Source organism: Vibrio sp. MM46 (assembly GCF_027587135.1).
Lineage (GTDB): Bacteria > Pseudomonadota > Gammaproteobacteria > Enterobacterales > Vibrionaceae > Vibrio > Vibrio harveyi.
In genome coordinates this window covers 1-52,942 of sequence record NZ_JAPPTO010000034.1, presented here as the reverse complement: position 1 = coordinate 52,942, position 52,942 = coordinate 1, and the positions used below count along the sequence as shown (strand labels likewise).

Sequence of the window (52,942 nt, the reverse complement as noted above, 5' to 3'; positions counted from 1 at the left end):
ACTCTTCTTTGTGACTTACATCACTTCGGAAGAGGCGGTCATTCTAGCTAGATAATTTTCTGTGTCAAACACTTTTTGCTATTTATTTTACTTTTTAAAAGTAAAGGCAATTAATTATTTCGCTTTTCTTTCTGACCTTGCCGACTTAGCTTCGAACCCTTGTGAGCTCTGCCCTGTCGACAAGGAGGCATTATAGAGATCGCGCTCACATTGGCAAGCGTTATTTTGCAAAAATTGCAAAAATAATAGTTAAACGACGACTTTTCGATCAAAGCCTTATTTATCCAACTTTACCCCAAGACTGCATACAACTTATCCACAGAGTTATCCTTTTTATGCTCCTTTTTCTTTCACTATATATAAAGAAAGCTGCTTTACAGCAGCTTTCTTTATTTACCCTAAACACGCCTTTTGCCAGATTAGCATCTAAATACCTGAGCCATCCTGCTCACTACCATCGTCTTCATGCAATCCACATTCACGCTTTAAACCAAAGAAACGAGTTTCTTCTTCCGACATGCCCGGTTCCCACTTTCTAGTAGTATGAGTGTCACCGACAGAAAGGTAACCTTGATCCCATAGAGGGTGATAACTCAAACCATGCTCTTCTAGGTAGTAGTGCACATCTTTATTCGTCCAGTCAATCACAGGTAAGAATTTAAATACGCCATTTTGGATCGACAAGATTGGAAGACCAGCACGAGATTGACTTTGCTCTCGACGCAGTCCTGAAAACCAAGTACCGACATTTTGCTCACGCAGAGCTCGTCGCATTGGCTCGACTTTGTTTATCTTGTTGTACTTTTCAATTCCCTCTATACCCTGTTCCCAAAGTTTTCCATAACGTGCTTCTTGCCAATTCGCACTTTCTTTAGCTTGATACACTTTAAGGTTAAGGTTCAGTTGCGCTTTCAACTGATCGATGAATTGATATGTCTCTGCAAATAGATAGCCGGTGTCCGTTAGGATAATTGGAATATCCGGTTTTTGTTGTGTCACAAGATGGAGCATCACTGCGGCTTGGATACCGAAACTGGACGAGACAGCGAACTCCCCTTCCAAATTCTCCAATGCCCACTTTACTCTATCTTGTGCCGAAAGCTGTTCGAGCTCGACATTGATTTGAGCAAGACGGAGGATTTGCTCCGTCTTAGTTAATGTCAGTAACTCTGTTAGCTCCGGTTTGGACGCTACAGAATCAAACATGGAAGTCCCTCTTTGATACGAATACTTCTTGGATAATGCCAGCTCGAATCGTGAAATCGCCAAATGCCTCGCCTTCTTCACGTTCTGCAGCCCAACGAGCCACCAGCAGATCAATCTCTTCTAAGATTTGCTTATCCGTAATGTTCTCTTTATACATCTTCGGTACACGAGTACCGCCTCGGTTACCACCTAGATGTAAGTTGTATCGACCTGGCGCTTTACCAACTAAGCCGATTTCTGCCAGCATTGCTCGCCCACAACCATTTGGACACCCTGTTACACGAAGAATGATATTGTCTTCTTCAGGCAGACCATGCTTTTCTAGAATATCTTCTACATCGGTTACAAATTGAGGAAGGAAGCGCTCTGCTTCTGCCATGGCTAATGGACACGTTGGAAACGCCACACACGCCATCGAGTTCTTACGTTGTTCACTTACGCCGTCATCCATCAAACCATGTTCACGAGCAATCTTCTCGATCTTCGTTTTTTGGCTTTTTGGTACACCAGCAACAATCAGGTTTTGGTTTGCAGTCATACGAAAATCGCCTTTATGGATTTTGGCAATTTCAGCAACACCCGTTTTAAGTGGTTTACCTGGGAAATCTAATAGACGACCATTTTCAATGAAGAGTGCTAGGTGATGCTTACCATCGATACCTTCAACCCATCCGATACGGTCACCACGTTCCGTGAATTCGTAAGGACGGCTTTGCTCAAACTTAACACCGGCACGTTTTTCTACTTCCGCTTTAAACACATCACTACCGACACGATCTAATGTGTATTTGGTTTTTGCATTCTTACGGTTAGAACGGTTACCCCAATCACGTTGAGTTGTTACTACAGCAGCAGCAACATCAAGCGTCTTCTCTAATGGAATAAAACCAAAGTCATCCGCTCTACGTGGATAAGTCGATGTATCGCCATGTGTCATCGCTAGACCACCACCAACAAGCACGTTAAAACCAACTAGCTTGCCGTTATCTGCAATCGCTACGAAGTTAAGATCGTTAGCGTGTACGTCTACGTCATTTTGCGGTGGGATAACCACTGTGGTTTTAAACTTACGTGGTAAGTAGTTCTTACCTAGAATCGGTTCGTCTTCTTCCGTGCTTTCTACTTTTTCACCGTCCAACCAAATCTCTGCATAAGCACGTGTCTTCGGTAGTAGATGCTCACTGATCTTCTTCGCCCATTCGTAAGCTTCTTGGTGTAGCTCCGACTCCACTGGGTTAGTGGTACACAACACGTTACGGTTAACGTCGCCCGCAGTTGCAATCGAATCAATACCAATGCTGTTTAGCGTTTGGTGCATCAACTTGATATTTGGTTTTAACACGCCATGGAACTGGAACGTTTGACGAGTAGTAAGACGAATACTTCCATATAAAGAGTGCTCGGTTGCAAACTTGTCGATCGCTAGCCATTGCTTTGGTGTAATGATGCCACCCGGCATACGAGCACGAAGCATGACGTTATGCAGCGGCTCCAACTTTTGTTTAGCACGCTCGTTACGGATATCACGGTCATCTTGCTGGTACATTCCATGAAAACGAATCAATTGGAAGTTGTCTGCAGTAAAGCCGCCAGTAATACGGTCTTGCAGATCTTGTTCAATCGTTCCACGCAGTAAATTACTTTCTCTTTTAAGGCGCTCATTATCCGAGAGTGGACCAAGCACCTCACCTAATACTTCTTGGCTGTTTGATTGTTGATTCGCGCTCATTAGTACACATCCCTTTGGTAACGTTTCGCTTTACGTAGATCGTTGATAAATGCTTCGGCTTCTTCACGAGATAGCTTGCCTTGTTGCTCGGCTACAAATACCAGCGCATCGTGAACATCTTTTGCCATACGAGTGGCATCACCACATACATAGATGTAGGCTCCATCTTGAATCCATTGCCACACTTGTTCAGCGTTTTCTAAGATGCGATGTTGAACATAAACCTTCTCCGCTTGGTCACGACTAAACGCAACATCAAGGCGAGTCAGCAAACCTGACTTGAGGTACTTCTGCCATTCAACTTGGTAAAGGAAATCTTGAGTAAAGGTACGGTCACCAAAGAACAACCAGTTCTTGCCTTCAGCGTCACGGTTATCACGCTCTTGAATAAAGCTACGGAAAGGCGCAATACCGGTACCAGGACCAACCATGATGATTGGTGTGTTGTCATCTTGTGGCAGTTTGAAGTTATTGTTGTGCTCAACGAACACTTTCACTTCGCCGCCTTCTTCTAGACGTTGAGCAAGGAAACTCGATGCTCCGCCATAGCGCTTTTCATCACCTTTGTCGTATTCAACCAAGCCTACGGTAAGGTGAACTTCTTCATCGACTTCCGTTTGACTCGAAGCGATAGAATATAGACGAGGTGTCAATCGACGAAGTAAACCAACTAATTCTTCTGCACTTAACTTGGTCTTCTTCTCTGCAAGTACATCTACAACTTGGGTATTTGCAGCGTACTCACGAAGCTTGTCTTTATCTTCCACTAGCTTTTGTAGTTTCTTGCTACCAGATAGCTCTGCGAATTTAGTGACAAACTGAGGGTTTGATGCGGTGATTTCGTACTTGCTAACCAATGCACTATGAATAGAAAGGCTTTCGCCATCGACTTCAACACTTTCTACACCGGATAGACCAGCCTTAGCTAAGATAGCGTTGGCTAACTCTGAACTATTATCGAACCACACACCCAGAGCATCGCCGGCTTGATAAGTTAAACCTGATTCTTCAAGGTCAATCTCTACGTGGCGAACATCTTTACCCGAATCACGACCTGTGATTTTTTGGCTTGTTAGTAACGTTGCGGTATATGGATTTTGCTTGTTATAAGCAGAATGTCCTGGAGCGGCTTGACCAACAGGTAGTTGAACCACTTCAGCTTCATTACCTGAAGAAAGGGCTTCTTTTACTTGTTCAAGCGCTTGCTTACGCCATTCTGCCGCCGGCGCTTCATAATCCACATCGCAATCAATGCGATCGATGAAGGCAGTTGCGCCTAACTTAGACAAGTAAGTATCGAAGTCTTTGCCCGTTTGGCAGAAGAACTCGTAACTAGAATCACCCAGCGCAATCACGGCGTATTGCAGGTTTGGTAATTTTGGTGCTTTCTTAGATTGAAGGAACTCATGCAGTTCAATGGCATTATCTGGCGCTTCGCCTTCACCATTGGTCGACGCCACGATGATCACGTGAGTCTCTTTTGCTAAGTTCTTGCCTTTGTAATCGCTGGCATCAAACAGCTCTACAGCAATGCCTTCTGCTTTGGCTTCTTGCTCTAGTGCTTCAGCAACGCCTTTCGCATTACCGGTTTGAGAAGCAAAAATGATGCTCAGTTTGCCTGCTGGTTTTGCAGCAACAGAAGCAGCAGCCTGTGCGATTGGCGTTGCAGCCGCCGCACTTGGTTGGTTTTGAGCGAGTCCCCAGAAGTAACCGCTGACCCATGCAAGTTGCTGTGAAGACAACTCTGAGACAGTTTGCTGGAGTGAGTTAAATTGCTGGTCATTTAGTGGGCTTGCGATTGGTGGATTAGCACCCTGCCCATTATTATCTTCCGACACTTTCTTGTGAGAATATTCATTCTGTTGAAAAGACATTGTCACGACATCCCTATTCATTGCGTGACGATAGATTAACCACTCTCTCTAATAACAAGAAAGAATAGAAGAGAATGTTTTATAACTTTTTGGAAGTAAGAACGCTGAGCTTAGTGCTCAACGATCCTCAATACGAACTTGTTGAAAGCCAACCGCCAACGCCGATTTTGATGCCGTATCAAGATCATCATATAGGCACTCTTCCCCATGACTGTCTGTGAGGCAAACAAACCCACCACGGGCATGGCGAAACTCGACAACCCATCCTCCCTCTTGAATTGAAGGCTCTATAATGGCTTCGACTAGCTGGTTGTCACGAAATAGATGTCGTAATTCGTTTATTGTCATCGCAATCCCTGCTCCAACTTTTATACATTGCTCCTAGATAAGCATGGTAGAAGAGTGAAACTTGGGCGAGAAATTCGATTTAATATAATGAAGTGATATAAAAAAACGCCGCTTATAAAGCGACGTTTTAAAGGATTTGATGTTATGTAGTTAGAAAGAGTATTGAGCACCAACGAAGAAGCCGTCTGCAAAGATAAACTCTTTACCTAGGCTCGATAAAAACTCCTCTGACTCTAAATCAATCACACGGTAACCACCACGGAAAGTGAGTTGAGACTCTTGAAAAGGAATTCGATACTGAACACCAGCCATTAGATCAGTACTCTTGATACCTTTGTTATCACCAAAGTTCATCTCACCAATTACATCAAAGTTTGTATTTGGCACAGTGATTTCTGCGTAGCCATACCAAGCCCAAATCAGCTCATCAAAATCTTCCGTACGAGCATTAGTGCCTGCGTCTACGTATTTTGTATCACTCAAGTTACTAAAAGTAAGACCCGCATCGAAGTGCATCAGGTCGTGTTCAAGAATTTGGTAGTAAAGAGTAAGGTCGAGCTTCTCAAAACCCATGTAATCCGCATCAACACTTGAGTAACGAAGGCGCGCATTCGGTACGTATTTCACGTCATGCTCAATCGCAGCGTAGAAAGCCCCCGTTGTGTCGCTATCTCTTCTTACTTCATTCACTTTGGTATCCGCTACCCAAACTTCCCCACCAACCGTCGTAGTGAAAGAAGACTCTTGTTCTGCGAAACAAGGGTAAGACGCAGCCAACGATAGTGTCGCTAAAGCGATGGTCGCTTTATATGTCATGTAATTTTTACTCCGAGATAGCTGATTTCAACATTAAGGGGCATGTGAGAAATACTAACATACTCTCACAGCCCACCATCAACTAAATCTCTACTATCCGTTACTTATAACGAGGCTGGGCAACGAAGTTTTTAAAAAACCATATACCTAGTGCAATGACTATCAACCAAGGCAATAGTTTTAGTACAGCGCCTACCATACCCAATAAGAACATCACAACCAATGCGATACCTGTTGCGGCAAATACCGTTACCATAGTAATACCGGTTACTAATAGGGTTGCTGTGAAAACTAAAATAAAGATCAGCTCCAACATAATCACTTCTCCTTTGTTTTAGTTTTACTAGAGCAGGTTCCATACCAACTTATAAATATATATCTAATACCATGATCTATAAGTAAAAATAAAGCCAGAGGCATTTCTGCACTCTGGCTTTGTTATTTATCAGTTGGTAATTTTCACCAACCACTGGTGAAATTTACACGTTCAATTCTTTTGGAATCTTCGCCAGTGCATCTTGCAGCACTTCTAGACCTGAACCCGGTTTGTGCGCGTTTTCACTGATGTGACGACGCCATTGACGAGCACCAGGCATGTTTTGGAACAGACCCAACATATGACGCGAGATATGGCCAAGGTAAGCACCTTTTGCCAATTGAGCTTCAATATACGGGAACATCTCTTCAACGATTTCGCTGCGCTTTTTCACTGGTGCATTTGAACCAAACAGCTCTTGGTCAACAGATGCTAGCAAGTAAGGGCTTTGGTAAGCCTCACGACCAATCATCACACCATCTAGGTGTTGTAGATGCTCTTTCGCTTCTTCTAAAGATTTCACGCCACCGTTAATCGCAATCGTTAGGTGTGAGAAGTCCTTCTTCAATTGGTAAGCGCGTGGGTAATCCAATGGTGGGATCTCACGGTTCTCTTTCGGGCTTAGACCACTTAACCATGCTTTACGTGCGTGGATAGTGAACTGCTCACAGCCGCCCTTCTCAGAAACAATAGACACGAAATCCGTTAGGAATTCATAAGAATCTTGGTCATCGATGCCGATACGTGTTTTCACAGTAACAGGCACGTCTACCACATCTTTCATCGCGGCTACGCAGTCTGCGACCAACTGCGGCTCTGCCATTAGGCATGCACCAAATCGACCATTTTGAACGCGATCCGATGGACAACCAACGTTTAGGTTAATCTCATCGTAGCCACGCTCTTGCGCAAGCTTGGCACACGTTGCCAAATCTGTTGGGTTTGAGCCACCAAGCTGAAGGGCTAACGGATGCTCTTCCTCGTTATAAGCCAGGAAATCCCCTTTTCCATGAATGATCGCGCCTGTGGTCACCATTTCGGTGTACAGCAGGGTTTCTTTGGTCATTAAGCGATGGAAGTAGCGACAATGACGATCCGTCCAATCCAACATTGGTGCTACAGAGAGCCTGCAAGAATGAGTCATGATATAAACACCCGTTTTTACGTTGCCAAGATAGAGCGCGACGGTGCGCTCAAAAAATGAAGTCGGGTATTGTATACCCACTGTGCAGTGGATGCGAGTGTTGTGAGCTTACTTACCAATAGACATATTTCGGCATTGGGATCTCGTTCTGTGATATCGGTTACTCTCTCTGATATACACTGGCTTGCTTTAATTCATGATTTTCGTTCTGATAGTAGGTAAAATGAAGCCTTTCTAAACGAACTTCGTATAGAAATGGTTTATCATAAAGCACGTCCGATAGTTATGGTGAAAGATTTGGACCCAACAATCCTTGAACAAATTGAACATATCTGCGCTGAGCGCGGAGTAAGGTTGACGCCTCAACGCCGACGCGTTTTTGAGCTCATTTGTTCTAATCGCCGCGCCTCTAGTGCGTATGAGCTATTGGAGCAACTGAAAGAGAGTGAACCACAAGCGAAACCACCGACGGTATACCGAGCATTAGATTTTCTTCTAGAACAAGGCTTTATTCATCGAGTGGAATCTAACAACAGCTTTATCACTTGCTGTTCGTTCAACACTCAACAGCACTTTTTCCAACTGCTAATTTGCGATAAATGTGGCGATGTCGTTGAACTTGAAGACGAGACGCTGATATCCTTATTAGCCAATAACGCCGAGAAACATGGATTCAAACTGACGAATCAAGTTATCGAAACCCATGGCGAATGCCAGGCATGTTCCTCGGAGACGAAATAAGAAAGATAGAAGAACGTTATGCGCGCTGAATTTGTAAACCCGTTTTTAGCTTCTTTAATGAATGTTCTAAAAACTATGGCTTCGCTTGAACTGAAGCCACAAAAACCGCGAATCAAGAAAGATGAGATCGCACGAGGTGACGTTTCTGGTCTTATCGGTATGGTTGGTCCACAAACTCGTGGCTCAATGTCGATTACCTTTGATGAAGCGTTAGCACTGGAAATCATGCAGAACATGCTTGGTGAACGTCCAAATGGACTGAACGAAGAAGTGACGGATATGGTTGGTGAGATCACTAATATGGTGACAGGCGGTGCGAAACGCATTCTAGCGGAAAGTGGGTTTGACTTTGATATGGCAACACCAGTTGTAGTATCTGGTCGAGGTCACACCATTCGCCACAAGTGTGAAGGCTCAATCATCATCATGCCTTTCTCTTCACAGTGGGGAAATGCCTTCATCGAGATTTGTTTCGAATAATAGAGAAAAAATAGGTTGGTCCGTACCAACCTATTTTGTTTCTGCCCCAGGCAATAAAAAAGGTCAGCATTTGCTGACCTTTTCTTTTTCTATTCAAACATTAAGCTTTCAACGCTTTAAATGCATTGATTAGACCGTTTGTCGAGCTATCGTGTGAGTTGATTTCAGACTCATCAGCTAGCTCAGGTAGGATTTGGTTCGCTAGTTGTTTGCCTAGCTCAACACCCCATTGGTCGAAGCTGAAGATGTTCCAGATAACGCCTTGAACGAAGATTTTGTGCTCGTACATTGCGATCAGGTTACCTAGCGTGCGAGGTGTGATTTGCTTAACTAGGATAGAGTTCGTTGGGCGGTTACCTTCAAATACTTTGAACGGTACTAGAGACGCCATTTCTTCTTCGCTCTTACCTGCTTTCGCAAATTCTGCTTTTACTGTTTCTGCTGACTTACCAAATGCCAATGCTTCTGTTTGTGCAAAGAAGTTAGACATCAGTTTTTGGTGGTGATCGCTTGCTGGGTTGTGGCTGATTGCTGGTGCAATGAAGTCACATGGGATCAGCTTAGTGCCTTGGTGAATCAGCTGGTAGAACGCGTGCTGACCGTTAGTTCCTGGTTCACCCCAGATGATAGGACCAGTTTGGTAAGTCACTGCGTTACCTTCACGGTCAACGTACTTACCGTTAGATTCCATGTTACCTTGCTGGAAGTACGCCGCGAAACGGTGCATGTACTGATCGTAAGGTAGGATTGCTTCAGACTCAGCGCCGTGGAAGTTGTTGTACCAAATACCGATCAGAGCAAGAATCACAGGGATGTTGCTTTCTAGATCTGTCGACACGAAGTGGTTATCCATCTCGTGAGCACCATCTAGAAGCTCGATGAAGTTGTCGTAACCTACAGCTAATGCAATTGAAAGGCCAATTGCAGACCATAGTGAGTAACGACCACCAACCCAGTCCCAGAACTCAAACATGTTGTCTGTGTCGATACCAAACTCAGATACCGCAGGAGCATTAGTAGATAGCGCTGCGAAGTGCTTAGCAACGTGTGCTTGATCGCCAGCAGTTTCTAGGAACCAATCACGAGCAGAGTGCGCGTTTGTCATGGTTTCTTGAGTCGTGAACGTCTTAGACGCGATCAAGAATAGTGTTGTCTCTGGGTCTACTTTCTTCAAAGTCTCAACGATGTGAGTACCATCAACGTTAGAAACGAAGTGTAGGTTCAGGTGGTTTTTGTATGGTGCCAATGCTTCTGTCACCATGTAAGGACCAAGGTCTGAGCCGCCGATACCGATGTTTACGATATCTGTGATTGCTTTACCTGTGTAACCTTTCCACTCACCGCCGATTACACGCTCAGTGAAGGATTTAATTTTTTCTAGAACCGCGTTTACCGCTGGCATTACGTCTTCGCCGCCAACCATTACAGGTTTGTTCGAACGGTTACGCAGTGCAGTGTGAAGAACAGCGCGATCTTCTGTTTTGTTGATCGCTTCACCACTGAACATCGCTTCAATTGCTGACTTAAGCTCAGTCTCGTTAGCAAGAGCGAACAGGTGCTTCAGAGTTTCCTCGTTGATTAGGTTCTTTGAGTAATCGACTAGGATGTCTGAGCCGAAGCGTGCTGAGTATTTGTCGAAACGCGCAGCGTCTTGAGCAAATAGCTCTTTCAGATCCATATCTTGTGCAGATTCGAAATGCGCAGTTAGCGCTTTCCAAGCTTGTGTTTGCGTTGGATTGATATTTTTCAACATGGTCTTTATCCCGATGTTACAGTAGGTTCCATTCCTTACAGTCTAGCGAAAACTGCGGAATCCCCGATTTAGCAAATAGAATATAAATGAGATGTTTGGGCGAATTGCCACAAAACAAGTCTTTGTAATTTTTTTTCAGTCGCCAATTATGACTGAGTGCCCTTACACTCACATTGAGTTAGGTCACGTTCCCTGTTTCGAATTTAAACAATTCATTTATGACGTTGGGAATCATATCATTTACTAATGACAGGCTCTAATTGGATTAGGATAGACGCCAAACCAAATTTTTCCAAAGGAACGCATATGTGGGCACAAAAAACTCTGCAATTAAAAGCACGTAGCCGAGGCTTTCATCTGGTCACTGATGAAATTGAACAACAATTACCACAAATCCAATCGCTTTCAGTAGGTTTGTTACATTTATTCATTCAGCATACGTCTGCCAGTTTGACTTTAAATGAAAATGCCGATCCAACAGTACGCATGGACATGGAAGCCCACTTCAATAAGTTTGTGCCTGAGCGTGCCCCTTACTACCAACACACTTATGAAGGTGATGATGACATGCCAGCTCATATAAAAGCGTCTTTGCTTGGTAGTAGTGTGACAATTCCTATTCAAAGAGGTCAATTAGCGTTGGGAACATGGCAGGGCATTTACTTAGGCGAGCATCGAGACTACGGTGGCAGCCGACGCATTATCGCTACCATCAACGGCGAATAGCTTAGAGACAACAAAGGCTAACCTCAGGGTTAGCCTTTGTTTTATATCGAGTTAAAACGGTTGGTTTATCATGACTCGGAAAGTACCTTCATCGGCACCTTTTGCCATCTCTGCACGAACAACAATCCCTTCCACTTGGAAGCGTACTGCGCCACCGACGTTCCATTTCATGTCTTCATGTAATGTCTTGAGGTCATAATCGTCCGCGACTCGCCCCACTTCAACAAACGCTACCCATTGCCACCAAGGTAAGTCGTAATAGTTGATCAGAGGAATATCATCAAGCGGCTGCCAGTCTGGCAATACGCGGTATTCCGCAGAATAGTGAATCGCGCTGCGTCCATGGTAACGACCCGCCGTATAACCACGCAAGCGATACAAGCCACCCAAGCGAACTTGCTCCTGCTCTGGAGGACGACTACATACTGCGCCATCGCACTGATTCCATGTCGGTGTATCTGCAGTATAGAAATCGAATGCCAGAACTTGCTGATCAAACCAATCACCTAACGGACCTAGGGAATAGTACTGACTGTTTTGGAACTCCCACTTTAACCATAAGTCTTCCGACTGTAAGCTGTCTGCTCCTGTGGTTAAATCAAACGAGGTATGGGAGCCTCGCGTGGTATTACGCACACTGTCGCGGTTGTCCCAGTCAAATGTCAGGCTAAACCCCGTCGCTTCTTCTTTCTTATCGTTGTAGATGTCTAACTCACGAGAAGAATAAAACGGCGTGAAGATAATTGAGCTGACACCAGAATCGACCGGAGAAGCAAAAGTTACATCGCGAATAGGTTGGAATGCACCAAGTAACCCATGTTCACGAACGTTACCCCAAGGAAGCAAGTACTTGAACTCGAGTTTATAGTTCTCTTCATCCCCATTGGTTATCGTTTTGTCTTCCGTTGAAGAGTTGTTTGAACCTTGATTGTCTAAGTAATATGGGTTGTCGTTAAAGCGCGCTTGATACATTTGCGTGCTAAACAAAAGATTTGATGACAAAGCGTAGTTGAAGGCAGAAAGAAAACCGACATAGCTATCTTTCTCAGAATACAGCCCCATACCAAACAATGCAGCTTGAGGTTGACCAACACCTTTTGCCACACCAGCTAAACCGATCGTGCTACCCATAGTATCCGTACTGAAATAGAACGGAACAAATGCTGAGTCTTTCTCTTTCGCGACTATCTGTGGGGATAAAAAAAGGCTGGCAGAGAATGCCAGCACTGAGAATAATCTTTTCTTCATGGGTTACTTCGAATATTCCATTTCGACGCGAGAAGTCAGTTTAGTCACCAATTCATAAGCGATAGTGCCGATGTGACTCGCCACTTCTTCTACTGGTAAATCCATACCCCACAAAATAGCTTCGTCGCTTACTTTATCAGTCGCGTCTGGACCTAAATCGACCGTCAGCATATCCATAGAAACGCGACCTGCAATTGGTACTTTGCGTCCGTTAACAAGAACTGGCGTACCATTCGGTGCTGTTCGTGGATAACCATCTCCGTACCCAACAGCAATGACACCGACTTTAGTATCTCGCTCACTGGTCCACATGCCACCATAGCCGACACTTTCACCTTTCTTCACTTCACGTACCGCGATTAAGTGCGATTTCAGTGTCATGACGGGTTTATAGCCCATGTCTTGTGCCGTTTTATCATCAAATGGAGACACGCCGTACATGATGATTCCAGGACGAACCCAATCAAGTTGACTCTGCGGCCATGCAAGCAGACCTGCCGATGCCGCTAAAGAGCGCTCTCCTTGACAGCCTGCGGTAAGCGACATAAATAAGTCGATCTGCTCTGTCGTAATACTATTACCTAGCTCATCGGCACAGCCAAAATGACTCATGTAACGTAGCGGTTTCGCCACGTTTGGACACTCTTTAAGGCGTGTGATGAATTCATCGTACTGTTCTGGACGCACACCAAGTCGGTGCATGCCACTATCGATTTTGAGCCAAACGACAACTGGCGTTTCAAGCTCTGCTTGCTCCAACGCCGTCAACTGCTCTTCACAGTGGACGACCGTTTGAATGTTATTCGTCACCAATACAGGCAAATCACCTGGCGAATAAAAACCTTCAAGTAAAAGAATCGGCTTTACTACGCCACAAGCGCGTAACTGAAGGGCTTCTTCGATACGAGCAACACCAAAAGCATCCGCATGAGTAGCGTGTTTAGCTACATGACGAAGACCATGACCGTAGCCATTCGCCTTCACCACGGCCATCACTTTGCTGTCTGGTGCTTGTTCTTTTACTCGCTGTAAGTTGTGCTGCAGTGCTGACAAGTCAATGCATGCCATCGCGGCTTTCATGTAGCTCATTGCATTACTCATCATCAATATCAAATGCTGGACCCGCGTAGTTATCAAAGCGCGAGTGTTGACCTTGGAATGTTAAGCGAACCGAACCGATAGGACCGTTACGTTGCTTACCAATAATGATTTCTGCCGTGCCTTTGTATGGACTGTCAGGATGGTAAACCTCGTCACGGTAAATGAACATGATCAAGTCGGCATCCTGCTCGATAGAGCCCGATTCACGCAAGTCTGAGTTAACCGGACGTTTATCTGCGCGTTGCTCTAGGGAACGGTTTAGCTGAGATAGCGCAACGACAGGCACATTCAACTCTTTCGCCAACGCTTTAAGTGAGCGCGAGATTTCCGCGATTTCCAAGGTACGGTTATCCGAAAGAGCAGGCACACGCATTAGCTGAAGGTAGTCGACCATGATCATGGACAAACCACCATGCTCACGAGCGATACGACGAGCACGAGATCGCACTTCGGTTGGCGTTAGACCCGAACTGTCATCAATGTACATGTTCTTCTTGTCCATAAGAATGCCCATGGTAGAAGAAATTCGCGCCCAATCTTCATCATCTAGCTGACCAGTACGAATCTTCGTTTGGTCAACACGAGATAAGGACGCCAACATACGCATCATCAGCTGTTCAGCAGGCATCTCTAACGAGAAGATAAGTACAGGTTTGTCTTGGCTCATCGCCGCGTTTTCACACAAGTTCATCGCAAAGGTAGTTTTACCCATCGATGGACGCGCCGCCACGATAACCAAATCCGAACCTTGTAGACCTGCCGTTTTCTTGTTGAGGTCATTAAAGCCGGTCGTTACCCCCGTCACACCGTCTTGCGGGGTTTTATACAGAATCTCAATTCGCTCTAGTGTTTTCTCCAGAATGTTATCCACGTTTTGTGGACCTTCATTCTCGCTAGTGCGTGATTCTGCAATGGCGAAAACTTTACTCTCCGCCATATCAATTAAGTCTTCTGAGCTTCGACCTTGAGGATCGTAACCAGCATCAGCGATTTCGTTCGCGACACCAATCAAACCGCGTACAATCGCGCGCTCCGCGACAATATCAGCATACGCGTTAATGTTCGCCGCACTTGGGGTGTTTTTGGCAAGATCAGCAAGGTAGGCAAAACCACCCACGTCTTCCAATTGTTCGTGACGCTCTAGGTGTTCAGATAACGTGATCAAGTCGAGAGGCTTACCATCTTCAAGAATGGTTTTAACCCCTTCAAAAATCAGGCGATGGGGACGACTATAGAAATCACTACTTACAACACGTTCGGCTACGGTGTCCCAACGTTCATTGTCTAGTAATAGACCGCCAATTACTGATTGCTCAGCTTCTAGCGAGTGAGGTGGCACCTTGAGTGCTTCGACCTGACTGTCTGAAGGTTTGCGATTTCTGTTTTCCGCCATGACTTTGCTCGATAACTACTAATGACCCAAGATTATAACCTTAAACTTAGCTAAGATGCTTCCCTCATGAGACAATTACTTGTTAAGAATTCCACAAGTGAAGAACTAAAAAGTGGCTTTTTATAGTGCGAATTTGTTCGATTACGATAGAATCTCATCAATCCGTACTGAAGCATATTGTTTGTAAAGTTTAACGCCTTCATAAAGGTGTCTAACAAGGTTCTACCGCTTAGGTCTAATAAAAATTAACCTATCATTGACCCAATAAAACATCTGTATCAGTATCATGCCCCTCCTTTTTATTTACGTTCGAGGTTTTTGTGTCCCGATACTGGTTACTTGGCTTTAGCTTACTTTGCACGGGAGCATCGTACGCTGAAGAATCAGTAAAGCCAGAGCAAGAAATTGAAGTGCCCGATCCTCTAAAAACTGAGGTCGAGTTCGGCTATCAAGCTCACACAGGTAACACGGACTCTCGTTCCCTGAATGCTCGTCTGAGTGCTGAATACACTTCTGGTCGCCACCGTTCTAATGGCGAATGGAAGTACTACAACCTTTACAAAGATGGCGAAGAAGACAAACGCTCTTCGACCTATAGCGCACAAACCGACTACAAGTTAGGTCCAAAGACATACTTGTATGGCAGTTTTAAAGGGGTTGATTCACGCTACAGTGCTTACTTTAAAGACTACACTCTTTCTGGCGGTCTGGGTTACCAGTTCGCTTATACTGAAAACTTCACCCTTGAGGCAGAAATTGGTCCTGGTTTTCGCTACCAAGAGCCAAATTTAGATGAGATTGATGATGATGACATCGTCTTTCCAGACATCGTTCAAGAAGGGATCTTGCGTGGTAACATCAATACCACGTGGCATGCACTTGATAACTTGAGCCTTTCTGCAGATATCACGTTAGTGAGTGGTAGAAGTAACACGCGTGTCGACAGTGATCTTAGTGTTACCAATGACATTACCGAAGACATTGCTCTAAAATTAGCGCACTCTCGCCAATATCACGATAAAGTGCCAGAGGGCTTGAGCAAGGCGGATAGTGTTTTTTCCGTCAACCTTTTGTTTGCCTTCTAACTCCCGCTTTTCATCATATTCAGACATAAAAAAAGCACCTCCGAGGAGGTGCTTTTTACTATTTCGCTTGGTACTGAATTACTCAGCAGCAACAACTTGTAGGTTGATTGTAGCGAAAACTTCAGAGTGAAGTTGAACGCTGATCTCGAACTCACCAGTGTTACGTAGAGCACCTTCAGGAAGGCGAACTTCGCTCTTAGCAACTTCAACGCCTGCAGCTGTGATAGCTTCAGCGATGTCACGAGTACCGATAGAACCGAATAGTTTGCCTTCGTCACCAGCTTTAGAAGCAAGAACAACTGCTTCTAGAGCGTTAACTTTCTCAGCACGTGCTTCAGCAGCAGCTAGTTGCTCAGCAACTTTAGCTTCTAGTTCAGCGCGACGAGCTTCGAACATTTCAACGTTGCCTTTAGTCGCCATAACTGCTTTACCTTGAGGGATAAGGAAGTTACGTGCGTAGCCAGATTTAACGTTTACTGTGTCGCCAAGACCACCTAGGTTACCGATTTTATCAAGTAGAATAACTTGCATTGCTTAATCCTCTTTCTTAATAAAACGACCGATTACTGATGCTTATCAGTGTACGGTAGTAGAGCTAGGTAGCGTGAACGCTTGATAGCGCGAGCTAGTTGACGTTGGTATTTAGCGCTTGTACCAGTGATACGGCTAGGAACGATTTTACCAGCTTCAGTGATGTAGTTTTTAAGAGTTGCTACGTCTTTGTAATCAATCTCTTGTACGCCTTCTGCAGTGAAACGGCAGAATTTACGACGACGGAAGAAACGAGCCATGGGCTATCTCCTGATCTTAAATTTGAGTAATGTTGTCGGCGATAACACTAACTTCCTAAATCTTTCGATTGGAGTGACAAGTGATAAGCTCACTTATCTTAATGCTACTGCCTTGTACTAAATCTGAGTGAATACTTGTGACCTAAGCCCAGTGACGACTACCTGTCTAAATCTGCAGAGTAAAACTCTATCCGAAACCAACAGTGTCTTATTATCAATAGGCTTAATTACGAATGGGCAATTTGGCAATGAAGCCAAGTAGCACCATCCGGATGGTCAAAAGAAAAATTACTCAGCAGCTGCTTCTGGCTTAGCTTCAGCACGCTCTTCGCGACGAGGAGCACGCTCTTCTTTCTGCTTAAGCATGATAGATTGCTCAGTGATAGCCGCTTTAGTACGCATGATCATGTTACGTAGAACTGCATCGTTGAAACGGAAAGCAGTTTCTAGCTCATCGATTACAGCTTGGTCAGCTTCAACGTTCATTAGAACGTAGTGAGCTTTGTGAAGCTTGTTGATTGGGTAAGCCAGTTGACGACGACCCCAGTCTTCTAGACGGTGGATTTTACCGCCAGCTTCAGTGATTGAACCAGTGTAACGCTCGATCATGCCAGCAACTTGCTCGCTTTGATCTGGGTGCACCATGAATACGATTTCGTAATGACGCATTGGTTGCTCCTTACGGATTATTCAGCTTCCACAAATGGCTCAGTCGTCCAGAGGAAGCAAGGAACTAAAGAAAATTGACTGAGTTTTAAGGAGCACGAATAGTACAGAAAGGACGCAAAATAGGCAAGTGATTATTTGCACACCGCGATGGATATTTTTTCTCGGTTCGCGCTAGAAACAACAAAGGCTGCCGGTACGGTGGCAGCCTTTCAAATCATAGCGTTAACGCGCTAGTTTAAGAGCGTGTTTATCCGCGCTTATTTTGCTTCTGCAAGCTCAGCGCGCATTTTATCGATCACTTGCTTGTAATCTGGCTCACTGAAAATCGCAGAGCCTGCAACAAACATATCTGCGCCCGCTTCTGCGATTTCACGAATGTTGTCCACCTTCACACCACCATCGATTTCTAGGCGAATATCACGACCAGACTCATCAATCATCTTACGCACTGCGCGCAGTTTATCTAATGTGTGAGGAATGAATGATTGACCACCAAAACCTGGGTTAACTGACATCAGTAGGATCAAGTCAACTTTATCCATAATGAACTCAAGGTGAGCAAGTGGGGTTGCAGGGTTTAGAACCACGCCAGCTTTACAGCCGTGCTCTTTGATTAGTTGAAGCGTACGGTCTACGTGCTCAGATGCCTCAACGTGGAAAGTAATCATTGATGCACCTGCTTTCGCGAAATCAGGAATGATGCGATCGACTGGCTTCACCATTAGGTGTACATCAATTGGAGCTGTGATGCCGTAATCACGTAGCGCTTTACACACTGGAGCACCAAAAGTCAGGTTTGGTACATAGTGGTTATCCATAACGTCGAAGTGTACCACATCCGCACCCGCTGCGAGAACTTTCTCTACGTCTTCACCGAGACGAGCAAAATCAGCCGATAAAATGGATGGAGCAATTAGAAAATCTTTCATACCTGACCTCAGTAGTGGCGAGCAAACAGCAAACAATTTGCGCGCAATTCTACCGAAGCCAGTGGGGAGATCCACTATTTCAATGCAATAGTGTGAGAATTAAGAGTCAGATTTGTCCGCGTCAGGTGCACGAAATAGCGCCAGCAACTCGTCAACTTTATTACGGCCACTGCCATTACGACTGATGGTTCGCTTCACTTTTACGACATTAAGCTCCGCACCATGATAAAGGCGACGCGTTAATGTCGTGTCATGGTTTGAGATCAGAACAGGGATACCACGTTCAGTTGCGGCTTTCTCTGCAATATCAGCCAATGCAGCTTGATCATCCAGCGTAAAGCCGTTGCCAGCATAAGAGGTAAAGTTCGCCGTGTTCGACAACGGTGCGTACGGTGGATCGCAATAAACCACACTGCCTTTACGCGCTCGACTGAACGTTTCTGGGTAACCTTCACATACGAACGTCGCTTTCTTTGCTTTTTCAGCAAAGAATTCTAGCTCCGCTTCTGGGAAATAAGGCTTTTTGTAAGAACCAAACGGGACATTAAAGCCGCCTTTTTTGTTATAACGACATAAGCCATTAAAGCCAAAGCGGTTCATGTATAGGAACGCCAACGAGCGGTACATCACGTCATCTGTTTTATTAAACTCGGCGCGAATATTCAAGTACGCTTCTTTGCGATTGTTCTCTGCAACAAACCAGCGCTTCGCTTCTGAGATGTACTCTTCAGGACGCTCTTTTAGTAAGTTATAGAGATTAATCAGGTCGGGGTTAATATCCGCCAGTAGATAGTGGTCATAGTCGGTATTTAGAAAAACCGAGCCAGCACCAACAAAAGGTTCAACTAGCTTTCGAGCCGGTGGTAAATGACGTTGGATGTCTTCAACCAGACCGTATTTGCCTCCTGCCCACTTAAGAAAGGCTCGTTGCTTTTTCATCTACTGCTCTATCTATCGACCAAAAATTAAGGCTGCGGAATGTAACATATTTTTCAACGAAGCTCAGGATTATTTCACGCGATCAATTTCTCGATGTACTTGACCCAGTGATTTTGCCCATGGACTCACCGATTTAAGTGCATCTGGCAAGCTTTCAACAGCGTCTCGCGCCAGCTGAATCGTAGGGTAATCTTGGTAAGTGATAATGTACCACTCTGTTCCGCTACGAACGGTTGGATAAATTCTCACCTGACCATTTAAGTCGTACTTATCAAGGAACGCTTGTACATCCTCCATCGCCGTCATTGCCCCCAACTGTAAAGTGTAAGCACGAGGCGATAGTGCTTTCAGCTCTTCTCGAGCAAAAGAGAACTTCACTATCGGTTTTCCAGACGTCGCTTTCTCCGCTTCAGGCTGCTGACCGGTTTGAACCACATTGATCAATGAGGAATTTGATGCGCTTTTCGCTTGAGGGATAGATTCTTCGACAACCGTTTCAATGTTAGTGGTATCGGCTGCTTCAGGCTTACCTTCTAGAAGTGCGTCAACGACATCCGACTCAATCACAACGCGTTGCTGCTTATCTTCGCTGCCGACACTCGCTACTTCACTCGTTACCGCTGGAGGAAGAGCATCTGAATCATCCGTAGCGTCTGTCAGGTTAGTATCATCCGAAGGCTCTGAGCCATCATCCATCGATGAATCTGCACGACTGATTTGAGCCTCTGGCTCGTTTAGAGTTGGAATGGCAGTTTGCTCAATGACTCCAGTGATTTGCTGCGCTTTATCATCAGGGCTTGGTTGATTATACATCCACCAATATCCACCAGCCGCCAACAAAAGTAATACCAGCACAACGAGTGCAATGTTAAGGGGCGAACCGACAATTGAGCGGATAATGATCCTTTTTTCCACTTTCATCTCTCCTAAAGCCATGATGTCACCCGGTACCGGGTCAACTTTCTTGAATGCATCTCGAACGCGTTTTTCAGAGTCATCATCGACATATCGAATCACTAGCGACTCAAAAAAGCGACGAGCTTCAACTTCTGACAGCATATCAATATCGAGTTCAACTGGCTTGTACTCTTGTCCGTAGCTAATACGCGACAATACTGACTCTAAACGCCCAGTTTGCGTGAACAGTAAGACGTTGATTTTCCAATTTGGATTGGCTTGCGCAGCAAGCACTAGCATCCATAGCTCTGAAACTAGGCTTTCACTCAACAAATGCGCATCATCGACCACGATGGCAATATCGCACGTGTCATCACCTAAGATTCTCTCCAAGCTATCGAGCAAAGTATCTTGCTGATTGAACAACGCATCCGAGACGATCTGACTCAAGATAAGCATGCGACGCTGCACATCATCTTGATTTGAATGACAAAGTAACAAACATTGATTTTTGTTACTGGCACCGAGCTCAAGGTATCGCTGTGCCAACCAAGATTTTCCGTACCCGGCTTGACCATTAACAGCGATCAGATTAGACGCAAAGTTAGTTAATAAGCCTAATCGGTCTAATAACTCGGTTTGTGAATCCAATTCAAGAACGTGAGCGAAACTCATCTAAATAACCTTAATAAACTACAAGAATGACGCCCCAAGGCGCCATTACAAGGTTAAATGTCTCGACCGAAGTCGATAGCTTGTTTGATTATGTCTTGCGGCGTATCAGCAATGACTTCGGCACTACCAATACCCGTAGGTAAAACTAAGCGTAATTGACCAGACAATACTTTTTTGTCGCGCATCATGTGCGTCATGAAGTCATCAAAAGTCATGCTATCTGGCGTATGCACTGGCAGTTTTGCTCGGCGCATAATGGAAATGATGCGATCAAGCTGCTCTTGCGAAATTAATCCACGCAAATGAGATGTTTTCGCCGCCATAATCGTACCCGAAGATACCGCTTCACCGTGTAGCCAGTTACCATAACCAAGTTCAGCTTCAATGGCATGGCCAAAGGTATGACCCAGGTTCAACAGCGCTCGAATGCCCGACTCTTTCTCATCTTGAGCAACCACTTCCGCTTTGATTTCACAACAACGTGCAATAGCGTAAGTTAGCGCCTCTTCGTCAAGTGCATACAATCGTTCTAGATTCTCTTCTAGCCAATCGAAAAACGCAGCATCGTAAATGATGCCGTATTTGATCACTTCTGCAATACCCGCTGCAAACTCGCGTTCTGGCAGTGTCGATAGGCAGTTAGTATCGATGATAACGGCTTTAGGTTGGTAGAAGGCACCAATCATGTTTTTGCCCAGCGGATGGTTAACTGCGGTTTTACCACCAACTGATGAATCCACTTGAGACAATAATGTGGTTGGGATTTGAATGAAATCAACACCACGTTGGTAACACGCCGAAGCAAAACCTACCAAGTCGCCAATAACACCACCACCTAACGCAATAATCACCACATCACGAGCATAACTTCCCTCTAGCAGGAAGTTCATGACTTGATTAAATACGTCTAAGCTTTTGTATTGTTCGCCATCTGGCAATTCAAGCAGGGATGCATCACAACCGAGCTGTTTTAGTTGGCTAAGAATTTTATCCGCATACAGAGGCGCGACCGTAACATTACTGATCACAACCACTTTCTGGTTTGCGTTTTTGCTTGAAAGAATTTGAGAAAGGTACGCCGGGTCTTCAAATAACCCGGCGCCAATTGAGATTGGGTAGCTACGCTCTGCTAGATTGACCGTAATCCGTTCCATCGGTGTGCTCCAATTTGAAAAAGATAAATGCTTATCTCTCTTCTAGCATTTTTACGATCTGGTTGGCTACCACTTTTGCACTCTGATCGTCAGTACGAACTGTGTAATCCGCTACTTCTTCGTATAGAGGGTTACGTTCGCCTGCCAAACTTTCCAACACTTCACGAGGGTTTTCAGTTTGAAGTAGAGGACGCTTCTTGTCGCGGTTTGTACGCGCAAGTTGCTTTTCAATAGTTGTTTCTAGGTAAACAACAACACCACGTGCTGAAAGACGGTTACGGTTTTCTTTGCTCTTAACAGAACCACCGCCTGTTGCTAGCACGATGCCTTGCTCTTGAGTTAGGTCTTCAAGTACCGCTTCTTCGCGCTTACGGAAGCCTTCTTCGCCTTCTACATCAAAAACCCAAGCAATGTCTGCACCAGTGCGTTCTTCGATCACTGTATCAGAGTCTACGAACTCCATATGCAGTTGCTGTGCTAGATGTCTACCAATTGTACTTTTGCCGGCACCCATTGGGCCAACAAGGAAAATATTACGTTTCTCAGCCATATTTAGCGATAATTTACAACGTTAATTCAATAAGATCGCCACAAGAAACACACAGCCAAACTGCTGTTCTACAAGGCTTGTGGCACCAATTCCTCACAGATAATTCGTGATAAGACCCGAAATTATCCAAGCATGGTGCCACTAATGCAACTTTATTTTTGATCTAATCGATTTTTTACTCGCTGAGTCTTACTGAATCACCACTTTAGGCGTAACAAAAATCAGCAACTCACTTTTACCGACATTTTCGTAACTTCGACGGAAAAGTGCCCCTAACAGCGGTAAATCACCTAATAAAGGTACCTTATCGACGGAGTTTGTAATGCTGTGTTGGAAAATACCACCAAGCACAACCGTCTCACCATTATTCACCAATACTTGAGTGCCAATACGCTGAGTATCAATCGCAACTGCCTCACCGGTACCAGTTTTTACCACTTGACCCGGTCTATCTTGCGTAACACTCAAATCCAGCACCAAACGGTTATCAGGCGTGATCTGCGGTGTCACTTTTAAGCTCAGCACCGCTTTTTTGAACGTTACGGATGTCGCACCGCTGGAAGAGGATTCTAGGTAAGGAATTTCAGTACCTTGTTCAATATAAGCTGGCTTCTTATTGGTAGTAATTAAACGCGGACTAGAAATGATTTCTGCTTTTGACTCTTGTTGCAACGCAGACAACTCCAAATCCAACAAAGTATCAGACCCTAGTTTCGCAACTTGGAAAGCAATACTGGTTGCATTCGGGCTGGTTGCAGCAAGGTTAACGTTAAGGAAGTCATCAATACCAACACTGCCGCCACCGTCTTCACCATCGCCGTCGCCACCGCCGCCATCGTAGAGACCAATAGTTGCAAGGTTGTTCTCGATCGATCCACCAACCGTATGACTACCATTAATCGATGTGAAGCCCCAGCGAACGCCAAGTTCATCCATGTTACCTTCATTGATAGTCACGATACGTGCTTCAATCTGAACTTGTTTTACTGGAATATCTAATGATTCAATGATTTCACGAATTACTTGAATATTCTCCGGCAACTCACGGATCAATAATGAGTTAGTACGCTCATCAATCGTCATGCTGCCACGATCAGAAAGCATACTAATGTTACCTTCACCGTTAATCATCTCTGCAATATCCGATGCTTTCGCAAAATTCACTTTGATAATTTCAGACGAAAGCTCACCCATTTCTTGTTCAAGCTTTTGTTTTTCTAGTTGTTGCTTCTCGCGCAGATCGAGCTCATCCTTCGGAGCAACCAAAATAACGTTACCATCTACACGCTTATCCAAGCCTTTGACTTGAAGGATGATATCCAGCACTTGTTGCCAAGGTACACCGTCCAAACGCAAGGTCAGGTTCCCTTCAACTGAGTCTGAAACCACAAGGTTAAACTGGTTGTAATCAGCAATAAGCTGCAGCACATTTCGCACCGGAATATCTTGGAAGTTAATCGAAATCAACTTGCCTTCTTTTTCCAGAATACTTTTGTCTGGTGCTTTTTCGTTGGCTTTGAGCTTACCAACCTTCACCTCAAGGTAACGTCCTGTGAGGCGATAGTCATGGGTATAATCTTCATCAATGTAAGCGACCAAACGCGTCGTAGAGGTATCGCGGAAAACCTCAACACTCTCTACCACTGTAGAGAAGTCTTTTACATCAAGTAGATAAAGCTGATCGTCTTTAACTGACGTATTGAGCAAGTCGATACTTAAACCTTCTTGCACACGCTTGATATCAACAATAGCAGCTGGCGATGCAAGCTCTACGACGATAACCGCGTCTTTATCTTTATTAGTACGGAAGTCGATGCTCTTAAGCGAGTTAGACTTTACTTCTTCCGCTGCGACTAAAGGGGCTAAAAGTAGAAACAACCATAAAGAGAAGAGCCCTGTTAGCTTCCTTGGTGTCAGTGTTAATCCTTGTCTCATTTTCATCATTACTCAATATCAAAAATAAATGCAGCTATGCCTATCTCAAAGCCAACTTAACTTTGCGTTTTTGCCAACAGCCCAAACCGTCTGGCAAGGTTTCATTAATCAATAAATAGTTGTGGGATACATGGGTAACCTTGCCATTGTTGCGTCCGAGGTATTGACCTGGTTTTACTTTGTAAACAGTGCCATTCGGAGCCTGAACCAACCCAGAAACACTGCTGCCGATACCCATCACACCCTTCAAGCGCAGTTGCGCAAGAGGAAACCTTTCCAATTTGCCAGTTCGCTTTCTTGAAGGAGGTTGCCAGCAGTCTTTTCTTGCAACAGGTTGAGTCGCAATCGTTGCCTCTTTTGGTAATTCGAAAGGTGCACGCAATATTTCGGGTTCGTAATTAACGACAACATACTCTTCAACAGGCTGCAGTTTGGTGACATCACGGCGAGCTTGGTTCTCCACGTCACGAATAAATTCCGTCAGTGATTCATCATTGGCTTGGCAGGCAGTCAAAACGCCAGCAATACACACCATCAGCAAAGATTTACTTCTCATCTTTCTTCACCTCTGGTTTGAACTGGTAAGTGTTTGCTTTCACACGAAAGTGCAGAGTTTCACTCTCTTGGCTGACACGCTGCCAAGTCACGTCTTTAAAAGTGATGATGCGTGGCAACGTCGCAATCGCTTGGGAGAAACGACCGATATCATGAAAATCCCCTGTCAACTCAATGTCGAGCGGTAAACGATAAAGGAAGTGTTCTGATTGCTTATCACCCCAGTCGATTCGGGTGAACGTCAACTTATTATCAATTCCGAGTTCATTCACCGAAGCCAACATGGTTGCCAGCTCTTTCTGTGCAGGCAGTTGTTGCAGTAGCAATTCGTATCGAGTAGTAAGCTCATCAAGTTGCGATTGCAATTGAGGCAAAGCAGCGACTTTGTTCGCTTTGATCCGTAACGCAACTTTTAAGGTTTGTTCTTCTTGAATAAGGTTATTCAGCTGTTCTTGCTCTGGCTTTAAATAAAACCAATAACCAAGGCCTTGAATCAGCACAACTAACAACAAGATCACTACTATCTGAGGCACCAATGGCCACTCAGCGATCTCATCCATTTCTAGATCTTGCCAATTAACCATGTTGGTTACCTCCTTTCACCGAGGCGTCTTTGAACATGAAGGAAACTTTGAAAGTCTGAAACTCTTTCCCAAAACGCGCTTTACCATGAACGATAGAATGCATGTCGACATCTAGCAGCTTGGCTGAACGCTCCATGTTGTCGAGCATGGTGGCCAAGCGAGGTGTACTATCAGAGATACCCGAGATTTCAATTTCATAATCATTCATTTTGATCTTATCGACGTAGACTCCTTCAGGGATCACCGACGGCATCAGGTTCATGAACTCCGTGGTTTTATTACGCCCATTTTGCAAACCTTCAACGATCTTTAACCTCTCCAAGATCTTGCTGTGCTCTTGTTCAGCAATCTTCATCGCTTCGATTCGTTTATCAAGCTGGGAGATATAGTGCGCCAAATAATCAAGGCGCTGCTGTTGTTGATCCTGCTGATATTGATAGAACTTACCAATGCCCCATTGCACGCCCAACGCAACAATCACCCCCAAGACGATCAAACTGAGAAAGCGGCGGCGGTGTTCTTCACGTTGATTCTCACGCCATGCAAGGAGGTTAATGTGATACAGCATGTTTGCCTCCTAGCCATTGAATACCTCTAACCGCTAAGCCCGCAGCCGCAGTAAAATGCTGCCAATCTGCTGCACGGCGTTTGCGTTTCGATACTTTCATCTCGAATAGACCGAGCGGATTAAGCAACTCACACTCCAATGCCAACTGACTTGAAAGTTCTTCTGCTAACATTGGCGTAGCTGCACCTTCACCAGACAACCAAATGCCTTTGATGTCTTGACTTCCATTAATCGAGGTATAGAGCTGAATCTGGCGCTTTACACGATCAACGATTTGTCGATTAAACTGCTCGGTAGCAACCTGTGTGTCTTCAGCAAGAGGGTCTTGCTGAAATAGATCATTTGAAGTGCGCGTGCCGTAAGGAAATTCCTTGTGGAACAATTCACTCTGCTCTGTAAACATGGTGAAAGAGCTGCTCAATGCACTGATATCCAACAAGCAATACTTGCTCTTTTCAGGGAAGCGCTCGACAGCCAGTTTCCATATATGCCCTAAACTTTGTGAATGCACGTCCACCAGCACGGTTTTCAAGCCTGACTTTTGCAGAGCATCGACGCGAGTTTCAACGACATCTTTGCGAGTCGCGAATACTTGATAACTGTCTGTTCCACGCATCTGCTCATCGGCATCAAGCTTTACAAAATCAAGACTGAGCTCTTCAACAGGAAATGGGGATTGATGCGAGAAAGCTTGCACCACGGCAAACTCTTTCTCACTCTCCTCCAAGTTCTGCTCAATTTGCAGCTTCTTGCTGATCACGGCATTATCAGGAACAGAAATTGCAACCCGTCGAGCCCAAAATGGCAGCTCTTTTCTTATCTCTTTAAGGGTCTTTACAATTTCTTGATGATTTATGGTGTTATTTTCAGCGACAATACCTTCCTTAAGTATTATTTCTTTGTAACCCAATAAGGCGTAACTGTTGCCATTGGGTTTAAGTACCACGGCTTTGAGGCTGTTATGGCCAATATCTATGCCCGTAACTAATAGCTTATCCATCTCTACTCTCGCTCCGAAATTCCTGCGTGCTTATGTAGTTAGCGCACAGAGAATTTTCTTCGTGCAAAGGTTGTTATTAGCACCCAAATAGGAGTTAATACCTCTTATGTGCTAAATTTTTGACCTAAGAGTACAAGGGTTTGCCGTTACACAGCCTCAACCAATCAGGGATTCTCCGGTGAAGTTCATAAAGCGTTTATTATTTTTAACATTGATTTGCATAATTCTTGGAGTCACCACAATTTTTGGCTTCTATCAGTACGTGAAGCCTGAATTGCCAGATGTTGCAACCCTAAAAGATGTTGAATTACAAACACCTATGCAGGTTTTTAGTCAAGATGGGAAACTGATCGCACAGTTTGGCGAGAAGCGCCGAATTCCTGTTACCTACGACGAAATTCCGCAAGATTTGATTCACGCGCTGATTGCGACCGAAGATAGCCGCTTTTATGAGCACCCTGGTATCGATCCAATCGGTATTACTCGTGCTGCTGTTGTGGTGGCGTTATCTGGTTCTGCAAAACAAGGTGCGAGTACCATCACTCAACAGCTAGCGCGTAACTTCTTCTTATCTAATGAGAAGAAAATCATGCGTAAAGTGAAAGAGATCTTCATTGCGATTCACATTGAGCAGTTGTTGACAAAACAAGAGATCATGGAGCTATACGTTAACAAGATTTTCCTTGGCTACCGCTCTTACGGTTTTGGTGCAGCCGCTCAGGTTTATTTCGGTAAGAGTTTGAATGAACTGACTCTCAGCGAGATTGCTACGTTAGCAGGTATGCCAAAAGCGCCATCAACCATGAACCCACTTTACTCACTAGAGCGAGCGACAAAGCGTCGTAATGTGGTGTTGATGCGTATGCTGGATGAGAAATACATCACTCAAGCGCAATACGATGAAGCACGCGCAGAGCCAATTGTGGCACGCTACCATAGCGCTGAAATCGAACTGTCTGCCCCATACGTCGCAGAACTAGCACGTTCTTGGGCAGTAAAAGAATACGGTGCAGACAAAGCGTATACGTCTGGTTTGAACATTTACATGACGGTAGATTCAAAGCTTCAAGACGCAGCAAACAAAGCATCCATCAACAATATCCTTGCTTACGATGAACGTCACGGCTATCGCGGAGCAGAGAAAGTACTGTGGAAACAAGGCGAACCTGCTTGGGATACAGAGCAGATTGAGAAGCATCTGAAGAAGCAGCCAACATATGGTCAACTTTATCCAGCGGTTGTGACCAAAGTAGACGGTAAAACGGCACAAGTTTGGGTGAAAAACAACGACGAACAAACTCTCGCTTGGACAGGCATGAGCTGGGCTCGTAAGTTCCTGACTGATGAACGCCAAGGCGCAGCACCAAAATCAGCGCAAGAGATCCTAGAAGTCGGCCAGCAAGTTTGGGTTCGCGAAGTCAGCACAACTGACAAAGATGGCAACACCATCAACAATTGGAAGTTGAGCCAAGTGCCAAATGCAAACACCGCGTTTGTCGCAATGAACCCAGAAAATGGTGCGGTACTTTCTCTCGTTGGTGGTTTTAACTTCGTCCATAGCAAATTTAACCGTGCGACCATGTCGGTCCGTCAGGTAGGTTCAAGTATTAAGCCTTTCATCTACTCTGCTGCGATCAATAAAGGTCTAACGCTGGCATCATTAGTTAACGATGCTCCAATCAACAAATGGGATGCAGGTTCTGGTTCGGCATGGCGTCCGAAGAACTCACCACCGACATACATTGGTCCTACTCGTCTACGTATCGGTTTAGCACAATCGAAAAACGTAATGGCGGTGCGCACTTTGCGTGAAGTAGGCTTAGATGCGACTCGCGAATACCTGACTCGCTTTGGTTTTGATATCAATGAAGTGCCGCGTTCAGAGACTATTGCGCTTGGTGCGGGTAGCTTAACGCCGATGAAAGTAGCACAAGGTTACTCGGTCTTTGCCAACGGTGGTTACTATGTTGAACCATTCTACATTGACCACGTTGAAGACTCTTTCGGTGAAGTGCTATTTAAAGCCAATCCAAAAGTTATCTGTCAGCATGATTGCCCTCAAATGGAGCAAGAAGCGCCAGTTGAAGATAAGTTTGCCGCAGAGTTTGGCGAGCAAGATATCGCAATGGATGAGCCAACATCAGACAACGCATTAGAAGACAATACACCACAATATGCGAAGCAAGTTATCTCAGCACAAAACGCATTCTTAATGCGTGAGATGATGTACAGCAACATTTGGGGCGGCGGTAGCTGGCGTGATGGTACCGGTTGGAACGGTACAGGTTGGCGCGCTCAGAAACTCGAACGCCGCGATATTGGCGGTAAAACCGGTACAACCAACGATTCAAAAGATACATGGTATAACGGTTACGGCCCGGGCATTGTCGCTATTGCATGGGTTGGCTTTGACGATCACTCTCGCACTCTAGGTCGAACGACTGTGAACAGCAACCTTGGTAAAGGACAGATTTCTGGTGCGGAATCGGGGGCGAAGACAGCTGAGCCAGCTTGGATTGATTTCATGCGCGTCGCACTTGAAGGTACGCCTCAAAAAGCGAAAAACATCCCAGAAGATATCGTCCGTGTTCGTATTGATCGTGATAGCGGCCTTCTGACTCATAAAGTCGATGGTTCATCCATGTTCGAATATTTTGAGAAAGGAACTGAGCCAACTGAGTACGTCGGTAACAGTTTAGAAGACAGTATCTATTCAGGTGGTGGTAGCGGCTCAGAAGAGTTGTTCTAACAACCACTCATCAGATAAAACAAAAAAGGGAGCCATTGGGCTCCCTTTTCTTATATTAACTTGCGCTTAAGCGGCAATAGAGTCTTCCTGAGCCTCTAGTACCCCTTTAATCGTTGCAGCCAAGGTTTCGAAACGAGCACGCAGTGGAGAGCCCGGACGATAAACTAAAACAATGCTGCGCGAAGGTGTTGGATTAATCGCAGGGACATAACAGACACCATCCTTCTTCTTCTCATGCGGTACAGATAACTGTGGTAATAACGTGATACCTGCGCCCGCCGCAACCATATTACGTAATGTTTCTAGACTAGTGGCTTTAAAGCGCTCGTCATCTTTTGCTCCTGCAGCAAAGCAAAAACCAAGTGCTTGGTCGCGTAGGCAGTGACCATCTCCTAGCGCCAAAACGGTTCGACCATTAAGATCCAACATGTCTATATGGTCTAAACCAGCCCATTCGTGATCGCAAGGTACAGCAACACTCAACGGCTCGTTATAGACTTCAATCTCTTTAAACGGAGCTGTTTCATCAACTGACGCTAGTACAAGACAATCAAGCTTACCTTCTTCCAACTGACGTACCAATTGGTGGGTTTGAGCCTCATGTAAAAACAGTTCTAACTCAGGAAACTCTTCTTTCAGTCGAGGGACTATTTTTGGCAATAGGTAAGGACCAACGGTTGGAATAAAGCCAATGTGCATTGGACCGGTCATCGCACCGCTTTGACCGCTCGCCATATCTTTGAAAGTTTTCACTTCACTTAAGATGCGTTTTGCTTGCTCCACCAATTGCAAACCAGAATCAGTAAACAGCACTCGACGGCTGCTCCTTTCTAGTAAGGCTGTACCAAGTTCGTCTTCCAGTTTTCGAATCTGGCCACTTAAAGTTGGTTGGCTAACAAAACAGGCTTCTGCTGCTTTTCGAAAATGCTTGTGCTCCGCAAGCGCCACCAAGTACTCAAAATCTCGGATATTCATACGTACGATTCGCTTCTTGTTTGGCGATAGAAATAATCTATCAAAACCATAGCATTAAACGATTAGAGCTATCAAAGTTTTTTTTCAATAATGAGCTCAACAAAACGAAACTGAGCGACAAATAACGCTAAGCTCGAAAACGAATTATTTCATAAATTTAAAAAGGAAATCATCATGTTTGCATCAAAAGAAGGTCAAGCTGTACCACAAGTTACTTTTCCTGTTCGTAAAGGTGACGCATGGGTGAACGTAACCACGGATGAACTGTTTAAAGACAGAACGGTTATCGTATTCAGCTTGCCAGGTGCGTTTACTCCAACCTGTTCGTCAAGCCACCTACCTCGTTACAACGAGTTATTCTCAGTATTTAAAGAGCATGGTGTGGATGAGATTCTATGTGTATCAGTAAACGACACGTTTGTAATGAATGCATGGAAAGCTGACCAAGAAGCTGAAAACATCACTTTCATCCCAGATGGTAACGGTGAGTTCACAGATGGCATGGGTATGCTAGTAGACAAAAACGACATCGGCTTCGGCAAGCGTTCATGGCGTTACAGCATGCTAGTGAAAAACGGTGTGGTTGAGAAAATGTTTATTGAACCAAACGAACCAGGCGACCCGTTCAAAGTTTCTGATGCAGACACAATGATGAACTACGTAGCACCTGAGTACAAAACTCAAGAATCGATCACTGTGTTCACTAAACCAGGTTGCCCTTTCTGCATGAAAGCGAAACAAAATCTGATTGACCACGGTCTTCAATATGAAGAAGTGATTTTGGGTAAAGACGCAACAACAGTCAGTCTACGTGCAATTTCGGGTCGTACGACGGTTCCTCAAGTGTTCATCGGTGGTAAACACATCGGTGGTAGCGAAGAACTAGAAGCTTACCTAGGTTAATAATTTGCCTAATGGGCTTGGGTTGGCAATTTAGCTGTCCAGAACTCAGCCCTCAGTCTCCCGGAGCATCCCTCGCCCGGGAGACTACCCCCTCAATCACTTCCTATGCTTAGTCTTGATCACTACTCTTCTTCGGACTATCAAGATTAATGAACTCAAATTCACTCTTCTAAACTTAGTCACCTCAACTCAGTTTGGACAAAACGAGAATCCATTATGAAACAGTTAAATGTTGACGTAGCAATCATTGGTGGTGGTACAGCAGGTCTTGGTGCATACCGCGCAGCAAAAGCACACACAGACAGTGTTGTGATGATCGAAGGTGGTCCTTACGGCACAACATGTGCTCGTGTAGGTTGTATGCCCTCAAAACTTTTGATCGCTGCAGCAGAAAGCGTACATCAAATCGAGAAAGCACCAGGTTTCGGCGTGCACCCACAAGGCGAGATTTACATTAACGGTAGTGAAGTAATGGATCGAGTAAAGCGTGAACGTGACCGCTTTGTTGGCTTTGTGTTGGAAGGCGTCGATGAGATCCCTGCTGAAGATAAAGTTTCAGGCTATGCCAAGTTTATTGATGACAATACGCTAGTCGTTAATGACCACACTCAGATCACTGCAAAACGCATTGTGATCGCAACAGGCTCACGTCCAGCATACCCAGCGGTATGGAATGAGCTCGGCGATCGCCTAGTCATTAACGATGATGTATTCGATTGGGATGACTTGCCAGAATCCGTTGCAGTATTTGGTCCAGGTGTCATTGGTCTTGAATTGGGTCAAGCGCTGCATCGTTTAGGAGTGAATGTGAAGCTATTTGGTCTTGGAGGTCAAGTAGGACCATTGACGGACCCTGAAGTGATGGCGTACGCCGATAAAGCATTCAAAGAAGAGTTTTACCTTGATGCCGATGTAAAAATCGAAAGCATGAAACGTATTGCTTCGCCAAAAAATAACGGTGAAGATAAGGTCGAAATTCAGTTCATCAACCACGATGGTGAACTAGAAACCTTTATTGTCGATTACGTATTGGCAGCAACAGGTCGTCGCCCGAATGTGGATAAGCTCGCGATTGAAAACACCAGTGTTGCATTAGATGAGCGCGGCGTACCAACGGCGGATCACTATACATTGCAAACTTCGGTAGAGAGCATCTTCATCGCAGGTGATGCAAGTAACCAAATTCCACTGCTTCATGAAGCGGCAGACCAAGGTCGTATTGCCGGTGATAACGCTGGCCGCTTTCCTGATATTCGTGCAGGTTTGCGCCGCTCGCCTATTTCTGCTGTATTCTCTGATCCACAAATTGCCATGGTTGGTGAAACCTTTAAGCAATTGGAAGCACGTTTAGGTACCTGCGGCTGTTTCGCAACCGGAGAGGTCTCGTTTGAAAGCCAAGGTCGCTCACGAGTGATGCTACGCAATAAAGGCATATTGCATGTGTACGGAGAACAAGGCACCGGACGCTTCTTGGGCGCAGAAATGATGGGACCAAACGCCGAGCACTTAGCCCACCTGCTCGCTTGGGCACATCAAAATAAAATGACAGTTTCAGCAATGTTGGATATGCCGTTTTACCACCCAGTAATTGAAGAAGGCGTTCGCACCGCACTGCGAGATTTGAATGCAAAACTTCACTTAGGTCCAGAGACAATCAAGCACTGCCTAGACTGTGGTCCTGGTTGCTAATCCTGCCCTCATTTTCCTTAACATCGATAAACAAAAAGCCTCGTCATAGACGAGGCTTTCTTCTTTCAGCTTTATCAATTCAAGAATCAATAGAGCTGTGGTTATGCAGTCATCATTGCATAGCGACTCACCAACACAATGGCTGTTAATCCAATCGTGAAAAAGCTACCCGCTAAACCAAGTGCTACTTTAAGTTCTGTCGACATTATTATTTTTCCTATTGTCAGGCTGACAGCGCACCATACATCAATTACGTGCTACACAATTTTGACCAAGCTAATTTTTCATTTTTGGTTTGATAAGCGAGACTAAGAAACCAAGCAAAAACACTACCAAGCAGGAGTTGAGGTTATAATCAGAAGCAAATAGATAGTTTGGGTAGAACAATGACTTGTCGAAGTTGCCAAGAGCATTGGTTTTGGAAAAAAATCGGGCGTTGCCAGCGATGCATGGATCAACTTACCGTGCTCTCTGTCTTATGTTGGATCGTATGGTGGTTTGCATTTAAAGATGATCCACAAAGCATCGAGTCGATCGCACTGATCTTTGCGGGCTTTGCGTTTAATGGTCTGCTGTTTTTACACCTCTGGATGCGCTTCGTTATTCTGCCGTGGCAGCGCCGCCATAGAAAACAAAATAAAGATGATCATCATCCAGATGACAGATAGAAAAAAGCCCCAAAACCAATACCGGTCTTGGGGCTCTCTTAGATTCTTCTAAGAAAAAGCAGTGGTACTTTAATAGACCGGGCTTCCTCTCAAAGGTTCCAAATTTTTTTCTGATTTTTTTAGTATTTTCTTAAATACTAATAGAATCATTAACCTAGGCTACGTTACTTTTCTGGATCAATTGTTCGAACAAGTTGATCTCCAGTGCAACTTCATCACATGCATGCTGACGTGGGCACTGATCGCAATCTTTCAGTACTTTCTCTGGCAGCAATGACTTCGACGTTGGCAAGAAGCTTTGCTTCATAAAGAACTCTGGCGTACGTGTCAGCACAAAGACTTTCTTAATAGCCATCTGGCGCGCCTTCTCAACCAGATAGTTCACAATCGCACTGCCCTGCCCTTGACCTTGCCAACCCGCTTCAATACCTAAAGAGCGAATCTCTGCTAAGCCTGAGTCATAGACATACAAAGACGCACAACCAGTGACTTCTCCGTGGTGCTCGGCAACCGCGAAAGAACCAATGTCACGTACCAACTCATTACGTGAGCGTGGTAGATTCTCACCCATATTTGCCCAGTACGCCACCATGCCTTCCAGTGTCTCAATATCCGTCAGACGTGCTGGACGTACTTTGACTGCTGAAGTGTCACGTTGAGATAGACGCTTGTCTGCTTGGTCGACAGCATAAGCCACTTGCTGCGGCGACACGCCACCAAGCGCACAACGTTTCTCAAGGCATGAATCGATGGTCAAGATGTCATACACATCCGCCTCAATCACTTCAGAGAAAGATTTCAATTCTTCAATCGACAACTCTTCTAACGCACAGCCTTTGGCAATTGCACCAACCACAGCAACACCGACGATATGGTGCGCTTCACGGAATGGGATGCCTTTCGCCACTAGGTAATCCGCCAGCTCAGTTGAGTTTGCGTAACCTTGCTTCGCCGCTTCTAACGTACGCTCGCCATTAACTTTAATGCCATCGAAACACAATGCTGCCATTTCCATACAGTCATTCCATGTATCAAGCGCATCGAACAGACCTTCTTTGTCTTCTTGCATGTCTTTGTTGTAAGCCAGTGGCAGCGCTTTCACCGTCATCATCATGCCAGCAAGCGCGCCGTATACACGACCTGTCTTACCACGAATAAGCTCTAATGCATCTGGGTTTTTCTTTTGCGGCATCAACGAAGAACCTGAAGTCACGGTATCGGCTAGTTCAATAAAGTTGGACTCACCCGAGTTGTAGAAGATCATGTCTTCTGCCAAGCGAGATAGGTGCAACATTGAAATAGATGCCACAGACATCAGTTCCATCACATGGTCACGGTCAGAAACCGAGTCTAGCGAGTTACGTGTCGCACGGTGGAAACCAAGGTTGTGAGCCAGCTCTTCACGGTCGATAGGGTAAGCGGTCCCCGCAAGCGCACCCGAGCCGAGTGGACACGTATCCAAACGCTTTAGCGCATCGTTCAGACGTGAGTAATCACGCTCAAACATTTCAACATAAGCCAAGCACCAGTGAGCAAACGTCACAGGCTGAGCACGTTGTAAGTGCGTATAACCAGGAAGAACAGTACCTTGATGCTGCTTAGCAACGCCAACCATTTGAGTCTGTAGGCGATCAAGTGCAATCAACAGTTGTTGACCTTGCTGGCGACACCAAAGCTTGAGATCGGTTGCTACTTGGTCGTTACGAGAACGTCCCGTGTGTAGCTTTTTACCTAGGTCACCAACTTTGTTGATCAGTTGCTGCTCGACCCAAGAGTGGATATCTTCAGCGTCTGAACGTAAGATTTGATGTGGGTCTTCCATCACTTCAAGCTTGAGTTCATTTAGTGCTAGCTCAAGCTTTTGTTGTTCATCTGCAGATAACACGTCAACAGACAACAATGCTTTAGACCACGCAATTGAGCCTACGATGTCTTGCTCGGCCAATCGGTAATCGAAACGCAACGAATCGTTGAAGTCTTTAAATCTGGTATCTGCCGCTTGGGTAAATCTTCCGCCCCATAATGCCATTGCGTCTCTCCTGATGACTATTGCTTACGCTAACGTGTTATTCATTAAGTGTTGACCAAATCGGTGGTCATTTGCTCACTTTTTCTTATGCCTCAACGTTACGATAATCGTAGATAAAAATAAAGTAGAAATTCAATATTTTTACATATTTATTCATGGCTATTTTATCTTTATGCCAATAAGGTCAGCAAAAACCAAAAAGACCTGCCAATAGTGGCAGGTCTCTTATCTTATAAGGCGTTAAATTGGCTTATTTTTTCTGGCTGTTCAGCGCACGGATACGGCTTGATAGTGAGTAAAGACGGATAAAGCCTTCAGCATGGCTTTGGTCATAAACTTCATCTTCACCAAAAGTAGCAAACTCTTCAGAGTATAAGCTGTTATCCGAACGTTTTTGCGTTACCGTTGCGTGACCTTTGTAAAGCTTCACAACCACTTCGCCATTCACGTCTTGCGCGAGCTCTTCAGAAGCCGCAAGAATAGACTTGCACAGCGGCGTGAACCAACGACCATCATAAACAAGGTGTGATGCTTTCAGACCAAGCTCCTCGCGGAATTCAAATGACGCTTTATCCAGCACCAGTTGCTCTACCGCACGCAGTGCTTCCATCATGATGGTGCCCCCCGGAGTTTCGTAACAACCACGAGACTTCATTCCCACTAGACGGTTTTCGACAATATCGATACGACCAACACCGTGCTTCGCACCTTTTTCGTTTAGGTAAACCAACGCGTTATATGGTGTCATCGCTTCACCGTCTACCTCAACAACTTCACCTTTCGCTACTTTCAGCGTCACAGTTTCTGCTTCATTCGGTGCTTGCTCTGGGTCTACAGTCCAAGCCCAGCAATCTTCATTTGGCGCGTTCCATGTATCTTCTAGAACGCCACCTTCAGTAGAAATGTGCCATGCGTTCGCATCACGCGAGTAAATCTTAGTAAGAGATGCTGAACAAGGAATGTTACGCTCTGCTAGGTAATCTAAGCACTCTTCACGGCTCACTAGATCCCATTCACGCCAAGGCGCAATAACATGCAGATCTGGTGCTAACGCTGCAAATGCACCTTCAAAACGTACTTGGTCATTACCTTTACCTGTACAACCATGGCACAGAGCGTCTGCGCCCACTTTACGTGCAACTTCAACCTGCGCTTTGGCAATGATTGGACGCGCCATTGATGTACCTAGTAAGTATTTACCTTCGTAGTAAGCACCGGTTTTTAGCGTAGGGTAAATGTAATCCGCTACCATTTCTTCTTTCAGATCAGCGATGTAACATTCAGAAGCACCAGAAGCTTTTGCTTTCGCTTCAATACCTTCTAGCTCCTCTGCACCTTGACCAACATCGGCAACGAAAGCTACTACTTCACAGTCGTAGTTCTCTTTTAGCCACGGGATGATTACTGAAGTATCTAGACCGCCTGAGTATGCGACTACCACTTTATTTACGTTCACTTTGCTCATGTTTTTTCTCCAAACTTAACTGGCGCTGCTCTCGGCGGTCAGTGCCAACCACTTCCTAATGTTCAATTCTTTAACTGGTTTGCTTCTGCTCTATTGCGGCAGAAACTGCGTTCCGATACTTTCACCCGCGAATAGCTGGGTCAGTTTCTCTGGGTAACGCCATGTCGCAACTTCGATAGGACGACCAAGATCATTGGCAGCCTCCAAAGCGGCTTTAACTTTGACGATCATACCGTCGGTGATCACTTGCCCTTTGATCAATGCATCGGCTTCTTGCTCGGATAGCGTTTTGATCAGGTGACCTTTGCCATCGAGTACACCGCTAACATCAGACAGAAGTACTAACTCCGCATCTAACGCACCGGCAACTGCAACAGCGGCTTGGTCAGCATTCACATTCATCATCTGACCTTTTTCAGTCAGACCAATTGAGCTGATGATCGGCAATGCGTCTGCGTTTAGCACCGCTTGTAATAGGGTTGAATCACCCGGTGATGCTTTACCTACTGCGCCTAGCTCTGGGGCCAGCTCTTCAACATGACATAGCCCACCATCAGCGAGACTAAGACCTACAGCGTTTAGACCATCCGCAATCGCTTGACCTTGAAGCAATTTGTTTGCTGTACCCGCAAGCGCACCTGCAATCACAGGAATTTGCTCATAAGGCGTTACGCGAAGACCGTTTTTCTTTACGGTTTCAAGCTGAAGCTTTGCCATCAATTCATCAACTAGGTAGCCACCGCCATGAACGATGGCGATTTGTCGCTGTGCCGACTTTTGGTAAGCCGCAATGGCACCAAACAGTTGGCTTAAGGTTTGAGTGCAAGATAGGGCTGCACCACCGAGCTTAATGACTAAAGGAGCTTGATTGGTTTGCGTCATCGCATTTCCCTCTTTCAACGACTACAGCAACGCTGTCAGTTCTGGGTAACCGTAATGAATATTGAGACATTGCATCGCTTGACTCGATGCACCTTTAAGTAGGTTGTCGATCGCCGAAATCACAATGATGTGTTCGCCTTGTACCTTCCAGCCGATATCACAAAAAGGCGTATTTTCGACATCCTGAATACGTGGAATACCGTCACCTTTAAGGCGAACCGCTGGCTTGCCTTGGTAAGCTTGTTCAAACGCTTGTACCACTTGTGCTTCCGTCACACCTTGTGCCAATTTCATCGTGATAGTGGCAAGAATGCCGCGTTTGAAGTTGCCTAGGTGTGGAGTAAAAATCACATCGCAACCTAAATGCTGAGCAATCTCTGGTTGATGACGATGGTTAAAGACACCGTAAGGTTGCAAGCTCACTTCGCAGAAGCTGTTAACCATGGAAGCTTTACGCCCTGCACCTGATACACCACTGGTTGCGTTAATCACAGGCCATTGGTTGGTATCCAGTAATGCGTGTTCTAATAAAGGTTTGATTGCAAGCTGTGCAGCGGTTGGGTAGCAACCAGCCACTGCAATCAAAGGAGTGGTTTTTATTGATTCTTGGTTCCACTCTGCTAAGCCGTATGCTGCTTTATCTAGCCAGTTGTTATATTGATGTTCGAAGCCATAAAAGGTGTCGTAGAAGCCTTCGCTTTTCACACGAAATGCACCAGATAAATCGAATACCTGACATCCCGCCTCTAAGAAGATAGGAGCTAAGTCATGGCTCACTTCATGTGCCGTTGCCAGAAAGACCACATCAGACACTTGAGCAACTTGCTCAGGGTCAGTCAGTGGTGAAACTGGCATATCAATCACACCCGCTAGCTTGCCGTGCAATTGAGCAATATTCTTTCCTGCATCTACGCTATTGGCGGAAACGTATAAACCTGATAGCGTGAGTTCAGGGTGTTTGTTGACCATTAAAGCCAACTCTGCGCCGGTGTAGCCGCTGGCTCCGATAATCGTGGTTTTTAGCATTACATGACATCCATATACTTAAGGCTCAAAATGACTATTCATATTTAATTTTTGCTTTATTTTGATTTTTTATTCATTAAATATGATTTAATATGTGTTTTACATTTTTGTGCTCTGTCTGTCAATAGGAGAATTGAAGAATCCATGCAATTACCAAGTTTTCTAGAGGTCTATGAAGGACTGATCAGGACCTCTTCGATCAGCTCAACCGATCCAAGTTGGGATCAAGGCAATGCCAAAGTGATCGAGAAGCTAGCTTCTTGGTTTAAAGATCTTGGCTTCAGTGTTGAAGTGATCGAAGTGGAGCCAGGCAAACACAATATGATTGCACGTATGGGGGAAGGTGAAGGCGGTCTACTTCTCGCAGGTCACAGCGACACAGTGCCATTTGATGAAGGACGTTGGAGTTTTGACCCACATAAGCTGACCGAGAAAGACAACCGCTTTTACGGTTTGGGTACTGCTGATATGAAAGGCTTCTTTGCCTTTATTTATGAAGCGGTAAAGAAAATCGACTGGAGTAAGCAAACCAAGCCGCTTTATGTATTGGCGACCTGTGATGAAGAAACCACCATGCTAGGTGCCCGTCATTTCACTGAGAATGCGCCTTTTAAGCCGGATTACTGCATCATTGGCGAACCCACCAGCCTCGTACCAATTCGAGGTCATAAAGGGCATGTGGCAAATGCCATTCGCGTAACAGGCAAGTCCGGTCATTCGTCTGATCCTGCGCTCGGCGTCAACGCAATTGAAATAATGCATGAAGTCATGTTTGCCATGATGCAACTGCGCGACAAATTGGTTAAAGAGTATCACCATCCGGGTTTTGCTATTCCAAGCCCTACCCTAAACCTTGGTCATATCCATGGTGGTGACAGCGCAAACCGTATTTGCGGTTGCTGTGAACTGCATTATGACGTTCGTCCTCTTCCTGGTATTAGCCTTGATGGTTTAGAGAACATGCTGCGCGGAGCATTGAAAGAAGTCGAGGCGAAATGGCCAGGGCGATTAGAAATTATTCCCTTGCACGAGCCAATTCCGGGTTACGAATGTCAACACGATCACCCATTTATTGGTGGTGTTGAAGAGATCTGTCAAACCAGCTCAGAAACCGTCAACTACTGTACTGAAGCGCCATTTCTGCAGCAACTGTGTCCAACCTTAGTTCTAGGTCCCGGTTCAATTGATCAAGCTCATCAACCAGATGAGTTCCTCTCTTTCGACTTTATCGACCCAACCATCGACGTGTTATCACGTGCGATGGTGAAATATTGTTGTTAGTCGCATTCTGTACTTTCCTCACAATGCAGCTCGATTGAGCTGCATTTTGTTATCTTCGCCACTATTCTTCTAGCACGCTATATCCTTCTTTAAGCGGCAATTTTGTAATTAATTTTCACTTCGAGTGGCATAAGCTGACCTAATTTTGCTCTAAATCAGGTCAGCAGCGGAATAATTGCAAACTTACTCTGCTTTATTTGACTAGAACTGGTTATTTTCGCTAGATTGGAGTCTTAACAAGGACAATGGATGTAGTTTTTTTACGAGGCAGGATGACAATGAACGAGAAATACGCCGCACTTAAAAGCAATGTGCGCATGTTGGGCCACCTTCTGGGTAACACGATTCGTGATGCTCATGGCGAAGAAATCTTCGAGAAAGTGGAAACCATTCGTAAATTATCCAAATCGGCTCAAGCTGGAAATAACGCTGACAGAGAAAGCTTAATAGAAGAAATTAAAAGCTTACCAGATGAGCAATTGACGCCAGTGACCCGCGCGTTCAACCAATTTCTAAACCTGACCAATATTGCTGAGCAATACCACACCATTTCACGCCATTGTGAAGAGCATATCTGCGAACCTGACGCAATTAATTCGCTGTTCTCAAAACTAGTGCAAAATGATGTGAGTAAGCTAGACACGGCACAAGCGGTTCGCGATCTGAACATTGAGTTAGTTCTGACTGCGCACCCAACCGAAATCACTCGTCGCACTATGATCAACAAGCTTGTAAAGATCAACGAGTGTCTATCTAAGCTAGAGCTGAGCGACCTCTCTTTCAAAGAGCGTAAGAAAACTGAACGCCGTCTTGAGCAGCTTATCGTTCAAAGCTGGCACTCTGACGTTATTCGTCAACAGCGCCCGACACCGCTTGATGAAGCCAAATGGGGCTTTGCTGTAGTAGAAAACTCACTATGGGAAGCCGTACCTGACTTCTTACGTGAAATGAACGACCGTCTAAAATCATACCTTGGCGAAGGTCTACCGATTGATGCTCGCCCTGTGCACTTCTCATCTTGGATGGGTGGTGACCGCGACGGTAACCCATTTGTAACTCACAGCGTAACTCGTGAAGTACTGCTTCTGTCTCGCTGGAAAGCGGCAGACCTATACCTCAACGACATCAACGAACTGATCAGCGAACTGTCAATGACAGTGTGTAACGACAAAGTTCGAGAGCTTGCGGGTGAAGATCAACACGAACCATACCGTGCGATCCTTAAACAGCTACGTTCGCTACTGAACGAAACAAAAGACATTCTCGACGCAAAAGTTCACGGTCAGAAACTGGCAGTCAAAGCGCCGCTACAAAAAGTAGAGCAGCTTTGGGAACCACTTTACGCGTGTTACCAATCACTAAACGAATGTGGCATGGGCGTGATTGCTAACGGCTCACTGCTGGATACTCTACGCCGTGTTAAAGCATTCGGTATCCACCTAGTTCGTCTCGATATCCGTCAAGAAAGTACGCGTCATGCCGACGTTCTATCTGAACTGACTCGTTACCTAGGTATTGGAGACTACGAACAGTGGAGCGAGCAAGATAAGGTAGCTTTCCTAACTAACGAACTCGCATCTAAGCGCCCTCTTCTGCCTCGTGACTGGGAACCATCGGAACCAGTTAAAGAGGTTTTGGATACCTGTAAGATTGTTGCAGCACAACCTCGCGAAGCATTCGGTGCTTACGTTATCTCAATGGCGCGTACCGCTTCTGACGTACTTGCCGTACACCTACTACTTCAAGAAGCAGGTTGCCCTTACCGCATTGACGTGTGTCCTCTGTTCGAAACCCTAGACGATTTGAACAACGCGGAAGCGGTAATCAAACAGCTAATGGGTATCGACCTATACCGCGGCTTTATCCAAAACCACCAAATGGTGATGATCGGCTACTCTGACTCTGCAAAAGACGCAGGCGTAATGTCAGCAGGTTGGGCGCAATACCATGCGATGGACTCACTGGTTAAGGTTGCAGAAGAAGAAGGTGTAGAACTCACACTATTCCACGGTCGTGGCGGTACAATTGGTCGTGGTGGTGCGCCAGCACATGCTGCACTACTATCTCAGCCACCTAAGAGTCTGAAAGGCGGCCTGCGCGTAACAGAGCAAGGTGAGATGATCCGCTTTAAGTTGGGTCTACCTGATGTTGCAGTTAATAGCTTCAACCTGTACGCGAGTGCAATCCTTGAAGCAAACCTACTGCCGCCACCAGAGCCTAAGCAAGAGTGGCGTGACCTAATGGACGTCTTGTCAGAAGTAAGCTGCGAAGCATACCGTAGTGTCGTTCGTGGCGAGCCAGATTTCGTGCCTTACTTCCGCCAAGCAACACCGGAGCTTGAGCTAGGTAAACTGCCACTTGGTTCACGACCAGCGAAACGTAATCCAAACGGTGGCGTAGAAAGCTTGCGTGCGATTCCATGGATCTTCTCTTGGAGCCAAAACCGCTTGGTTCTGCCAGCATGGTTAGGCGCAGGTGAGGCTATTCAGTACTCTGTAGACAAAGGTCATCAGGCGCTACTGGAAGAGATGTGTCGTGAATGGCCGTTCTTCTCTACTCGTCTAGGCATGCTTGAGATGGTGTACACCAAGTGCAACATGGAAATCTCTCGCTACTATGATCAACGCCTAGTGGAGAATCAACTTCTACCATTAGGTGATCGACTACGTGAGCAACTCCAGCGTGATATCAAGTCGGTACTAAACGTAGAGAACAACGAGAACCTAATGCAAAGCGACCCTTGGGGTCTAGAATCTATTCGCCTACGTAACATCTACGTTGAGCCATTGAACATGCTTCAAGCCGAGTTGCTATACCGAACTCGTCAAACTGAAGAAGCTTCTGCCAATTTAGAAGAAGCATTGATGGTGACGATTGCAGGTATTGCGGCAGGCATGCGTAATACAGGTTAATCTGATTACATAAAGTTGACTAAAAGGCTGAGCGAAATCTCAGCCTTTATTATTATTTACTAATCACTTCCACTATTCGAACAATACCAGCCTAGATTATTAATCCAAATAGAAAACAAAAAGTCTCTACACAACAAGATATTTCACTACCAAAAAACACTATTGAGTATTTTATTAGTTTTTTTGGGTAATTTTGTCCTACTATTCCACTTCATGCTTATTATTTATATACTACTTGCCTGCTGGAAGCTCACAAGTCCAATCAAATAGGCTCCAGCTCGGTGGAAACACCATCACTCTAGGTGATAAACGGCTTTAAGGTGACAGGACCAACATTGTTGGTGCTATCTACACATAAAAAACTCAAGCGTCATTAAGAACGCAAATGAAAGTGTAGCTAGCTTGTTTACAAGTTTATTGACCATTTGGATTGAAGACATGTCATTACCACACGTAATTCTAACTGTACTTAGCACTCGCGACGCTACCGGTTACGACATCACTAAAGAATTCTCAGCTAGCATCGGTTACTTCTGGAAAGCAAGCCATCAACAAGTTTATCGTGAACTTAACAAGATGGCTGAGAAAGAGCTGGTTACTTGCGTACTAGAACCTCAAGAAGGCAAGCCAGATCGTAAGGTTTACTCAATCACTGACGCAGGTCGTAGCGCATTGGGCGAGTGGTTCGATCAACCAACTGCACACCCAACTGTACGTGACGAATTCTCTGCTAAGCTAATGGCTTGTGCCGTGCAGCCAGCAGCACCGTACCGTGACCAGCTTTCTGAACTTGTAGAAGAGTCTCGTAAGCTCGTTTCTCACTACAAAGAAATCGAAGCAGCGTACTACGCAACGCCATCAACACTAGACAAGCAAGCACGTCTTGAGCGTCTAACACTTCGTCGTAACCTAATGCTACGTGAAGCTTGGATTAACTGGGCAGAAGAAGTACTAACAGAACTTGAAGTGATCGGCTAATTCGTCACTTTAAATGAAACGAAAAAGGCTTGCCGATGGGCAAGCCTTTTGTTTATCTGGGGAAGGGGCATTAAGCCCCTACTGCAACTTGTGGACGCACACCTAGAGTGTGGCAAAGTGCATAAGTCATCTCTGCACGGTTCAATGTGTAGAAGTGAAAATCTTTCACACCTTCACGGCTTAATACACGAACCATATCAATTGCTTGGCTTGCACCAACCAGCTGACGCGTCACGGGATCATCATCCAAACCTTCAAACTGCTTGCTCATCCAACCTGGTACTTTCACATTATTCTGCGCCGCAAAGCGAGATGCTTGTTTGAAGTTCGATACTGGCAAGATACCCGGCACAATTTCGACATCAATACCAGCCGCTACACAACGGTCACGGAAGCGCAGGTAAGACTCCACATCAAAGAAGAACTGAGTAATCGCGCGGTTTGCACCTGCGTCAACTTTACGCTTTAGATTCAGCAGATCCGATTGAGCACTTTTCGCTTCAGGGTGAACTTCTGGGAATGCCGCTACTGAGATATCGAAATCGTGACGCGCTTTAAGCAGTTCTACCAAATCCGATGCGTACATATCTGGCGCACCACCACCCGGTGGAATATCACCACGTAGCGCTACGATGTTTTTGATACCGTTATTCCAGTAATCGTCAGCAATGTCGATCAATTCATCACGAGTTGCGTCGATACACGTTAGGTGAGGTGCAGCCACAAGACCTGTTGCCGCTTTGATTTCTTTAATGATCGAATGGGTTCTGTCACGCTCGCCTGAGTTTGCGCCGTATGTGACAGAAACGAATTTTGGTTGAAGAGTTTTAAGACGATGCACTGAGTTCCACAGTGTTTCTTCCATCTTCTCACTGCTTGGTGGAAAAAACTCAAATGAGACGTTGATGTTGTCTGATAGTTCAGCGATATTCTGGTTTAAGGCATCGATGTGCCCTGCATGCGTGTATCCCATCTTACTCTCCCTGTGGCAACTCCACCACGAAATCAAAATTCCTCAAATCGACGTTTAGACGTCTATATGTCTACAGAATGTATTGAATGCGATTTAATGTCAACCTTGTGATTATGAATTTTTCTCAAGTTCATAATGAGGATAGTTCAAGTTCCTTTATGACCAATCCCTAGCCGAACTTCCCAATTCAGTATGGCATTATCTAAATAATAAAAAACCCCGGAGATAGTCCGAGGTTTTGTTGTCGTTCGCAAAAATTGTTTCGGTGAAATTTAAAACAAACCAGCTAGGCGATTAAGGTCAGATTGAATCGCACCAGCCGTGACTTCACGACCAGCACCTGGACCTCGAATAACCAATGGATTGTCTTTGTACCACTTACTCTCAATAGCAAAGATATTGTCACACGGTAGTAAGTTTGCCAGTGCATGTTCACGTGATAATGCTTCAACACCCACCGTTGCTTTGCCATTACGCTCTAAACGCGCGACATAACGCAACACTTGGTCATTTTTCTGAGCCTTGGTTAGACGCTCTTGTAGAATCTCACTTAGAATATCACCTTGGTCAAAGAATGCGTCTAGGCTCAGTTCTCGCAACTCTTCTGGTACAAGTGATTCCACTTTCACACTCTCTGGTTCAATACTCAAACCAGATTCACGAGCCAAGATAACCAACTTACGCATCACGTCAGAGCCATCTAAATCAGAGCGAGGGTCAGGCTCTGTCAAACCTTGTTGCCATGCCAAATCGACCAGTTCAGCAAACGGCACTGAGCCATCAAACTGCTGGAATAACCAAGATAGCGTACCGGAGAAAATACCCGATAGTGCGACGACATCATCACCGCTTTCACGCAAGTCTCGAACAGTATGGTTGATCGGTAACCCTGCACCAACCGTAGCGTTATAAAGCCAATGACGACCAATTTTAGCAAAGGCGTCTTGTACTTGGTGGTAATATTGACTGTCCGCCGAGCCTGCCACTTTGTTCGCTGAAATCAAGTGAATACCTTGCTGCGCAATTTCCACATAACGTGTCGCCAACTCTTTACTCGCCGTGACATCAAGTACGACTGCTTCATCGAAGTTTTGTATCGCGCCGAGCTTCGTCAACCAGTTGCCATCATTCTCGATGCTTTCATCATCAAAGCGCTGAGCAACTGTTGCTGCATCAATCCCGTTTTCATCAAACCAATACGTTTGACTATCAACAACCGCTACTAAATCAAAGCTCATACCATGGCGTTTTTCGAGCTCTTCTTTTTGCTCAGCAAACAGCGATAACCAACTTGAGCCAATGTTACCTTTACCACACAACGCAACCGCTACACGCTTTTGCGCTTGAAACAACTGACTATGAATGCGTTGTACCAACTCTTCGACTTCTGCACGGCGTAGTACTGCTACCAAGCTCAAACCTGATTCCGTCTCTGAAATAAACTCAACAGGCGCATGCTTAAGTTGTTGATAGAAGCCAAAACAGTGATTTGCATTTTTCGTCACTCCGGCACCAACAGCCGCTAAAAGTGAGTAACCCTCTTTAAGCTTGATTTCTGCTTCAACGGCTAACTCTTGTAGATAAGTTAATGCACCGCCAGCAATCTCTGCGGTATACGCCAAACGCAAAGTTTGCTGATCTTGTTGTGCTTCAAATGCTAATGGTTCCAATTGAGCACGCTTTAAAGCTTGCAGAACTTCTTTCTGCGCTCGCTCAAAATCATGACCATGGATAAAAGACAGTTGAACCAACAACACTTCATCAAGAGACGTAATGATTTTAGCACCGCGACCTGAAGCCAATACGCGCTCAATACGCGTTGAGCCTGATTCAGGTTGATAGCTGCATTTGAGGCTCAAATCCATCGTGCTTTGAGCAACTGGCTGTAGCGTGCGACTGTGCAACACTGGCGCAGCCAAACGCGCAAGTTCACTCGCCTCATCTAAACGCAGCAACGGCAACAAGCAAGCATCCGACACTAAACGTGGGTCTGCACTGTAAACGCCAGCAACATCACTCCAGATGGTCACTGTGTTTACCTCAGCCAATGCACCAATCACCGTTGCTGAATAGTCTGAGCCGTTACGCCCCAACAGTACTGTTTCACCCACTTCATTTTGCGCCATAAAGCCTGTAATGATGACACGCTTGTGGCTATGTTGAGTTAACGCCTCTTTGATGAGTGCATAAGAGCGAGCTCGGTCGACTTCTGGCTGCGTTCCAGCTTCTGCGCGTAAAAAGGCACGAGAATCTTGCGCTACCGCTGGAAGATCCTGTTGTGATAACAGTGCAGCCAGTAAGCGTGACGACCATACTTCACCATGCCCAAGCACTGCTGCTTTTTGCGCTTCTGTAAGTGGCGCAGTTAACTCAGCTAAGGTACTGAATTCATCTTGAAGAGAAGCAAGCACTTGCGTTTGCGCTTCTCCTTCTAATAAAGCTTCAACTAACTCCGTCTGGAACAGTCGCAAGTTTTGTAGCGCTTCGTGTGCGATGCGACCGTCTTTATCTAGCCCTTCTAAAAACTCGATCAAGCGGTTAGTGGTTTTCCCTGCAGCCGATACCACCACCAAATCATTTTCTGCTGAATACTCTTTAAGAATACCCACCACACGTTGGTAACATTCTGGGTTCGCTAAGCTGCTACCACCAAATTTATGCAGCTGACGTTGTACAGTCATGACCTTACATCTCCCAATTACTGTGTAGCTTTCGCAAATGCTTGCTCAAGATCAGCAATCAGATCTTGGGCATCTTCTAAGCCAACAGATAAGCGCAGTAACTGTTGAGAAACACCAGCTTCAGCCAGAGCTTCTTCACCCATCGCACGATGCGTCATTGACGCAGGGTGACAAATCAAGCTTTCTACACCACCTAGCGACTCAGCAAGAGAGAAGAGTTCAAGTTCTTTAACAAACACTTTTAGCTGCTCAAATGAGCCAGCAAACTCAAAGCTCAGCATAGAACCAAAACCCGATTGTTGCTTCTTCGCGATGTCATGGCCTGGATGCTCTGGCAAACTTGGATGATAAATCTTCGCTACCAAAGATTGCGTTTGCAAATACGCCAACACTTGCTGAGAGCTTTCTTCATGAACTCGCATTCGCGCACCCAGCGTACGAATTCCTCGAAGCGTCATGTAACTGTCGAATGGCGTACCCGTTGCACCAATGCAGTTACCCCACCATGCTAACTCTTCAGCATGCTCTTCGCTCTTAGTGATCACCACACCACCAATCACGTCAGAGTGACCATTAATGTATTTCGTTGTTGAGTGGATAACAAAATCCGCACCAAGCTCCAAAGGCTTTTGGTACACAGGTGTCAAAAAGGTATTGTCCACTGCAACCAAAGCGCCAACTTGTTTTGCCTTCTCACACACAGCCGCAATATCAACAACACGTACGAGTGGGTTTGACGGAGTTTCTAACAAGATAAGCTTTGGCTTTTTCGCAATCGCCGCATCCAACGCTTGCTGATCTGACTGGTCAACAAACTGCACTTTAAAGTCGCCTTTGTTGGCGCGAGTATTGAACAGACGATACGTACCGCCGTAGCAATCATGCGGTGCAACAATTAAGTCATCAGATCCAAGAAACGCCGATACCCAAAGGTTTAGTGCCGATGTGCCGCAGTTAGTGACAACCGCTCCTTTACCTGACTCAAGTTCGTACAATGCTTTTTCTAACAAGCCTCGGTTTGGGTTACCAGAACGTGTGTAATCGTATTGTGGAACTTCACCAAACGCGGGGAAGCCGTAGTTAGTAGAAAGGTAGATTGGTGGTACAACAGCGTGATATTGACTGTCTGACTCGATACCAGTGCGTACAGCAATGGTCGCAGGCTTACGGGTGCTCATGGGTGTATCCTTTCACGGGTGGTGACATCTAAATGGGAATGCGCTATATCTAGCTTGTATTGCTCAATTGATTAACACTCTTCCCTAACTATTAACCTCACTTTACTTGTCTAAAAATAAGACGTCAACACTTCTAGACGTCTATATGTCTTTGCTTATGGCGGTAAATGCAGCTAAAATCAGCACCTATATTTATTTTTCTAACTTATTACATTAATGAAGGTGCGCAATGGCTGACTGGAATGGCGAATACATTAGCCCGTATGCTGAGCACGGTAAAAAAAGCGAACAAGTAAAAAAGATTACCGTCTCTATCCCGCTAAAAGTTTTAAAAGTGCTGACTGATGAGCGAACTCGCCGCCAGATCAATAACTTACGCCATGCGACTAACAGTGAGCTACTATGTGAAGCATTCCTACATGCTTACACAGGGCAACCACTGCCAACTGATGAAGACCTTCGTAAAGACCGCCCAGATGATATTCCTACAGAAGCAAAAGCGCTGATGACGGCAATGGGCATCGAATTCGAAGCGTTTGACGAAGAATAATTGCTTACAAATTCGTCAACACGATGAGGCTGCACCGGGGACAGTTTCAGACCAAACTAAAAAGGGACGCCATCGCGTCCCTTTTCTTTGCTGTCAGAAATGACTTTGGCTTACTCCGCCATGTAGTTTTCTGGCATCTCAATACGCGCTACACCTGAATCAACCGCAGCTTGAGCGACCGCTTTTGCTACGCGTGGTAGTAGACGTGGATCCATTGGTTTTGGAATGATGTAATCAGAGCCAAACTCTAGCTTGTCTACGCCAGCTGCCTTCAATACAGCTTCTGGTACTGGCTCTTTTGCCAATTCACGAATCGCTTCGACTGCCGCAAGCTTCATTTCATCATTAATTTCACTCGCACGAACATCCAATGCACCACGGAAGATGAATGGGAAACACAGAACGTTGTTTACTTGGTTCGGGTAGTCGCTACGACCAGTGCCCATGATCAAGTCATCACGCACTTCATGAGCCAATTCTGGTTTGATTTCTGGATCTGGGTTTGAACATGCGAACACAACAGGCTTATCTGCCATCAGCTTCAATGCTTCTGCAGGTAGTAAATTTGGACCTGATACACCCAAGAACAGATCCGCACCTTCAATCACGTCTTCCAGCGTACGCTTATCTGTGTTGTTTGCGAATAACTGTTTGTATTCGTTTAGGTCGTCACGACGTGTATGGATCACCCCTTTACGATCCAGCATGTAGATCTTCTCACGCATTGCGCCACATTTGATCAACAGCTCCATACATGCCACTGCCGCAGCACCAGCACCAAGACAAACGATGGTTGATTCTTCTAGCTTCTTACCTTGCAGCTCAATTGCGTTCAGCATACCCGCAGCCGTTACGATTGCAGTGCCGTGTTGGTCATCGTGGAATACAGGTACATCACAGCGTTCGATAAGGCGCTTTTCAATCTCAAAACAATCAGGCGCTTTGATATCTTCTAGGTTAATACCACCGAAAGTATCTGCAATGTTTGCTACTGTGTCGACAAATTCGTCGATCGTGCGGTGTTTCACTTCGATATCAATTGAATCTAGACCAGCAAAGCGTTTGAACAACAGCGCTTTACCTTCCATTACTGGTTTAGAAGCTAGCGGACCAAGGTTACCAAGACCAAGAATAGCCGTGCCGTTAGAGATAACCGCAACCATGTTGCCTTTCGCCGTGTACTTGTACACGTTGTCGGCATTTTGTGCGATTTCGCGTACAGGCTCTGCAACACCAGGGCTGTATGCCAGAGCAAGATCGTTAGCAGTTTCAGCTGGCTTAGTCAGCTCTACTGCGATTTTGCCTGGGGTTGGGTACGCATGGTAGTCCAGTGCTTGTTGGCGGCGTTCTTCTTCTGGGGTGACTTCTTGGCGATTGTCTTCAGACATGGATCGTTTCTCTTTTGTTATTTTTTCGGTAAGGGGGAATAAATTCTAAAGGATAGAAGTCAATCTTCATAGGCAAGATTGCGAGCGATATCCTTAAAAAAGGTAATAATGTAAGAGATTAGACCAGATATCTATGATTGGCACCTGATAGACAGATCAGGTGCACTTTTAATCACTTTCTTTCAGCGAGAAAACAGCGAAATATAATCTCACTCTTCATCAACGTATTGCGCTTGTAGGTAGTTTTCGATACCAGACATTTCGATCAAGCCCAGTTGCGTTTCAAGCCAATCGACGTGCTCTTCTTCGTCTTCAAGAATATCTTGGAAGAGGTCGCGTGATACATAATCACGGATATCCTCCGCATAAGCGATCGCATCTTTTAGATCTGGGATTGCTGCCATTTCGAGCTTCAAATCGCACTCAAGCATTTCTTTGGTATCTTCCCCGATCATCAATTTACCGAGATCTTGCAAATTAGGTAAGCCTTCTAGAAACAGGATACGTTCGATTAGATGATCAGCGTGCTTCATTTCATCGATCGACTCGTGGTACTCCTTGTCGGCGAGGTGTTTTAAGCCCCAGTCCTTGTACATACGAGCATGCAGAAAATATTGATTGATAGCGATGAGCTCGTTGCCGAGCACTTTATTGAGATGTTGGATTATGATTGGATCGCCTTTCATGACAAAGCCCTCCTCTTTGGCTTCATTTAAATGTAGAAGCAAATGAGAAGGTGTCAAAAAGGCTTAGCTAATAATTAGCTAGCTTGTTTCAGTGTTAGGTATTCTGTTTCCGCTAAAATCTCTTTGGCTTGTTTAATGCACTTACCACATTGGCTGCCCAAAGCAGTACATCGTTTAATTCCTTTTATGTCTGTTACGCCTTCATCTATCGCCAACTTCCTAATTTTCTTGTCAGAGACACCATGGCAAAGACAAACGTACATATTCAAAACCTTTAAATTTCACTTTGGAATGAAATATAAACAAGAATCGTTCTTGTTACCAGTTGTATTAAGGTAAATTACAGAACGTTTTGTTATAACGGTCTGGACCGCTTTGGCATTTTTCAGTGACTTAGCGGATAGCTAAAAAGAAGAGAGAATCGAGCAGAGCTAAGATCATGTTTTTAAAAAACAAAAAGCATGACTAAGAGTGATGGGCTTATAACCATATTGAAAAGAGGAATTGTAGATATAAAAAAGGGAAGCCTCAGCTTCCCTTTTTCTAGCGCTTTCTTCAAAAAGAAGAAGAGTGCAAGATTACGATTAATTCAGTAAGAATTAGTCGAAGATCTTAGCAACAACACCAGCACCTACAGTACGGCCACCTTCACGGATAGCGAAACGTAGACCTTCGTCCATAGCGATTGGAGCGATTAGCTCAACTTGCATTTGGATGTTGTCG

At 45.2% G+C, this 52,942-nt stretch carries 47 protein-coding genes and 1 pseudogene; 12 read left to right on the top strand and 36 right to left on the bottom strand.

The genetic code is table 11. The features are described from left to right. Positions 1–426 precede the first annotated feature (426 nt). The 7 genes from OH459_RS25335 to dusA all read right to left on the bottom strand — a co-directional run bounded on the left by OH459_RS25335 (position 427) and on the right by dusA (position 7,433). On the bottom strand, positions 427–1,206 hold the full coding sequence (locus tag OH459_RS25335) for a phosphoadenylyl-sulfate reductase (protein WP_269989358.1): 780 nt from the start codon (positions 1,204–1,206) through the stop codon (positions 427–429). Further along, positions 1,199–2,935 (bottom strand): assimilatory sulfite reductase (NADPH) hemoprotein subunit, encoded by a 1,737-nt coding sequence (cysI, locus tag OH459_RS25330; protein WP_269989356.1) that lies wholly within the window; start codon positions 2,933–2,935, stop codon positions 1,199–1,201. The genes OH459_RS25335 and cysI overlap by 8 nt, the downstream gene beginning before the upstream one ends. Next, positions 2,935–4,809, bottom strand: a complete 1,875-nt coding sequence (locus tag OH459_RS25325) for an assimilatory sulfite reductase (NADPH) flavoprotein subunit (RefSeq protein WP_005451531.1) — start codon at positions 4,807–4,809, stop codon at positions 2,935–2,937. Before OH459_RS25325 ends, cysI begins: the two co-directional genes overlap by 1 nt. 117 nt (positions 4,810–4,926) lie before the next feature. Then, the gene (locus tag OH459_RS25320; RefSeq protein ID WP_005451530.1) at positions 4,927–5,157 is read right to left on the bottom strand and encodes a hypothetical protein; all 231 of its coding nucleotides are present in this window, start codon (positions 5,155–5,157) and stop codon (positions 4,927–4,929) included. 150 nt (positions 5,158–5,307) lie between these two features. After that, positions 5,308–5,973, bottom strand: coding sequence for a TIGR04219 family outer membrane beta-barrel protein (locus tag OH459_RS25315; protein WP_269989353.1), 666 nt, complete (start codon positions 5,971–5,973; stop codon positions 5,308–5,310). 100 nt (positions 5,974–6,073) lie between these two features. Then, on the bottom strand, positions 6,074–6,289 hold the full coding sequence (gene pspG, locus OH459_RS25310) for an envelope stress response protein PspG (protein WP_005451528.1): 216 nt from the start codon (positions 6,287–6,289) through the stop codon (positions 6,074–6,076). Positions 6,290–6,452: 163 nt separating this feature from the next. Then, entirely contained in the window at positions 6,453–7,433 is a 981-nt protein-coding gene (gene dusA / locus OH459_RS25305) for a tRNA dihydrouridine(20/20a) synthase DusA (RefSeq protein ID WP_005451527.1), read from the bottom strand. Positions 7,434–7,718: 285 nt separating this feature from the next. Between dusA and zur the strand changes: the two genes are divergently transcribed. Together zur and OH459_RS25295 are read left to right on the top strand one after the other, a co-directional pair. Then, the gene (gene zur, locus OH459_RS25300; protein ID WP_009697566.1) at positions 7,719–8,174 is read left to right on the top strand and encodes a zinc uptake transcriptional repressor Zur; all 456 of its coding nucleotides are present in this window, start codon (positions 7,719–7,721) and stop codon (positions 8,172–8,174) included. Positions 8,175–8,192: 18 nt separating this feature from the next. Further along, positions 8,193–8,654 (top strand): chemotaxis protein CheX, encoded by a 462-nt coding sequence (locus OH459_RS25295; RefSeq protein WP_005381269.1) that lies wholly within the window; start codon positions 8,193–8,195, stop codon positions 8,652–8,654. A 100-nt stretch (positions 8,655–8,754) separates the two neighbouring features. On the opposite strand, the gene pgi is transcribed toward OH459_RS25295, so the two are convergent. After that, entirely contained in the window at positions 8,755–10,407 is a 1,653-nt protein-coding gene (pgi, locus tag OH459_RS25290) for a glucose-6-phosphate isomerase (protein WP_269989335.1), read from the bottom strand. A gap of 306 nt (positions 10,408–10,713) precedes the next feature. On the opposite strand from pgi, the gene OH459_RS25285 reads away from it, so the two are divergent. Further along, the gene (locus OH459_RS25285) at positions 10,714–11,133 is read left to right on the top strand and encodes a secondary thiamine-phosphate synthase enzyme YjbQ (protein ID WP_017819668.1); all 420 of its coding nucleotides are present in this window, start codon (positions 10,714–10,716) and stop codon (positions 11,131–11,133) included. A 51-nt stretch (positions 11,134–11,184) separates the two neighbouring features. Here OH459_RS25285 and OH459_RS25280 read toward each other — a convergent pair whose 3' ends face one another. The 3 genes from OH459_RS25280 to OH459_RS25270 are packed head-to-tail and all read right to left on the bottom strand — an operon-like array spanning position 11,185 to position 14,875. Beyond that, positions 11,185–12,381, bottom strand: coding sequence for a BamA/TamA family outer membrane protein (locus OH459_RS25280; protein ID WP_269989332.1), 1,197 nt, complete (start codon positions 12,379–12,381; stop codon positions 11,185–11,187). 3 nt (positions 12,382–12,384) lie between these two features. Then, on the bottom strand, positions 12,385–13,461 hold the full coding sequence (alr, locus tag OH459_RS25275) for an alanine racemase (protein ID WP_005451522.1): 1,077 nt from the start codon (positions 13,459–13,461) through the stop codon (positions 12,385–12,387). A 13-nt stretch (positions 13,462–13,474) separates the two neighbouring features. After that, positions 13,475–14,875 (bottom strand): replicative DNA helicase, encoded by a 1,401-nt coding sequence (locus OH459_RS25270; protein WP_005451521.1) that lies wholly within the window; start codon positions 14,873–14,875, stop codon positions 13,475–13,477. A 320-nt stretch (positions 14,876–15,195) separates the two neighbouring features. On the opposite strand from OH459_RS25270, the gene OH459_RS25265 reads away from it, so the two are divergent. Beyond that, on the top strand, positions 15,196–15,960 hold the full coding sequence (locus OH459_RS25265; protein ID WP_009697565.1) for a DUF481 domain-containing protein: 765 nt from the start codon (positions 15,196–15,198) through the stop codon (positions 15,958–15,960). Positions 15,961–16,038: 78 nt separating this feature from the next. On the opposite strand, the gene rplI is transcribed toward OH459_RS25265, so the two are convergent. The 13 genes from rplI to pilM form a co-directional block, all read right to left on the bottom strand. Continuing rightward, a complete protein-coding gene (rplI, locus tag OH459_RS25260) occupies positions 16,039–16,491 on the bottom strand; it encodes a 50S ribosomal protein L9 (protein ID WP_005451518.1) in 453 nt (150 codons plus the stop codon). Positions 16,492–16,523: 32 nt separating this feature from the next. Next, complete coding sequence (gene rpsR / locus OH459_RS25255; RefSeq protein ID WP_000090472.1) at positions 16,524–16,751, bottom strand: 30S ribosomal protein S18; 228 nt, start codon at positions 16,749–16,751, stop codon at positions 16,524–16,526. Between the two features lie 288 nt (positions 16,752–17,039). Next, positions 17,040–17,420: a 30S ribosomal protein S6 gene (gene rpsF, locus OH459_RS25250; protein WP_005451516.1), complete on the bottom strand. Its 381-nt coding sequence runs from the start codon at positions 17,418–17,420 to the stop codon at positions 17,040–17,042. Positions 17,421–17,677: 257 nt separating this feature from the next. Then, positions 17,678–18,349: a ribulose-phosphate 3-epimerase gene (gene rpe, locus OH459_RS25245; RefSeq protein WP_005451514.1), complete on the bottom strand. Its 672-nt coding sequence runs from the start codon at positions 18,347–18,349 to the stop codon at positions 17,678–17,680. Positions 18,350–18,448: 99 nt separating this feature from the next. Continuing rightward, a complete protein-coding gene (locus OH459_RS25240) occupies positions 18,449–19,288 on the bottom strand; it encodes a Dam family site-specific DNA-(adenine-N6)-methyltransferase (protein WP_005451513.1) in 840 nt (279 codons plus the stop codon). Between the two features lie 69 nt (positions 19,289–19,357). After that, complete coding sequence (locus OH459_RS25235) at positions 19,358–20,860, bottom strand: SPOR domain-containing protein (RefSeq protein ID WP_269989323.1); 1,503 nt, start codon at positions 20,858–20,860, stop codon at positions 19,358–19,360. Positions 20,861–20,913: 53 nt separating this feature from the next. Next, the gene (aroB, locus tag OH459_RS25230; RefSeq protein ID WP_038898114.1) at positions 20,914–22,014 is read right to left on the bottom strand and encodes a 3-dehydroquinate synthase; all 1,101 of its coding nucleotides are present in this window, start codon (positions 22,012–22,014) and stop codon (positions 20,914–20,916) included. Positions 22,015–22,045: 31 nt separating this feature from the next. After that, positions 22,046–22,564, bottom strand: a complete 519-nt coding sequence (gene aroK, locus OH459_RS25225; protein WP_005451507.1) for a shikimate kinase AroK — start codon at positions 22,562–22,564, stop codon at positions 22,046–22,048. A gap of 189 nt (positions 22,565–22,753) precedes the next feature. Then, a complete protein-coding gene (locus tag OH459_RS25220; RefSeq protein WP_005451505.1) occupies positions 22,754–24,505 on the bottom strand; it encodes a type IV pilus secretin PilQ in 1,752 nt (583 codons plus the stop codon). Positions 24,506–24,539: 34 nt separating this feature from the next. Next, the gene (locus OH459_RS25215) at positions 24,540–25,055 is read right to left on the bottom strand and encodes a pilus assembly protein PilP (protein ID WP_005451501.1); all 516 of its coding nucleotides are present in this window, start codon (positions 25,053–25,055) and stop codon (positions 24,540–24,542) included. Next, on the bottom strand, positions 25,045–25,638 hold the full coding sequence (locus OH459_RS25210; protein WP_005451500.1) for a type 4a pilus biogenesis protein PilO: 594 nt from the start codon (positions 25,636–25,638) through the stop codon (positions 25,045–25,047). Before OH459_RS25210 ends, OH459_RS25215 begins: the two co-directional genes overlap by 11 nt. Further along, the gene (locus tag OH459_RS25205; protein ID WP_005451499.1) at positions 25,631–26,206 is read right to left on the bottom strand and encodes a PilN domain-containing protein; all 576 of its coding nucleotides are present in this window, start codon (positions 26,204–26,206) and stop codon (positions 25,631–25,633) included. The genes OH459_RS25210 and OH459_RS25205 overlap by 8 nt, the downstream gene beginning before the upstream one ends. After that, on the bottom strand, positions 26,190–27,206 hold the full coding sequence (pilM, locus tag OH459_RS25200; protein WP_026138410.1) for a type IV pilus assembly protein PilM: 1,017 nt from the start codon (positions 27,204–27,206) through the stop codon (positions 26,190–26,192). Before pilM ends, OH459_RS25205 begins: the two co-directional genes overlap by 17 nt. Before the next feature lie 178 nt (positions 27,207–27,384). On the opposite strand from pilM, the gene OH459_RS25195 reads away from it, so the two are divergent. Continuing rightward, positions 27,385–29,955, top strand: coding sequence for a penicillin-binding protein 1A (locus OH459_RS25195; protein WP_269989316.1), 2,571 nt, complete (start codon positions 27,385–27,387; stop codon positions 29,953–29,955). A 66-nt stretch (positions 29,956–30,021) separates the two neighbouring features. On the opposite strand, the gene oxyR is transcribed toward OH459_RS25195, so the two are convergent. Next, positions 30,022–30,930, bottom strand: coding sequence for a DNA-binding transcriptional regulator OxyR (oxyR, locus tag OH459_RS25190; protein WP_005451495.1), 909 nt, complete (start codon positions 30,928–30,930; stop codon positions 30,022–30,024). 174 nt (positions 30,931–31,104) lie between these two features. Here oxyR and OH459_RS25185 point away from each other — a divergent pair, with 174 nt between their 5' ends. The 3 genes from OH459_RS25185 (at position 31,105) to OH459_RS25175 (ending at position 34,190) form a co-directional block, all read left to right on the top strand. Continuing rightward, on the top strand, positions 31,105–31,833 hold the full coding sequence (locus OH459_RS25185; protein WP_005451494.1) for a redoxin family protein: 729 nt from the start codon (positions 31,105–31,107) through the stop codon (positions 31,831–31,833). Positions 31,834–32,049: 216 nt separating this feature from the next. After that, the gene (locus OH459_RS25180) at positions 32,050–33,522 is read left to right on the top strand and encodes a dihydrolipoyl dehydrogenase (RefSeq protein ID WP_053050708.1); all 1,473 of its coding nucleotides are present in this window, start codon (positions 32,050–32,052) and stop codon (positions 33,520–33,522) included. A gap of 386 nt (positions 33,523–33,908) precedes the next feature. Next, entirely contained in the window at positions 33,909–34,190 is a 282-nt protein-coding gene (locus OH459_RS25175; protein ID WP_026000384.1) for a DUF3624 domain-containing protein, read from the top strand. Between the two features lie 154 nt (positions 34,191–34,344). Here the strand turns inward: OH459_RS25175 and argH are convergent, their stop codons facing one another. The 4 genes from argH to argC all read right to left on the bottom strand — a co-directional run bounded on the left by argH (position 34,345) and on the right by argC (position 39,592). After that, a complete protein-coding gene (gene argH, locus OH459_RS25170; RefSeq protein ID WP_005432701.1) occupies positions 34,345–36,219 on the bottom strand; it encodes an argininosuccinate lyase in 1,875 nt (624 codons plus the stop codon). A 250-nt stretch (positions 36,220–36,469) separates the two neighbouring features. After that, positions 36,470–37,684, bottom strand: coding sequence for an argininosuccinate synthase (locus OH459_RS25165; RefSeq protein ID WP_005451488.1), 1,215 nt, complete (start codon positions 37,682–37,684; stop codon positions 36,470–36,472). A 90-nt stretch (positions 37,685–37,774) separates the two neighbouring features. Further along, positions 37,775–38,566 carry an acetylglutamate kinase gene (argB, locus tag OH459_RS25160; RefSeq protein ID WP_017819673.1) on the bottom strand — a complete coding sequence of 264 codons (792 nt, stop codon included), beginning with the start codon at positions 38,564–38,566 and terminating at the stop codon, positions 37,775–37,777. A 21-nt stretch (positions 38,567–38,587) separates the two neighbouring features. Continuing rightward, a complete protein-coding gene (argC, locus tag OH459_RS25155) occupies positions 38,588–39,592 on the bottom strand; it encodes an N-acetyl-gamma-glutamyl-phosphate reductase (RefSeq protein WP_269989312.1) in 1,005 nt (334 codons plus the stop codon). A gap of 144 nt (positions 39,593–39,736) precedes the next feature. On the opposite strand from argC, the gene argE reads away from it, so the two are divergent. From argE to OH459_RS25140, 3 genes are all read left to right on the top strand, one after another. After that, complete coding sequence (gene argE / locus OH459_RS25150) at positions 39,737–40,873, top strand: acetylornithine deacetylase (RefSeq protein ID WP_045485658.1); 1,137 nt, start codon at positions 39,737–39,739, stop codon at positions 40,871–40,873. A gap of 278 nt (positions 40,874–41,151) precedes the next feature. Further along, a complete protein-coding gene (ppc, locus tag OH459_RS25145) occupies positions 41,152–43,785 on the top strand; it encodes a phosphoenolpyruvate carboxylase (protein WP_269989311.1) in 2,634 nt (877 codons plus the stop codon). A gap of 438 nt (positions 43,786–44,223) precedes the next feature. Continuing rightward, positions 44,224–44,763 carry a PadR family transcriptional regulator gene (locus OH459_RS25140; RefSeq protein ID WP_005451477.1) on the top strand — a complete coding sequence of 180 codons (540 nt, stop codon included), beginning with the start codon at positions 44,224–44,226 and terminating at the stop codon, positions 44,761–44,763. 70 nt (positions 44,764–44,833) lie between these two features. Here OH459_RS25140 and metF read toward each other — a convergent pair whose 3' ends face one another. The 3 genes from metF to OH459_RS25125 form a co-directional block, all read right to left on the bottom strand. Continuing rightward, positions 44,834–45,736 (bottom strand): methylenetetrahydrofolate reductase, encoded by a 903-nt coding sequence (gene metF, locus OH459_RS25135; protein WP_005432740.1) that lies wholly within the window; start codon positions 45,734–45,736, stop codon positions 44,834–44,836. Between the two features lie 272 nt (positions 45,737–46,008). Further along, positions 46,009–48,417 (bottom strand): bifunctional aspartate kinase/homoserine dehydrogenase II, encoded by a 2,409-nt coding sequence (locus OH459_RS25130; protein ID WP_005451476.1) that lies wholly within the window; start codon positions 48,415–48,417, stop codon positions 46,009–46,011. 17 nt (positions 48,418–48,434) lie between these two features. Next, entirely contained in the window at positions 48,435–49,595 is a 1,161-nt protein-coding gene (locus OH459_RS25125) for an O-succinylhomoserine (thiol)-lyase (protein WP_256893651.1), read from the bottom strand. A 229-nt stretch (positions 49,596–49,824) separates the two neighbouring features. On the opposite strand from OH459_RS25125, the gene metJ reads away from it, so the two are divergent. Further along, positions 49,825–50,145, top strand: a complete 321-nt coding sequence (gene metJ, locus OH459_RS25120) for a met regulon transcriptional regulator MetJ (protein ID WP_005432736.1) — start codon at positions 49,825–49,827, stop codon at positions 50,143–50,145. Between the two features lie 110 nt (positions 50,146–50,255). Here the strand turns inward: metJ and OH459_RS25115 are convergent, their stop codons facing one another. The 4 genes and pseudogenes from OH459_RS25115 to OH459_RS25100 form a co-directional block, all read right to left on the bottom strand. Then, entirely contained in the window at positions 50,256–51,533 is a 1,278-nt protein-coding gene (locus OH459_RS25115; RefSeq protein ID WP_269989302.1) for a malic enzyme-like NAD(P)-binding protein, read from the bottom strand. A 209-nt stretch (positions 51,534–51,742) separates the two neighbouring features. Continuing rightward, positions 51,743–52,219, bottom strand: a complete 477-nt coding sequence (gene bfr / locus OH459_RS25110) for a bacterioferritin (protein ID WP_005395745.1) — start codon at positions 52,217–52,219, stop codon at positions 51,743–51,745. Between the two features lie 74 nt (positions 52,220–52,293). Next, positions 52,294–52,482, bottom strand: a complete 189-nt coding sequence (locus OH459_RS25105; RefSeq protein ID WP_005451472.1) for a (2Fe-2S)-binding protein — start codon at positions 52,480–52,482, stop codon at positions 52,294–52,296. Between the two features lie 336 nt (positions 52,483–52,818). Beyond that, a pseudogene (locus OH459_RS25100) lies at positions 52,819–52,942 on the bottom strand (elongation factor Tu); the annotation flags it as partial.

Bases quoted from the DNA above. Each gene is read 5' to 3' on its own strand.
- OH459_RS25335 (WP_269989358.1), bottom strand. From the start codon at position 1,206: ATGTTTGATTCTGTAGCGTCCAAACCGGAGCTAACAGAGTTACTGACA.
- cysI (WP_269989356.1), bottom strand. From the start codon at position 2,935: ATGAGCGCGAATCAACAATCAAACAGCCAAGAAGTATTAGGTGAGGTG.
- OH459_RS25325 (WP_005451531.1), bottom strand. From the start codon at position 4,809: ATGTCTTTTCAACAGAATGAATATTCTCACAAGAAAGTGTCGGAAGAT.
- OH459_RS25320 (WP_005451530.1), bottom strand. From the start codon at position 5,157: ATGACAATAAACGAATTACGACATCTATTTCGTGACAACCAGCTAGTC.
- OH459_RS25315 (WP_269989353.1), bottom strand. From the start codon at position 5,973: ATGACATATAAAGCGACCATCGCTTTAGCGACACTATCGTTGGCTGCG.
- pspG (WP_005451528.1), bottom strand. From the start codon at position 6,289: ATGTTGGAGCTGATCTTTATTTTAGTTTTCACAGCAACCCTATTAGTA.
- dusA (WP_005451527.1), bottom strand. From the start codon at position 7,433: ATGACTCATTCTTGCAGGCTCTCTGTAGCACCAATGTTGGATTGGACG.
- zur (WP_009697566.1), top strand. From the start codon at position 7,719: ATGGTGAAAGATTTGGACCCAACAATCCTTGAACAAATTGAACATATC.
- OH459_RS25295 (WP_005381269.1), top strand. From the start codon at position 8,193: ATGCGCGCTGAATTTGTAAACCCGTTTTTAGCTTCTTTAATGAATGTT.
- pgi (WP_269989335.1), bottom strand. From the start codon at position 10,407: ATGTTGAAAAATATCAATCCAACGCAAACACAAGCTTGGAAAGCGCTA.
- OH459_RS25285 (WP_017819668.1), top strand. From the start codon at position 10,714: ATGTGGGCACAAAAAACTCTGCAATTAAAAGCACGTAGCCGAGGCTTT.
- OH459_RS25280 (WP_269989332.1), bottom strand. From the start codon at position 12,381: ATGAAGAAAAGATTATTCTCAGTGCTGGCATTCTCTGCCAGCCTTTTT.
- alr (WP_005451522.1), bottom strand. From the start codon at position 13,461: ATGAAAGCCGCGATGGCATGCATTGACTTGTCAGCACTGCAGCACAAC.
- OH459_RS25270 (WP_005451521.1), bottom strand. From the start codon at position 14,875: ATGGCGGAAAACAGAAATCGCAAACCTTCAGACAGTCAGGTCGAAGCA.
- rplI (WP_005451518.1), bottom strand. From the start codon at position 16,491: ATGCAAGTTATTCTACTTGATAAAATCGGTAACCTAGGTGGTCTTGGC.
- rpsR (WP_000090472.1), bottom strand. From the start codon at position 16,751: ATGGCTCGTTTCTTCCGTCGTCGTAAATTCTGCCGTTTCACTGCAGAA.
- rpsF (WP_005451516.1), bottom strand. From the start codon at position 17,420: ATGCGTCATTACGAAATCGTATTCATGGTGCACCCAGATCAAAGCGAG.
- rpe (WP_005451514.1), bottom strand. From the start codon at position 18,349: ATGAAAGATTTTCTAATTGCTCCATCCATTTTATCGGCTGATTTTGCT.
- OH459_RS25240 (WP_005451513.1), bottom strand. From the start codon at position 19,288: ATGAAAAAGCAACGAGCCTTTCTTAAGTGGGCAGGAGGCAAATACGGT.
- OH459_RS25235 (WP_269989323.1), bottom strand. From the start codon at position 20,860: ATGAGTTTCGCTCACGTTCTTGAATTGGATTCACAAACCGAGTTATTA.
- aroB (WP_038898114.1), bottom strand. From the start codon at position 22,014: ATGGAACGGATTACGGTCAATCTAGCAGAGCGTAGCTACCCAATCTCA.
- aroK (WP_005451507.1), bottom strand. From the start codon at position 22,564: ATGGCTGAGAAACGTAATATTTTCCTTGTTGGCCCAATGGGTGCCGGC.
- OH459_RS25220 (WP_005451505.1), bottom strand. From the start codon at position 24,505: ATGAAAATGAGACAAGGATTAACACTGACACCAAGGAAGCTAACAGGG.
- OH459_RS25215 (WP_005451501.1), bottom strand. From the start codon at position 25,055: ATGAGAAGTAAATCTTTGCTGATGGTGTGTATTGCTGGCGTTTTGACT.
- OH459_RS25210 (WP_005451500.1), bottom strand. From the start codon at position 25,638: ATGGTTAATTGGCAAGATCTAGAAATGGATGAGATCGCTGAGTGGCCA.
- OH459_RS25205 (WP_005451499.1), bottom strand. From the start codon at position 26,206: ATGCTGTATCACATTAACCTCCTTGCATGGCGTGAGAATCAACGTGAA.
- pilM (WP_026138410.1), bottom strand. From the start codon at position 27,206: ATGGATAAGCTATTAGTTACGGGCATAGATATTGGCCATAACAGCCTC.
- oxyR (WP_005451495.1), bottom strand. From the start codon at position 30,930: ATGAATATCCGAGATTTTGAGTACTTGGTGGCGCTTGCGGAGCACAAG.
- OH459_RS25185 (WP_005451494.1), top strand. From the start codon at position 31,105: ATGTTTGCATCAAAAGAAGGTCAAGCTGTACCACAAGTTACTTTTCCT.
- OH459_RS25180 (WP_053050708.1), top strand. From the start codon at position 32,050: ATGAAACAGTTAAATGTTGACGTAGCAATCATTGGTGGTGGTACAGCA.
- OH459_RS25175 (WP_026000384.1), top strand. From the start codon at position 33,909: ATGACTTGTCGAAGTTGCCAAGAGCATTGGTTTTGGAAAAAAATCGGG.
- argH (WP_005432701.1), bottom strand. From the start codon at position 36,219: ATGGCATTATGGGGCGGAAGATTTACCCAAGCGGCAGATACCAGATTT.
- OH459_RS25165 (WP_005451488.1), bottom strand. From the start codon at position 37,684: ATGAGCAAAGTGAACGTAAATAAAGTGGTAGTCGCATACTCAGGCGGT.
- argB (WP_017819673.1), bottom strand. From the start codon at position 38,566: ATGACGCAAACCAATCAAGCTCCTTTAGTCATTAAGCTCGGTGGTGCA.
- argC (WP_269989312.1), bottom strand. From the start codon at position 39,592: ATGCTAAAAACCACGATTATCGGAGCCAGCGGCTACACCGGCGCAGAG.
- argE (WP_045485658.1), top strand. From the start codon at position 39,737: ATGCAATTACCAAGTTTTCTAGAGGTCTATGAAGGACTGATCAGGACC.
- ppc (WP_269989311.1), top strand. From the start codon at position 41,152: ATGAACGAGAAATACGCCGCACTTAAAAGCAATGTGCGCATGTTGGGC.
- OH459_RS25140 (WP_005451477.1), top strand. From the start codon at position 44,224: ATGTCATTACCACACGTAATTCTAACTGTACTTAGCACTCGCGACGCT.
- metF (WP_005432740.1), bottom strand. From the start codon at position 45,736: ATGGGATACACGCATGCAGGGCACATCGATGCCTTAAACCAGAATATC.
- OH459_RS25130 (WP_005451476.1), bottom strand. From the start codon at position 48,417: ATGACTGTACAACGTCAGCTGCATAAATTTGGTGGTAGCAGCTTAGCG.
- OH459_RS25125 (WP_256893651.1), bottom strand. From the start codon at position 49,595: ATGAGCACCCGTAAGCCTGCGACCATTGCTGTACGCACTGGTATCGAG.
- metJ (WP_005432736.1), top strand. From the start codon at position 49,825: ATGGCTGACTGGAATGGCGAATACATTAGCCCGTATGCTGAGCACGGT.
- OH459_RS25115 (WP_269989302.1), bottom strand. From the start codon at position 51,533: ATGTCTGAAGACAATCGCCAAGAAGTCACCCCAGAAGAAGAACGCCGC.
- bfr (WP_005395745.1), bottom strand. From the start codon at position 52,219: ATGAAAGGCGATCCAATCATAATCCAACATCTCAATAAAGTGCTCGGC.
- OH459_RS25105 (WP_005451472.1), bottom strand. From the start codon at position 52,482: ATGTACGTTTGTCTTTGCCATGGTGTCTCTGACAAGAAAATTAGGAAG.